This window comes from Kitasatospora sp. NPDC088134, assembly GCF_044741705.1.
Classification (GTDB): Bacteria; Actinomycetota; Actinomycetes; order Streptomycetales; family Streptomycetaceae; genus Kitasatospora.
Genome location: NZ_JBIUTD010000013.1, coordinates 1 through 57,486 on the forward strand (window position 1 = coordinate 1; position 57,486 = coordinate 57,486).

Genomic DNA, 57,486 nt, shown 5'->3' on the forward strand with positions numbered 1-57,486 from the left:
ACCACCCGGCTGACCGCCGCCCCGGACAGAACCGGGCAATACCTCCGCCCGAAACCATGCGCGGCAGCCTAAAACGGTATCGAACGCCCTCTGAGCGTTCGCGCCGATCACTGCCGCCCGAGTCGTTCCATGCTGTTCGACGAGCCGGCGGATCCGCTCTTCGGCCCAGCTCAGCATGGCCGAGCCGATGCCTTGGCGGCGGTGCTGGGGCAAGAGGTAGCCGCGGTGCAGGTAGAGCCACGTATCGTCCCGCTCTTGCCACCACCTGATCGTCGAGTAGCCGACGACGCTCCCGTCGTGCACCACCAGGATCTGATTCTCGGCCGGCTCCTCCAACTTGGCCGAGGCTTCGGCGATCTCGGCTGCTGTCGGGAGCCCTTCCACGACCGAATGGGCATCCACCCCGTCCTGTTCAGCGCACCCCAGCCGCACCGCGGCCATGGCGTCGTGGTCTTCGCCGCCGCGATACGGCCGGAGCCCGAAGCCGATCGGAAAGCCCTGTCCTGGTGTGTCGTCCGCCATGACCGGATGGTCTCCAACTTCGCGGCAGGTCCGCCACCCTGTTCATGCCGTTCCTCCTGTCGCTGCCGTCCGTGGCCGTTCAACGAGGTGGCCGCGTTCGAAGCGGGCCCGACGCGGACGAGGTGCCGCCCCACGCGGGTGACCTTGGTCCGCAGCCTGACCGCAGAGCCGAGGAACTGCTCCAGCGCGGGCACCAGGCCACCGGAGGACAGACCGGGCAGGTGGAGCAGCGGCCGCACCTCGGGGACCTTCGGCACCACGACGCCGGGATCTTCGAGGAGAACCGCTGGCGCTCGCCGATGGCATCGTCCACCCGGCGGTCGTTCACCCACGGCGCGGTGGCCTCGGCGGGGCCGGCGGCGGTGACCACGGTCCGTGTCCGTGGTGGCGGGGCGGACCACCGGCCAATGCCCGCGCTCGTCCCGCTCGGGGCTGCCCCACACGTCCTGAGTATTGCTCGCCATCCGCCCGACGGTGGCCGAACTGCTCTTCCCCCCAAGGAAGTTCCACGTTCTCGCTGCCGGGTCACCGCCTGCGCGGTGCTGACGCTCCGTCAGGCCGCCGAAGGCGTCCCGGACGGGGTGCGGCCGTGTTCGGTGGTGGCCATGGCGCGGCGGACGAGGGGGCGCAGGGGGCGGGCCTGGAGGGCGCGCATGGCGAAGGCGTTGAGGCGGATGCCGAGGGCGGTCTCGGGGGCCACGGAGGCGAGTCGACCGGGGGGCAGTTGTTGGGCGGAGGTGACGCGGGGGCGCATGGCGCGTTCGAAGACGGCGAAGGCGGCGGGCAGGTGGCCGGGGGCGGTGAGGGCGGTGGCGGTGAGGGCGGTGGCGAGGGTGGCGGCGCCGCGGAGGGCGAGGGCGGTGCCGAGGCCGCTGAGCGGGCTGGCGCACCAGGCGCTGTCGCCGAGCAGGACCACCCGGCCGTCGTGCCAGCTCGGCATCCGGATCTGGTCGAAGGTGTCGAGGGCGAAGTCCTCGGCCTGCCGGGCGGCGGCCAGGAATTCGGCGGTGCGCCAGCCGACGTCGGCGAAGGTGCGGTCCAGCAGGGCGAATCGGGCTTCACGGTCCTGGCGGGGCGGCAGGGTGTCGGTGGCGAAGGTGAGGCCGATCTCCTGTTCGCCCGGCCGGCCGGGGCGGGCTGCCACACTGCGGCGGCCGGGTGCGTTGTGGATCAGGAACCAGCCGTCCAGCGGGGGCGTCCCGGGCCGCTCGGGGAGGGTGAACCAGGCGTGTGCCAGGCCGAGCGGCTTGCGGTGGTGCTCCTCGGGGCCGAAGCGCAGGGCGCGGACCCGGGAGTGCGCGCCGTCGGCGCCGACCACCAGGTCGAACTCCTCCGCGGTGCCGCTGCGGAACCGGGCGAGCACGCCGTCGGGGGTGTCCTCCAGGGCGTCGACGGTCTCGCCGAAGCGGTGCGTGACATTCGGGCCGGCCGCCTCGTGGAGGATCCGGGCCAGGTCGGTGCGGAGCAGTTCCTCCCGGGAGACCAGGCCGCCCCCGTCGAAGGCGGTGACCGGCATCTCGGCGAGCCGCCGCTCGTCCGCGTCGATCCAGGCGGCGCCGGCCTGCGGCACCAGGCAGGCCAACGCGGCCGGGAGCAGGCCGAGTTCGTCCAGTACGTCGCGGCAGTCGCCGCGCAGGTCGACGGTCTGCCCGCCGGTCCGCGGGGCCGGGGCGATCTCGGCGACGGTGACCGTCCAGCCGGCCCGCCCCAGCATCAGCGCGAGGCTGTCCCCCGCGATCCCGCCGCCCACCACCAGTACCCGTGCCATGACGCCCTCCCGTTCGCTTCGACCCGCATAATGCGAATCTTTCGCATGAAGACTGGCACGCCGACCGTCACTAACGCAACAGATTCGCAGTAGTGGTCGGCGGGGAGCGGGCGGGGCGATAGGCTGGCACGGTGACGCAGACCACGGGGACGTCCCGGCCCGGCGGCCGGACCGCCCGCACCAGAGAGGCCGTGCACGCGGCCACCCGCGAGCTGCTGGCCGAATCCGCCGACGGCACGGTGGAGATCGCGGAGGTCGCGGCGCGCTCCGGCGTGCACGTGGCCACCATCTACCGCCGCTGGCGGACCGCCGACGGCCTGATCATCGACACCGTCGTGGCGGAACTGGGCGAACGCTCCCCGCTCCCCGCCACCGGCGACCTGCGGGCCGACCTGCTCGACTGGACCGGCCGGCTCCTCACCGACCTGCACGACCCCGGCCACCTGGCCTTCTTCCGCGCCATGCTGCGGGCCGGCGGCCAGGCCGGGAACGGCCTCGACTTCGCCGAACCCCGCATCGGGCAGATTCGGGCCACCCTGGAGGCCAGCGGCACCACCGTCCTCACCTGGAGCGACGTCTTCGAACTGATCCTCGCCCCGGCGTACGTCCGCGCCCTGCTCGCCTTCCCGATGGACCCCGCCACCGAGGCCGCCCGCCTGGTCGACAACGTGTTGGCGATCCGGGCTGCCCGCGAGCGGGCCGAGGAGGACCGGAAGGATTCCTGACGGCCCGTCAAACAGTTGATACGGCGCGGGATTTCAGCTGTCGGGCCGCGACCTGGCGGCGGTGACGGCGTCGGTGTACAGCTCGGTCGTCAGGTCGGTGTCGGCGATCCCGAGGCGGTGCAGGACGCCGCGCACGATGGAGAGGCCGAGCAGCGGGAAGCAGAGCAGCCCGGGGCGTCGGCGCAGGACGCGGGTTGCTGTGCGTATGATTCCGGGCTTCATCCGGGCGGCCGCTCAGGTGTGCGGGGACGCGCAGACTGCACGCGTGCGCCACCGTGGCGATCACGGCCTTCGGAGCAGGTGGTCCGGGTGTGGCAGGGTGGGGCCCGGTCCGGCCCCCGCGGTGGGGGTGGACGGTGCGTCAGGTCGTTGGAGAGGCGGGTCGGTCGACATGGGTGTCACGCTGGGCGTGGTGGTGCTGACGATGGGCACCAGGCCGGTCGAGTTGACGGCGCTGCTGGATTCGGTGCGCGCGCAGGAGGGGTCCGGGGCGGGTGTGCGGACGGTGGTGGTCGGGCAGGGGGCGGGGCTGCCGGAACTGCCGGGGTGGGTGGACGTCGTGGAGCTGCCGGAGAACCTGGGCATCCCGGGCGGCCGGAACGTCGGGGTGGAGCGGTTGCGCGAACTCGGCGGCGCGGACGTGCTGGTGGTGCTGGACGACGACGGGCTGCTGCCGCGCACGGACACCTTCCGGCTGGTCCGGGAGGCGTTCGAGCAGGACCCGGGGCTGGGGATCGCCTCGTTCCGGATCGCGGACGAGACCGGGTTCACCCAGCGCCGGCACGTGCCGCGGATCGGCAGTGCGGACCCGCTGCGGGGCGGCCCGGTGACGGCGTTCCTCGGTGGCGGGCACGCGATCCGGATGGCCGTGGTCGACCAGGTCGGACTGTTCCCGGCCGAGTTCTTCTACTCGCACGAGGAGACCGACTTCGCCTGGCGGGCCCTGGACGCGGGCTGGCGCATCGACTACCGGCCGGACCTGCTGCTGCAGCACCCGCGCACCGACCCGGCCCGGCACGCCTCGTACTACCGGATGACCGCCCGCAACCGGGTCTGGCTGGTCAAGCGCCGCCTCCCGGCCGTGCTGGTGCCGGTCCACCTGGGCGTCTGGATCGGGTTCACCCTGCTGCGCCGCCCGCCGCTGGCGGGGCTGAAGGCGTGGTGGGGCGGCTTCTTCGAGGGCGTCCGGACGCCGTGCCCGCCGCGCCGGCCGATGCGGTGGAGCACCGTGTACCGGATGGCCCGCCTGGGGCGCCCGCCAGTGCTCTGAGCGGCTGCGCTGTTCCGGCAGGGGGCGTGCGGGCTGCTGGACGGCTGCTGGACGTCCGATCTGCTGTCGGCGAATGGCGGGGTGGCGGCGGGTCCGGCCGCGCAGGCTGGGGCATGGACATCATCGAGGTGCGGCCGGGCCTGCGCATGCTCCGCTTCCCGGTGGGGGCGGCCTACCTGTGGCGGGACGGCTCCGAACTGACCCTGGTCGACACCGGGACGGCGGACCGCGCGGCGGAGATCGAGGCGGTGCTGGACGGCGCGTTGCGGCGGATCGTGCTGACGCACTGGCACGAGGACCACACCGGCTCCGCCGCCGAACTCGCCGAGCGGCACGGGGCGGAGGTGGTGGCGCACGCGCTGGAGGCGCCGGTGATCCGGGGGCGGGCGGCGGGGGCGCCGCCGGTGCTGGAGGAGTTCGAGGTGGCGATCAGGGCGGCGCTCCCGCCGCTGCCTGCGGCCCCGCCCTGCCGGGTGGACCGGGAGGTGCGGGACGGCGACGTGGTGGAGTTCGGCGGCGGGGCCGAGGTCCTCGCCGTGCCCGGGCACACGGACGGGTCGATCGCGCTCCATCTCCCCGGCCCGCGACTGCTGTTCACCGGGGACGCCGTCGCCAACGTGGGCCGGACCATGCTGGGCGTGTTCAACACCGACCGGGCCCGGGCCGTCGCCTCGCTGCACCGGCTGGCCGAACTGGACGTCGACACGGCGGTGTTCGGGCACGGCGAGCCGGTCGCTGGCAGCGCGTCCGCCGCGCTGCGGGAGGCGGCCGGAGCCCTGCGGGAGGCGGCGCACGCGGCCGACGCAGCCGTGCGCCGGGAAACGGCCCGGTCGACCGATTCCAAGGGGTTCAACGGTCGTAGGCGGTGAGCGCGCTTGGCCGGCAGGCCGGGAAGGGTACGGACCCAAGTGGCAATCAGCTGGGCGCCACGGGCTGTTCGAGAAGCTCCTCCGGTCCGTCGAATCCGCAGCGCCGGTACAGCGGCGCGCTGCGCTCGGACGGCCACACGATCAACGTGTCCAGGCCGTGAGCGCGCGCATAGCCGGTCACCTCGTCGAGCAGGGCCCTGCCCAGACCGCGATTGCGCTGTTCGGGGACGACGTAGAAGTTGGTCACGTAGCCGAGGGTGTCGGAGCCCGGGTAGGGACTCGGGACCTTCTCCACGAGACACAGGAAGACGTGCCCACAGGGTCGGCCGCCCACTTCCGCGACCCAGACGCGCCACGGCCCGGCCATCCGGGAACGCAGCCACTGCTCGCACGCGGCGGTGAACTCCTCTTCTTCCTGCGGGACCGCGTCCCCGCCGTCCTCCACCTTGAACCGCCGGCGCAGGGCCGCCAGCGCGGGCGCGTCGTCGGGCTCGGCCCGGCGGACAACCACGTCACTCATGACCACACTCTCGCAGGCCGGTCCGCCGAGCGGAACGCTCCACGGCCGGCAGCGACCCCTCGGCAGCGCCCCCTCGGCGTCGATCGTCTAGGCGTCGATCGTCCGGGCGTCGAGGAAGTCGAGCAGCAGCGGGTCCACCAACGGGGCTCCGGCGGTGGGCAGTTCGTGGTGGCCGAGGCCGGGCAGGATGTCGATCCGGGCGTGCGGGAGCAGGCGGCGGGCCCGGTCGGCCGTCCGGGCGGCGTCGTGCACCCGGCTGCGGGCGGCGAACAGGGCCAGCACCGGCAGGTCGAGCGGGGACGGGTCGAGGGTGCGTCCGACCACGGGGCGGGCCCGGCCGGGCAGGGTCGCGCCGAGGACGTACAGGCGGGCGAAGTCCGGGTCGGCGGCCGGGCTCTCCCAGCGGAGGTAGTCGCCGACCCGGCGGGCGGTGGGGCGCAGCAGCATCGGCAGCACCCGCAGCAGGTAGCCGGGGCGGTGGCCGCCGAACACCTGGGTGGGGTCGAGCAGGGCGAGGCGGCGGACCCGCCGGGGTGCGTGCAGCGCGTACCCGGTGGCGATCCAGGCGCCGTAGGAGTGCCCGCACAGGGCGGTCTCCGGCAGGTCGAGCCCGTCCAGGACGGCGTCCAGCCAGGCCGTCAGGTCCTGCGGGGTGCGCAGCGGGCGGCCCGCGCGTTCGCTGCGGCCGACGTCGCCGAGGACGTCGACGGCGTGCACCCGGTGGCGGGCGCCGAGCGCCGGGGCGTTGGCGTACCAGGCGGTGCCGGTGCTGCCGCCGCCGGGCAGCAGGAGCAGCGGCGGACCATCCGGCGGACCGTAACTGTGCACCCGGGTGGGCCCGTACGGGGTGGGCACGGTGCGTGCGGCGGTGCCGGCCGGCCAGCGGGCCAGCAGCGCGTCGTAGGCGGTGGCGAAGGTCTCGGGGGTGGAGTGGAGGGTGGAGCGGAAGGTGGGGGCGGTCTCGGGCACACCGGCTCCTCGGGGGGCGCTTCGGGTATTCTCTCGCTGAACGAGATAATAGGCGAGCGAGAGGACGGTGCGCCAATGGCGGGTACGGAGGAGCGGACGGACCCCCGGCTGCTACTGATCCACCAACTACGGGCGACGACCGTGGAGTTCGACCTGCTCGCCGCGGAGTTCGCCGCCCGGAACGGGCTGCACCCCACCGATCTGCGGGCCCTGATCGCCCTGCTGGACGCCGCCCGGGCCGAGCATCCGATGACCCCGGGGCGGCTCGGCGGGGAGCTGCGCCTCAACTCGGCGGGCACCACCACGCTGATCGACCGGCTGGAACGGCTCGGCCTGGTCCGCCGTGAGCGCGACACCGCCGACCGGCGGCGGGTACTGCTCACCGTCGAGCCGCGGGCGGTCGAGCTCGGCTGGTCGTTCTTCGGCCCGTCCATCGCGGCGCTGCTCACCGCGATGGACGCCTTCACTCCGGACGAACTCGCCGTCGCCGGACGCTTCCTGACCGCGATGGCCGCCGCGACCCGGGAGACCGCCGACCGCCACCGCGACTGACCCGGGCCGGTGGTACGGCTACTCGCCCTGGCCCGCGCTGCCGACCGGGCCGATCTTGACCGGGGAGTCGGTGCCCTCGGTGACCGGGAGGGCGGCGGCGCCGGGCCAGGCCAGGGTGACGGGCTGGGTCTCGTCGGGCGGGGTCACCACCAGGCCGGTGATCCGGACGCCGCTGCCGCCACCGGTGCCGCCCGCCGGGTAGCTGATGCCGAAGTAGGTGGACTTGCCGCTCTTCAGTACCCCGGCGACGACCGGCTCACCGGAGCGCTTCGCGGAGACGGTGCCCGCCGAGGTCTTCAGGTCGACGCCCGCGTAGCCGGAGATCATGCAGTCGTCGCCGCTGCGGTTCTTGAACTCGACCACCACGGTGCGGTCCGCGTCGCCGCTGATGCTGCGGTCGGCGGCGGTGACGGTCAGGTCCGCGGTGCGGCACTTGGCGCCCTTGGCGCGGCCGGTAACGGCGGGAGCAGGGCCGCCGGTCGCGGGCGGCGTGCTGCCCTTCGCGGAGGCCGCCGGGGTCGCGGAGTGCTGCCCGGCGGCCGGGGTGCCCTGGGTGGAGGTGCTAATCCCGTCGTCCTGACAGGCTGTCAGGGTGAGGGCGGCGGTGGCGGCCAGGATGGCGAAGGTGAGCTTGCGGACGCGCATGGGGTTCCTCCGGGTGGGGCGGGGCTGCCGGGCGCTCGCCGCTGCGAGCGGGTTTCCGATCAGCAGGACACCGGCCCCCGCCGGACCGTTCCGTCCCGGCCGCCACCCGGACAGTGCTGTGACACAAACCCCGGAGCCACCCGCCGGCCCGGGGCCGGAACCACCGCCGACCTGCGCGGACGCCGCCCCGTACCACCGCCGGGCACCCCGGGGGCGGTCGGGACGGAGCCGTTACCAGGACGTTTCTGCCCCCGGAACACGACGGGCGGGACCGGAGCAGAGAGGGCGCCAGTTGTGCGAGAGGGCCCAGAAAGAGTTAGAAGCTCTCACCAGAGTTAGGGCGTTTCGCCGGATCCAACCGCTGCCGCTGGGGCTATCAGCCCTCACTGAAGCTTGAGGGTGATGCAGGCGTTAGAGCCTCTCACCAAAGCGAGAGGCCGTCAGCAGAGCAAGAGACCCTCACCAGGGTGAGGAGGTATCAGCGGGCGGGCGGATCAGGGGCGGTGACGGTACGTCAGAACGATGTGGGTGGCCAGGCCGAGCAGCAGGCCCCAGAACGGGGCGCCGATGCCGAACAGGGTCATGCCGGAGGCGGTGGCCAGGAAGGTGACCACGGCACCGTCACGGCCCCGCTCCTCGGCGACCGCGGCGGCCAGGCTGCCCTGGAAGGAGGCCAGCAGGGCGACGCCGGCGATCACCGCGATCAGGGCGTGCGGCAGGCCGGTGAACAGGCTGACCAGGACTCCGCCGAAGCTGCCGACCAGCAGGTAGAGCAGGCCCGCGGACATCCCGGCCACGTACCGGCGGCGCGGGTCGGGGTGGCTCTCGGGGCTGGTGCAGATGGCGGCGGTGATCGCCGCCAGGTTGACGCCGGGCGAGCCGAACGGGGCGAGCAGCACCGACAGGCCGCCGGTCGCGCCGACCAGCAGCCGGTCGTCGGGGTCGTAGCCGGAGGCCCGCATGATGCCGAGGCCGGGGGCGTTCTGCGAGGCCAGCGCGACGATGGTGAGCGGCAGTGCCAGGCCGACGGCGGCGGGCCAGGAGAACGCGGGGGTGGTCCAGACGGGGTGGGTGGGTCCGCCGGAGCCGAGGTGCAGCGGGAGTCCGACGGTGGCCGCGGCCAGCAGCGCGCCCGCGAGCAGGGCCAGCGGGACGGCGTAGCGCGGCAGCAGGCGCTTGGCCAGCAGGAAGACGGTGAAGCTGCCCAGCACCAGGGCGGGGGTGGCGCGCAGCTCGGCGAAGATGCCCGCGCCGAAGGTGAACAGGATGCCGGCCAGCATGGCGTTGACGATGCCGGTCGGGATCGCCCGAATCAGCCGTCCGAACAGGCCGGTGGCGCCGAACAGCGCGACGGCGACCGAACTGAGCAGGAACGCGCCGACCGCCTCCGGGTAGGGGTACGCGCCGAGGCTGCCGATCAGCAGGGCCGCGCCGGGGGTCGACCAGGCGGTGATCACGGGGGTGCGGGTCCACCAGCTGAGCAGCAGGCAGGTCAGTCCGCTGCCGATCGACACCGCCCAGATCCAGGACGCGGTGTGCGCCGCGTCGAGGTGTCCGGCGGCGGCCGCGGCGAGCACCACGACCAGCGGGCCGGAGAACGAGACGGCGATGCACACCAGGCCGGCCAGCAGGGCGGGCAGTGAGACGTCCCGCCGCAGCGAGGGCCGGTCCGGCGGCGGGACGGGGTGCTCGACCTGGCCGGTCCCGGCGGGCGCGGCGGTCCGATGATCTGACATGGCAGCAGTATCCCGGCACCCCGGCGCCCGCCCGCCGGGGCCCTCCCGGGACACGACGGACGGACGGGCGGACGGGCGGACGGGCGGACGGGCGGGACCCGAGGGACGGACCCCGACGGGTCAGGAGAGCGGCGCGGCCGTCAGCCAGGAGGTGTCGGCGCTCCAACTCCCGGCGCTGTCCCAGGCGTTGCCGCCGACGCCGTCGCCGGCGACGTAGCCGGTGTAGGTGTAGTGGCGCAGGAAGCGGTTGGGGTAGTTGGCGGCCTGGAAGGAGTAGCCCTGCCCGCTGTGCCCGGCCTGCAGGCAGAAGGTGGCGTCCTGCTTGAACAGGGCGGTGCCGTCACTGGCGGCGGTGTGCAGTTGGAAGCCGTAGTGGCGCAGGTACTGGCCGGGGGCGGCGGCGGACTCCAGGGACAGGCAGGAGCTGTCGGCGAGCCCGGCCCGGACGATCCAGGTGGCATCGGCCCGGTCGGCGGCGGAACTGCCGGAGGTGAGCGGGGAGATGGCCACCGTGGCGTCGGCGCTGCGGCGCAGGTAGTCGGCGGTGCAGCAGGCGGTGGTGGCCTTCAACGAGACCCGGGCGCCGGGCGTGAGGGCGCTCGACGTGACCTTGCCGGGCTGGTAGTTCGCGGTGGTGATGTTGGCCTGGACGGCGTTCTCGGTGGCGTCGGAGGGGTAGCCGGCGGTCAGCACCCCCTCGTAGAAGGTGCCGCTGGAGGACTTGCTGTTGTCGCCGCCGATGCCGAGGATGATCGCCCCTTCCTTGTGCATCGGGTGGTAGCCGGCGACGTTCGGGCGGACGCCGTTGTAGTACGTGGACAGGCCGCCGGACTGGGCGTTGCCGGCCTTGATCGCCCACAGGTTGGGGGCGCCCTTGACGATCGCGGTCAGGAAGCGGTGGCTGACGCTCGGGTCGTTGGCGTTGTAACCCGCGTTGACGCCGGAGAACAGGCCGTTCTCCAGGTCGGCCATCACCCAGGGGCCGTTGCCGGTGCCGGAGCCCCAGATGGTGCTGTCGCCGAAGTAGATGGCCTCCATGTGGCCGTTGCCGGTGTCGAGGTTGTTGGTCTCGGCGTTGCCGTAGTCGAAGCAGCAGCCGCCGCCGAAGTGGGTGCCGTCGAGAACGGCGTACATGCCTTCGGGCTGGTCGCCGGTGGCGATGCCGTTGGTCCTGTTGTTGCGGTAGCCGGTGCCCGCGGCCACGTAGACGCCGTACGCCTTGTGGCCCGCGACGGTGACGGGGGCGGCGGTGGCGGGAGCGAGGTCGTCGGGGCCGCCGGCGGCGCCGCCCGCGGGGGCCTGGGTGAGGTGGTTGCCCCGGCCGGACTGGTCGTAGATGACGGTGATGACGCAGGTGGTGCCGGCGCAGAAGGCGTCCTGGGCGGCGGCGTCGGCGTACCCGCCGGTGCCGAGCACGCCGATGTTCCTGGTGGCGGCGTCGGAGGCGCGGCGGACCTGGTACAGCGATCCCTGGTAACCGCCGTACAGGGCACGGGTGGTGGAGTGGGCGGCGACGCAGGGGGTGCCGCCGGCGGCGTAGAGGTCGCAGGGGGCCTGGGCGACGGCCTGCGCGGCGGTCTCGGTGCCGGCCAGCAGGGCGGCGGCGAGGGCCAGCGTGCTGCCGGCGGCGAGCAGGGCGCGCCGGGGGCGGCGCAGCCAGGTGGGAGCAGCCAAGGGAGGGGTCTCCTTTGCCGGGTGGGGGTGGGTGGGGAGCCTGCGGTCGGCCGGGCCGAACTTTCTGTTAGCGCTAACAATTCAACCCGGAGAATCGCCAACTGACTTGTAGAACAAGGGAGTTGGGGCGATCGACGGACGACCGGTGACCACTATCCGCACTCGCCGGTCCACCGTCAAGACATCGAACGGCCGAAGCGGTGGACGGTGGTGGAGCGGTACTCCTCCCCCGGGCGCAGGACGGTGGAGGGGTAGCAGGGGTGGTCGGGCCGGTTCGGGGAGTCGGGGTGGTGCTGGGTCTCCAGGGCGATGCCCGCGTGCGCGCGGTAGGGGCGGCCGGAGCGGCCGGTGACCGAGCCGTCGAACAGGTTGCCGGTGTAGACCTGGAGGCCGGGTTCGGTGGTGCGGCACTCCAGGCGGCGGCCGCTGGCGGGGTGTTCGAGGACGGCGGCGGTCCGCAGCTCCCCGCCGGTGCCGTCCAGGACCCAGGCGTGGTCGTATCCGCCTCCGGCCAGGGCGAGTTGGGGGTGCGGGTCGGCGATCGCCGGGCCGAGCAGCCGGGGCGTGCGGAGGTCGAAGGGGGTGCCGGTGACGGGTGCGACGGGGCCGAGCGGGATCAGTTCCGGGTCGACCGGGAGGTAGCCGGCGGCGTCGACCCGCAGCAGGTGGTCCAGGACGCTGCCGCTGCCCTCCCCGGCGAGGTTGAAGTAGGCGTGGTTGGTGAGGTTGACGACGGTGGGCGCATCGGCGGTGGCCCGGTAGTCGATGGTCAACTCGCCCTCGGCGTCGAGCAGGTAGCCGACCTCGGCGTCGAGCGCGCCGGGGAAGCCCTGGTCGCCGTCGGGGCTGTGCAGGCGCAGCCGGACGCCGACCCGGTCGTCCGCGCGGACGGGTTCGCCGTCCCACAGGCGGGTGGCGAAGCCGTCGGGGCCGCCGTGCAGGGTGTGGCCGGTGTCCTGGGTGGCGAGGCGGTGGACGGTGCCGTCGAGGGGCAGCCGGCCGCCGGCGATCCGGTTGGCACAGCGGCCCACGGTGGCGCCGAAGTAGGCGGCGGGGCCGAGGAGTTCGGCGACGCGTCCGGCGCCGAGGACGAGGTTGGCGCGCCGCCCGTCCCGGTCGGGGGCGTGCAGGGCTTCGAGGCGGGCGCCGAGGCTGAGCACCTCGGCGGTGACGCCGCCGGGGGCGCCGAAGGTCCAGCGGGTGATCCACCGGCCGTCGGGCAGCGGCGCCACCTCGGACTGGACGATCCGCAGCTGGGCGGGGCGGGCGGGCACGGGCGGCTCCGTGGGGCGAGGGGCGGGGAGAGGTCGGCGCCCCTCCCCGGTGACGGGCGGTCGGCGGGGCCCGGGCGGGTCGGCGGAGCCCGGGCGGGTCGGCGGGGCCCGGGCGGTCAGAGCCCCTGGGCGAGGCGGAAGTACGCCTGGTTCCAGCGCAGTTCGCGGGTGAAGCGGCGGACGGTGGTGTCGGCGTCGATCAGGACGAGTTCGACCCGGAGCATCTCGGCGAGGTCGTCGAGGTGGTCGGCGCCGAGCGCGCGGGTCAGCACGGTGTGGTGCGGGCCGCCGGCGGTGAGCCAGGCCTCGGTGGAGGTGCGCAGGTTCGGGCGGGGCCGCCAGACGGCGCGGGCGACGGGGAGGTTGGGGAGCGGTTCGGCGGGTTCGACCACCTCGATCTCGTTGGCGACCAGGCGGAACCGGTCGCCGAGGTCGGCGAGTCCGACCACCAGGGCGGGGCCGGGCGCGGCGTCGAAGACCAGCCGGACGGGGTCCTCGCGGCCGCCGATGCCGAGCGGGTGGATCTCGCCGGTCGGGGTGGCGGCGGCAATGCTCGGGCAGACCTCCAGCATGTGCGCGCCGAGGATCAACTCCCGTCCGGGCTCCAGGTGGTAGGTGTAGTCCTCCATGAAGGAGGTGCCGCCGTCCAGGCCGGTGGCGGCGGTCTTGAGGGTGCGCAGCAGGGTGGCGGTCTTCCAGTCGCCCTCGCCGCCGAAGCCGTAGCCGTCGGCCATCAGCCGCTGGACGGCCAGGCCGGGGAGCTGGCGCAGGCCGCCGAGGTCCTCGAAGTTGGTGGTGAAGGCGCCGAAGCCGCCGTCCTTCAGGAAGCCGCGCAGGCCGAGTTCGATCCGGGCGGCGTAGCGCAGCGCGTCGTGGCGTTCGCCGCCGGGGCGCAGTTCGGGGGCGAGTCGGTAGCTCTGGTCGTACTCCTTGACCAGGGTGGTGACGTCGGCGTCGGCGGCGGCGTCGACGGCGGCGACCAGGTCGTTGACACCGTAGGTGTTGACGGAGACGCCGAGGCGGAGTTGGGCCTCGACCTTGTCGCCCTCGGTGACGGCGACGTCGCGCATGTTGTCGCCGAACCGGGCGAGTTTGAGGGTGGCGAGGTCGGCGCGGGCGGCGGCGGCCCGGGCCCAGGTGGCGGTGCGCTCGGCGACGGCGGGGTCGGCGGCGTGGCCGGCCACGGTCTTGCGGGCGACGCCGAGGCGGGACTGGACGTAGCCGAACTCGCGGTCGCCGTGGGCGGCCTGGTTCAGGTTCATGAAGTCCATGTCGATGCTGGCCCAGGGCAGGTCGCGGTTGGCCTGGGTGTGCAGGTGCAGCAGCGGTTTGCGCAGCGCGTCGAGGCCGGCGATCCACATCTTGGCCGGGGAGAAGGTGTGCATCCAGGCGATCAGGCCGACGCAGGCGTCGTCGGCGTTGGCCTCCAGGCAGGTCCGGCGGATCGCGCCGGCGTCGGTGAGGACGGGCTTCCAGACCAGGCGGACCGGCAGTCCGGCGCCGGCGAGCTGGTCGGCGACCTGCCGGGACTGCTCGGCGACCTGCCGCAGGGTGTCGGCGCCGTAGAGGCCCTGGCTGCCGGTGAGGAACCAGATCTCGCGTCCGGTGAATGCCTCGGTCACTGGTGGTTCTCCTTCACTGGGCAGCGGGGCGCTGGCCGTAGACGTTCTGGTAGCGGAAGTTGAGGCGGTCGATGTCGTCCATCGCCAGCGGCTGGGGGTCGCCGAGCAGGCGGGAGAGGTGGACGGTGCGGGCGACGTCCTCGCACATGACGGCGGCCTTGACGGCGGCGCGGGCGTCCTTGCCGATGGTGAAGACGCCGTGGTTCTTCATCAGGACGGCGGGCGAGCGGTGGCCGTCCAGGGTCTCGACGATGCCGCGGCCGATCGAGTCGTCGCCGATCAGCGCGAACGGGCCGATCGGGATCTCGGCGCCGAACTCGTCGGCCATCGCGGTCAGGACGCAGGGCACCGGCTCGCCGCGGGCGGCCCAGGCGCTGGCGTAGGTGGAGTGGGTGTGCACCACTCCCCCGACCTCGGGGCGGTGGCGGTAGACGTAGGCGTGCGCGGCGGTGTCGGAGGACGGGGCGTGCTCGCCCTCGACGACGTTGCCGTCCAGGTCGCAGACGATCATGTTCTGCGGCGTCAGCTCCTCGTAGGCGACGCCGCTGGGCTTGATGACCAGCAGGTCGGCGCCGGGGACCCGGGCGGAGACGTTGCCGGCGGTCCACACGACCAGCCGGTAGCGGACCAACTCCTGGTGCAGGTCGCAGATCTGACGGCGGATCAGGTCGAGGGTGTCACTCATGGCGGGTCATACCTCACTGGTCAGGGCGGCGTTGCGGATCGCCCGCAGGCGGTGCAGCAGCAGGTCGTCCCCGGTGCCGAACTGCTCGTGCAGCAGCCGGTATTCGGCGTACAGCGCGTCGTAGGCGTCGGCGCGGGCCGGGTCGGGCAGGTAGGCGTGGCGCTCGACCCGGCCCATCGCGGCGGCGGCGGCCCGGATGTCGGGGTGGGCGCCGGCGGCGACGGCGGCGTGGATCGCGGAGCCGAGGGCGGGGCCCTGGTCGGAGCCGGCCAGCGAGACGGGGCGGCGCAGCACGTCGGCGTGGATCTGCATCAGCAGGGCGTTCTTCTTGAGGCCGCCGGTGACGACGAACTCGGTGACGGGGACGCCGCCGCGCTCCAGGGCCTCGACGATGGTGCGGGCGCCGAAGGCGGTGGCCTCCAGCAGGGCGCGGTAGACGTCCTCGGGGGTGGTGGCGAGGGTGAGGCCGGCGATGACGCCGGACAGGTGGTGGTCGACCAGGGTGGAGCGGTTGCCGTTCAGCCAGTCGAGCGCCACCAGGCCGTGCGCGCCGACGGGTTGGGCGGCGGCCTTGCGGGTGAGCAGCTGGTGCGGGTCCTCGCCGTTGGCCTCGGCCTCGGCGAGGTAGGGGGCGGGCAGGCCCTGGCGCAGCCACCAGGCGAAGACGTCGCCGACGGCGCTCTGCCCGGCCTCGTAGCCCCAGGCGCCCTCGGCGATGCCGCCGTCGACGACGCCGCAGATCCCGGGGACGTCCGCGAGGGCCGGGCCGTTGACGACGTGGCAGGTGGAGGTGCCCATGATCGCCAGCAGCCTCCCGTTCTCGACGGCCTGCGCGGCGGGCGCGGCGACGTGCGCGTCGACGTTGCCGGCGGCGACCGCGATGCCCTCCGGCAGGCCGGTCCGGGCCGCCGCCGCGGCGCTCAGCGAGCCCGCCCGCGAGCCCAGCGGCGCCAGCGGGTGCGCCAGCCGGGTGCGGGCGAAGTCCCCGAACTGCGGGTGCAGCGCGGCCAGGTACTCCTCGGACGGATAGCTCCCGTCCTGGAAGATCCCCTTGTACCCGGCGGTGCAGGTGTTGCGGGACTCGGCGCCGGTGAGCTGCCAGACGATCCAGTCGGCGGCCTCGATCCAGCGCTCGCAGGCCGCGTAGACCTGCGGGTCCTCCTCCAGCACCTGGAGGGCCTTGGCGTACTGCCACTCGGCGGAGATCTTCCCGCCGTAGCGGGGCAGCCACTTCTCGCCGCGCTCGCGGGCCAGCGCGTTGATCCGGTCGGCCTGTCCCTGGGCGGCGTGGTGCTTCCACAGCTTCGGCCAGGCGTGCGGGCGTTCGGCCCATTCGGGCAGTTCGGCCAGCGGGGTGCCGTCGGCCCGGACGGGCAGCACGGTGCAGGCGGTGAAGTCGGTGGCGATGCCGATCACCCGGGCCGGGTCGACGCCGGCGGCGGCCAGCGCGGCGGGGACGGCGGTGTGCAGCGCCTCGCGCCAGTCCTCGGGGTGCTGGAGCGCCCAGTCCGGGGGCAGGCGGCGGCCGGTGCCGGGCAGCCGGTCCTCGATGACGGCGTGCGGGTAGGGGTGCACGGCGGTGCCGAGTTCCGCGCCGTCCCGGACCCGGACGACCACGGCGCGGCCGGAGAGGGTGCCGAAGTCGACGCCCACGACGTAGCTCTCGGTGTCCCCGTCCGGGGCGGGGGGCAGGTCGGTCACGGTGGTGTCCTTCGCGCGTAGGTGGCGGGAGTTCGGGGTTCGGTGGGGGCGGCGGGTCAGCGGCGGCGGGCGGTGATCAGGCGCTGCAGGACGATGAAGACGAACAGCAGGGCGCCGATCACGATCCGGGTCCACCAGGAGCTGAGGGTGCCCTGGAAACTGATCACGGTCTGGATCAGGCCGAGCACCAGCACGCCGAGCAGGGTGCCGAGCAGGTAGCCGGAGCCGCCGGTCAGCAAGGTGCCGCCGATGACGACGGCGGCGATCGCGTCGAGTTCCAGGCCGACCGCGTGCAGGCCGTAGCCGGACAGCATGTAGAAGGTGAGCAGGACGCCGCCGAGCGCGGAACAGAAGCCGCTGATCGCGTAGACGGTGGTCCTGGTGCGCTGCACCGGCAGGCCCATCAGCAGCGCGGACTGCTCGCTGCCGCCGAGCGCGTACACGTTGCGGCCGAGCCGGGTGTGGTGCAGGACCACGAAGCCGGCGGCGACCACCAGCAGGGCGATCAGCGCGCTCGGCGAGACGAACAGGTCGCCGAGCGGGATGCGGGTCTGCGCCATCGCGGTGTACTGCGGGTCGGTGATCGAGATCGACTCGATGCTGATGGTGTAGCACAGGCCGCGGGCCAGGAACATGCCGGCCAGGGTGACGATGAACGGCTGGATCTCGAAGACGTGGATCACCCAGCCCATCACCCAGCCGCCGGCCGTGCCCATCAGCAGGACCAGCGGGATCACCAGCAGCGGCGGCCAGCCGTGCTTCTCGACCAGCCAGGCGGAGACCATGGTGGACAGCGCCACCACCGCGCCGACCGACAGGTCGATGCCGCCGGTCAGCACGACGAAGGTCATGCCGACCGTGACGACCAGCAGGAAGGCGTTGTCGATCAGCAGGTTGAGCACGACCTGGCCGGAGAAGAAGCCGTCGTACTGCACCGAGCCGACGCCGAACATCGACACCAGCAGGACGGCGGTGACCAGCAGCGGGATCTGCCCGCGCAGGCGGGTCGTCAGGGCGTGGGCGTTCATGCGCCGACCTCCCGGTGGGTGGGGGCCGCGGCGTGCGACCGGGTGGGGCGCCGGGTGCGGGCGCGGCGCCCGGCGAGCTTGGCGCGGAAGGCGGGCGACTGGATCAGGCAGACCGCGATCACCACGAACGCCTTGAACACCAGGGTGGTCTCCGGCGGGATGCCGACGGTGTAGACGGTGGTGGACAGGGTCTGGATGATCAGCGCGCCCAGCACGGTGCCGCCGATCGAGAACCGGCCGCCGTTCAGCGAGGTCCCGCCGAGCACCACCGCGAGGATGGCGTCCAGTTCGATCCACAGGCCGGCGTTGTTGCCGTCCGCGGCCGAGACGTTGGAGGACACCATCAGGCCGGCCAGCGCCGCGCACAGCGCGCTGAACACGTAGACCAGGGCGACCAGGCGCATCGCCCGGATGCCGACCAGCCGGCTCGCCACCGGGTTGCCGCCGACGGACTCCAGCAGCAGGCCGAGCGCGGTCGAGCGGGTCAGCACGACGGCGGCGGCCACCACCGCGGCGGCCAGCAGGACGGCGAACGGCACGGTCAGCCAGTAGCCGCCGCCGATCAGCTTGAACGGGTCGCTGGTGACGGTGATGATCTGCCCGTCGGTGATCAGCTGGGCCACGCCGCGGCCGGCCACCATCAGGATCAGGGTGGCGATGATCGGCTGGACGCCGATCCTGGCCACCAGCACCCCGTTGGCGAGGCCGAGCAGCAGGGCGGTGCCGAAGGCGATGCCGACGGCGGTCAGCACGGTGGCGACGCCGCCCGGGTCCGGGGACTCGCTGATGTGCAGGCAGGCCAGCGCGCCGGCGATGGCGACGGTGGAGCCGACCGACAGGTCGATGCCGCCGGTGGCGATCACCAGGGTCATGCCGAGCGAGACCAGGATCAGCGGGGCGCCGAAGTGCAGGATGTCGATCAGCGAGCCGTAGAGGTGGCCGCCCTGCAGGTGCACCGCGAAGAAGTCGGGGGTGAAGAACAGGTTGGCGACCAGCAGCACCGCCAGCACCGCGGCCGGCCAGAAGAGGCGGTACCCGGTCACCACCTTCAACGGGTGGGCGTTCCCAGCCGTGTTCATGCGTCCGCTCCGCTCGCTCATGCGTCCGCTCCGCTCGCGATGGTGGCCATGACGCGCTCGGGGGTGAGCGCGTCGTCGTTGTCCAGCAGGGCGACCATCCGGTGGTCGCGCAGCACGCCGACCCGGTGGCTGAGCCGCAGCACCTCCTCCAGTTCGGCGGAGATGAACAGCACCGCCATGCCGTCCTCGGCGAGCCCGGCCACCAGCTTCTGGATCTCGGCCTTCGCCCCGACGTCGATGCCGCGGGTGGGCTCGTCGAGGATCAGCAGCTTCGGGTCGGTGATCAGCCAGCGGGCCAGCAGCACCTTCTGCTGGTTGCCGCCGCTGAGGTTGCGCACCAGCGCCTCCGGGTCGCCCGGGCGGATGTCCAGGGCGCGGACCCACTTCAGCGCGTACGCGTCCTGCGCGGTGCGGGAGAGCGGCCGGAGCCAGCCGCGGGCGGCCTGCAGGGCCAGCACGATGTTCTCCCGGACCGTCAGGTCGCCGACCAGGCCCTCGGTCTTGCGGTTCTCCGAGCAGAACGCGATGCCGTGGCCGATCGCGTCGCGCGGGCCGCGCAGCACCGCCTTGGCGCCGTCGATCCGCAGCGTGCCGCCGTCGCTCTGGTCGGCGCCGAACAGCAGCCGGGCCGCCTCGGTCCGTCCGGAGCCCAACAGCCCGGCCAGGCCGATGACTTCACCGGGGCGGACGGCCAGGTCGTACGGTTCGACCGCGCCGCGCCGGGTCAGGCCGTCGGCCTCCAGGAAGGCCTTCGCGGTGCTCGGGCCGGTGCGCTCGCGGCGCTTGCCGCCGCCGAGCCGGTCCAGTCCGGCGAGTTCGGAGCCGATCATCCGGGAGACCAGTCCGATCCGGTCCAGCGCGCCGATCGGGTACTCGCCCTCCAGCCGGCCGTTGCGCAGGATCGTCATCCGGTCGCAGATCTCGTAGATCTGGTCGAGGAAGTGCGAGACGAACAGGATCGCCACCCCCTGGTCGCGCAACCGCCGCATGACGGCGAACAGTTGCCGCACCTCGTCGCGGTCCAGGCTGGAGGTGGGCTCGTCCAGGATCAGCACCTTGGCGTCGACGGCGACGGCGCGGACGATGGCCACCAGTTGCTGGACGGCGATGGAGTAGGTGTTCAGCGGCGCGTTGACGTCGATGTCGAGGTCGAGTTCGCGGACCAGTTCGGCGGCCCGGCGGCGCATCGCGGCCCAGTCGATCAGGCCGAACCGGCGGGGTTCGCGCCCGATGAAGAGGTTCTCCGCGACCGACAGGTTCGGGCAGAGGTTCACCTCCTGGTAGACCGTGCTGATGCCGGCCTGCTGGGCCTGCAGCGGCCCGGCGATCCGGACCGGCTCGCCGGCCAGCAGGACCTCGCCGCCGTCCGCCCGGTACACGCCGGTGAGGACCTTGATCAGCGTGGACTTGCCGGCGCCGTTCTCCCCCATCAGGGCGTGCACCTCGCCGGGCAGGAGCCCGAAGTCGACCCCGTCCAGCGCCACCACCCCGGGGAACTCCTTGCGGAGCCCCCGCACTTCCAGGACCGGTCGCTGCCGCACCCCGGTTCTCCTCTCGTCTGTCCCGGGCCGGGCCGCCCGCGGGCGGCCCGGCCCGGCGGGGCGGTTCAGTACTGGCGGTTGGGCAGGGCCGCGGTGGCCTGCTCGGGGGTGAAGGTGCCCTCCTCGGTCTTGATCCGGCGCGGCACGCTCTCGCCGGCCTTGACCTTCTTCGCCAGGTCCATCAGCTGGTCGCCGAGCAGCGGGTTGCACTCCACGTCGTAGTTGATCTTGCCCTGGGACATCGCGGTGAAGGCGTCCTTGACGCCGTCCACGGAGACGATCCTGATGTCGGTGCCGGGCTTCTTGCCGGCCTCCTCGATCGCCTGGATCGCGCCGAGCGCCATGTCGTCGTTGTGCGCGTACAGCACGTCGATCTTCGACTGGGACTTCAGGAAGGCCTGCATGACCTCCTTGCCCTTGGCCCGGGTGAAGTCGCCGGTCTGCGAGGCGACCACCTTGAACTTCGGGTCGCCCTTGATCGCGTCGGCGAAGCCGGACTTGCGGTCGTTGGCGGGCGCGGAGCCGGTGGTGCCCTCCAGCTGGACGATGTTCACCTCGCCGCTGCCGGAGGCGTACTGCTTGACCAGCCAGTCGCCGGCCTTCTTGCCCTCCTCGACGAAGTCGGAGCCGAGGAAGGAGACGTACAGCGACTCGTCCTTGGAGTCGACCGCGCGGTCGGTGAGGATCACCGGGATGTGCGCGTCCTTGGCCTCCTTCAGGACGGTGTCCCAACCGGACTCCACCACCGGCGAGAAGGCGATCACGTCGACCTTCTGCTGGATGAAAGAGCGGATCGCCTTGATCTGGTTCTCCTGCTTCTGCTGCGCGTCGGAGAACTTCAGCTCGATGCCGGCCTTCTTCGCCGCGTCCTGGACCGACTTGGTGTTGGCGGTGCGCCAGCCGCTCTCGGCGCCGACCTGCGAGAAGCCCATGACGAGCTTGTGGCCGGAGCCCTTGTCGGCGGAGCCCGAACCGCCGCCGGAACCGCAGGCGGTGAGGGCGGCGACCATCGCACCGGCGACCAGGGCCGCCGCAACTCTCTTGGACATGGGGGGACTTCCTCTCGGAGCGGGATCGTCGATCGGGGTGGGGCACGACCCTCGAGGGAGATTGTTAGCGCTCACAATCGGAGTCAACAAGGCACCCGACAGCCCGTTACCCAATCTTGACCGGGGCGGCCGCCCCTTGCGGCGGGTTCCGGTCCGCGCCATTCTGTGAGCGCTCACAAAACGGCGAAGGGGGCGAGGACTTGGGGACCGAAACCGCCGCCCCGGAGGCGCGGCAGCCCGTGATGGCGGACGTCGCGAAACTGGCGGGGGTGTCCCACCAGACGGTGTCACGGGTCCTCAACGGCGCCCCGCACGTCCGCCCCGGCACCCGGGACCGGGTGCTCGCCGCCATCCGGGAGCTCGACTACCGCCCCAACTCGGCCGCCCGCGCCCTGGTGACCCGCCGCTCGCAGACCCTCGGCGTGGTCAGCTTCGAGTCCACCCTGTACGGGCCCGCCTCGATGCTGGACGGCATCGAGCGCGCCGCCCGCAGCGCCGGGTACTTCGTCAGCGTCGCCAGCCTGCGCTCACTGGACACCCGCTCCGTGCAGGAGGCCGTCGACCGGCTCCGCGACCAGGGCGTCGAAGGGGTGGTGGTGATCGCGCCGCAGACCTCGGCCGTCAGCGCCGTCGCCAAGGTCTCCAGCTCGGTGCCGGTGGTGGCGGTCGGCTCCGGCGCCCGCTCCAGCATCCCGACCGTCACGGTCGACAACCGCTCCGGCGCGGAGGCCGCCACCCGGCAGCTGCTCGACCTCGGCCACCGCACCGTCCACCACCTGGCGGGCCCGGCCGGCTGGCTGGAGAGCCAGGACCGCCAGGAGGGCTGGCGGCGCGCCCTGGCGGCCGCCGGCGCCCGGGTGCCGGCCGTGGCGGTCGGCGACTGGAGCTCCCGGTCCGGGTACGAGGCCGGCCAGCGGATCGCCCGGCTGGGCGACGTCACCGCCGTCTTCTGCGCCAACGACCACATGGCCCTGGGGCTGCTGCGCGCCCTGCACGAGACCGGCCGCCCGGTGCCGGGCGACATCAGCGTGGTCGGCTTCGACGACATCCCCGAGGCCGCCTACTTCATCCCGCCGCTCACCACCGTCCGGCAGGACTTCGGCGAACTCGGCCGCCGCGCCCTGGAGTTGCTGGTGGCCGAACTCGGCGGCACCGGCCACCCGGTCACCCGGGTGCAGATCACCCCCGAGATGGTGCTGCGCCGCAGCGCCGGTCCGGCGCACCGCGCCTGAGCGACGGGCGGGTCGGGGCCGGGACCGGTGCGGTCGCACCTCTGGACGGGCCCTCGCGGGCGGGGATACAAACGCCTATGTTAGCGCTAACATCCCCTCGGTCTCCGCCCCACCCGGAAGGACCAGATCCGCGATGTCGCTCTCCTCCCCGAACCGCCGCAGCCTGCTCAGGGCCACCGGCGTCCTGGCCCTCGCACCGGCCGTCGCCCTCGCCCCCGCGAACGCCGCGGACGCCGCGCCCGCGGCGGCCACCGGCTCCTCGACCCGGCCGTTCGACCTCGGCCAGGTCCGGCTGACCGCCGGCCGGCTGCGCGAGAACCAGGACCGCACGCTGGCGTACCTGCGGTTCGTCGACGTCGACCGCCTGCTGTACAACTTCCGCGCCAACCACCGCCTGTCCACCAACGCCGCCACCGCGAACGGCGGTTGGGACGCCCCGGCGTTCCCGTTCCGCACCCACGTGCAGGGGCACTTCCTCAGCGCGTGGGCCCAGGCGTACGCGGGGACGGGCGACACCGCCTGCCGGGACCGGGCCGCGTACCTGGTCGCCGAACTGGCCAAGTGCCAGGCCAACAACGGCGCGGCCGGGTTCTCCCCCGGCTACCTCTCGGGCTTCCCGGAGAGCGACTTCACCCAGTTGGAGGCCGGGACGCTCAAGAACGGCAACGTCCCGTACTACTGCGTCCACAAGACCATGGCCGGCCTGCTCGACGTGTGGCGCCTGCTGGGCAGCATCCAGGCCCGGGACGTCCTGCTGGCCCTGGCCGACTGGGTCGACCGGCGCACCGGCCGACTGACGCAGGACCGGATGCAGGCGCTGCTGGAGACCGAGTTCGGCGGCATGAACGAGGTCCTGGCCGACCTCCACCTGCACACCGGGGACGCGCGCTGGCTGACCGTCGCCCAGCGCTTCGACCACGCCGCGGTGTTCGACCCGCTGGCGGCCGGCCAGGACCGGCTGAACGGCCTGCACGCCAACACCCAGGTGCCGAAGTGGATCGGCGCCGTCCGCACGTACCTGGCCACCGGGACGGCCCGCTACCACGACATCGCCGCCAACGCCTGGAACCTCTGCACCACCGCGCACAGCTACGCCATCGGCGGGAACAGCCAGGCCGAGCACTTCCGCGCCCCGAACGCGATCGCCTCGCAGCTGACCAACGACACCTGCGAGCTGTGCAACTCGTACAACATGCTCAAACTCACCCGCGAGCTGTGGCAGTTGGACCCGGGCCGGGCCGCGTACTTCGACTTCTACGAGCGCACCCTGCTCAACCACGTGGTCGGCGCGCAGAACCCCGCCGACCCGCACGGGCACGTCACCTACTTCACCCCGCTGAAGCCCGGCGGCCGCCGGGGCGTCGGCCCGGCCTGGGGCGGCGGCACCTGGAGCACCGACTACGACTCCTTCTGGTGCTGCCAGGGCACCGGCCTGGAGTCCCACACCAAACTGGCGGACTCGGTCTACTTCCACGACGGCAGCACGCTGATCGTGAACCTGTTCGTGCCCACCGTCCTCACCTGGGCCGAACGCGGCCTCACGGTCACCCAGAGCACCTCCTACCCCGCCGAGGACACCACCACGATCAAGCTGTCCGGCAGCACCGGCGACACCTGGTCGATGCGCGTGCGCATCCCGTCCTGGACCTCCGGCGCGACCCTGAGCGTCAACGGCGCCGTGCAGAACGTCACGGCCGCGCCCGGCGGTTACGCCGTCCTCACCCGCGCCTGGGCCTCCGGGGACACGGTGACCGTCAGGCTGCCGATGCGCATCGCGCTCGCGCCCGCCAACGACGCCCCGGACGTCGCCGCGGTCAGCTACGGCCCGGTCGTGCTGTGCGGCAACTACGGCAGCACCGCCCTCGCCGCGCTCCCGGTCCTCGACCCGGCGTCGATCACCCGCAGCGGCACCGCGGGCCTCGCCTTCACCGCGACCGCCGACGGCTCCCCCGTCGGCCTCGGCCCGTTCCACGACGCGCAGGGCTTCCACTACACCGTCTACTGGAACACCGGGGGCAGCGGGTTCCGGCTGCTCAACGCGGGCAGCGGGCTCGTGCTCGGCGTGCAGGACATGTCGACCGCGGACGGCGGGCGCGCCCTGCAGTGGGCCGACAGCGGCACCGCCGACCACGACTGGGGGCTGCTGGTCGACGGCGCCGCGCTGCGGCTGCGCAACGCCAACAGCGGCAAGGTCCTGGGCGTGCAGGACATGTCCACGGCCGACGGCGCCCCCGTGCTCCAGTGGGCGGACAACGGCACCGCCGACCACCGGTGGAGCGTCGTCGGGGCGGCCGACGGCTCGCACGGGCTGCGCAATGCCAACAGCGGCAAGTTCCTCGGCACCGCCGGCGGTTCGACGGACCGGGGCGCCTTCGCCGTGCAGGTCCCGGACGCCGGTGCGGCGACCGCCCGGTGGTGGTTCCTGCCGACCGGCACCCGGCGGGTCCAGAACGTCGGCAGCGGGCTGCTGCTCGGCGTGCAGGGCATGTCGGGCGCCGACGGCGCCCTCGTGCTCCAGTGGGGCGACAACGGCACCGCGGACCACCGGTGGACCGCGGTGGTCGACTCCGGCGGCCACCTGCGGCTGCGCAACGCCAACAGCGGCAAGGTCCTCGCCGTGGAGGGCGGCGGCACGGCCAACGGCTCCCGGATCGTCCAGTGGGCCGACGACGGGGCGGCCGACCACCGCTGGCGCCTGCGGTACGGCGGCGGCGGCGCCTTCCGCATCCAGTCCGCCGTCAGCGGCCGCGTGCTCGGCGTCTCGGGGGCGTCCGCCGCCCAGGGGGCCCAGGTCGTGCTGTGGGACGACAACGGGACGTCCGACCACCTCTGGCGCTTCCTCTGACCGTTCTGACAGTGCCGTCCCTCGGGACGGGTCGCCCCCAGGCTGGCGGACCGGAACGGTCCGGCGGCCCGGGGCGCGTCCCCTGATCCTCCGTCAACCCGCTTCTGCGCACCTCCTCTTGACGTGCCCGGCGCCCGGCTGGCTTGATGGGGCCTTGGGAGCGCTCCCATGCCCTGCCTCCCGTCCCCTGCACCCCCACGCGAAGGAAGGCCCCACCATGCCTCCTGCCCTCTCCGGCCCCGGGCTGCCCCGGCGCGCGGCCGCCGCGCTGACCGGCCTGGTCCTGGCCGCCGGCGGCGTCACCGCGCTGGCCCCGGCCGCCACCGCGCTCGGCACCGCCGCCACCGGCGCCGTCGCGGCTTCCGCGAGCGCCGCCGACTTCCCCGTCCGGGTGAACCAGCTCGGCTACCTGCCGGACGGCCCCAAGCGGGCCACCGTGGTCAGCGCGGCGACCGCCCCGCTGGCCTGGCAGCTGCGCGACTCCTCCGGCGCGCAGGTCGCCGCCGGCAGCACCGTCGTGCACGGCGCCGACCCGGCGTCCGGCCAGTCGACCCACCTGGTGGACTTCGGCGGGTACACCGGCACCGGCAGCGGCTTCACCCTGGTGGTCGGCGGCTCGGCCAGCCACCCGTTCGACATCTCGGCCGCGCTGTACGACGGGCTGCGCGCGGACAGCCTGAACTTCTTCTACCAGCAGCGCAGCGGCATCGCGATCGACGCGGCGCTGGCGGGCGGCAGCGCGTACGCCCGCCCGGCCGGGCACCTGGGGGTGGCGCCGAACAAGGGCGACACCGGTGTGCCGTGCCAGGCCGGGGTGTGCGACTACCGGCTGGACGTGCGCGGCGGCTGGTACGACGCGGGCGACCAGGGCAAGTACGTGGTGAACGGCGGCATCGCCACCCGGGAGCTGGTCAACTCCTTCGAGCGGGCCCGCCGTTCGGGCGGCGACGCGGCCCTGGGCGACGCCACGCTGCGGGTGCCCGAGCGCGGCAACGGGGTGCCGGACGTGCTGGACGAGGCCCGCTGGGAGCTGGAGTTCCTGCTCCGGATGCAGGTGCCGGACGGCAAGCCGATGGCCGGCATGGCCTTCCACAAGATCCACGACGCGCAGTGGACCGCCCTCCCGACCCGGCCCGAACTCGACGACCAGCAGCGCGAGTTGCACAAGCCGTCGACCGCCGCCACGCTCAACCTGGCCGCCACCGCGGCCCAGTGCGCCCGGGTGTACGCCCCGTACGACGCCGCGTTCGCCGCCCGCTGCCTGGACGCGGCCCGCCGCGCCTGGACGGCCGCGAAGGCGAACCCGGACGTGCTGGCCCCGGCCACCGACAGCACCGGCGGCGGCGCGTACGAGGACGCCGACGTCTCCGACGAGTTCTACTGGGCGGCGGCCGAACTCCTCGCCACCACCGGCGAGTCCCAGTACCGGGACGCCGTCACCTCCTTCCCGCTGCACACCGAGCCGGCCGACGCGTTCTGGTGGGGCGGCACCGGGACGCTCGGCCGGATCACCCTGGCCACCGTGCCCGGCGTGGCGCTGCCCGCCGACGACCTGGCCCGGCTGCGCGGCCTGCTGACCTCGGCCGCCGACGGGTACCTGTCCACCATGGGCGGCCAGGGCTACGCGGTGCCGCTCGCCCCCGACGGGTACGTGTGGGGCTCCAACAGTGCGGTCGCCAACAACGCGATGGTGCTGGGCGTCGCCTACGAACTGACGGGCCAACAGCGCTACCGCACCGGGGCGTTGGAGACGATGGACTACCTGCTGGGCCGCAACGCGCTGGACCGCTCGTACGTGTCCGGCTACGGCGAGCGGGCTTCGGAGAACGAGCACCACCGGTTCTGGGCGCACCAGAACGACGCCTCGCTGCCGCACCCGCCGGCCGGCTCGTTCGCGGGCGGTCCGAACTCCGGTCTCCAGGACCCGGTCGCCCAGGCCCAGTTGGCGGGCTGCGCGCCGGCCGCCTGCTACCTGGACGACATCGGCTCGTACTCGACGAACGAGGTGGCGATCAACTGGAACGCCTCGCTGGCCTGGCTGGCGGCGTTCGCCGCCGAGCGGCGGGCGGCCCCGGCGGCGAACGCCGTGCAGGTGGCCCCGGCCGCGGTGACCGTCCCGGAGGGCGGCTCGGCGGCGGTGACGGTGAAGCTTTCGGCCGCGCCCGCCCAGGACGTGACGGTGACGGTGGTCCGCACCTCGGGCGACACCGACCTGTCCGTCACCTCCTCCCCGCTGGTCTTCACCCCCGCCAACTGGGCCACCGCGCAGCGGGTTTCGCTGTCGGCGGCGCAGGACGCGGACGCGGTGGCGGGCAGCGCGGTCTTCACCGCCGGCGGCCCGGGCGTGCAGTCGGCGACCTTCACGGCGACCGAGGCGGACGACGACGGCACCCCGCCCGCGGCGTCCTGCGCGGTGGCGTACAAGGTGGACAGCTCCTGGGGCAGCGGGTTCACCGCGACGGTGACGGTGAAGAACACCGGCACCTCGACCGTCTCCGGCTGGACGCTGGGCTGGAGCTTCGCCGGTGACCAGCGGATCACCGGCGGGTGGAACGCGACGGTGGCGCAGAGCGGCGCCGCCGTGACGGCGCGGGACGCCGGGTGGAACGGCACCCTGGCGCCGGGGGCGAGCGCGAGCTTCGGCTTCCAGGCGACGTACTCCGGCAGCAACGCGACGCCGGCCCGGTTCACCCTGAACGGGGCCGTCTGCGCCTGATCCCCGCGCCCCCGCCTCCCCCGCGCCCCTTGCCCGTCCTGCTGCCCGCCGTGCCCCTCGGGGTGCGGCGGGCGGTCGCGTTCCGGACCCGGCCGGTGGGCGGTCGCGTTCCGGGCCCGGGCGGATGGAAAGGATCGGTGCCCGGGCCGAAACCCGGGATGCCCCGGCGCGGCCGATCCGGGCAAGTCGGCCGCGCCGTCGCGGAGTTCCGCTCGTTGCACGACCATTGACCGCCGCCGTTCCCGGCCGATAGCTTCTCGATTGTTCGAAACCTCTTCGAAATTTTCGAAGTTCTTTCCCGTCCCCGAGGAGTTCCCGTGCAGCCACACCGTAGGCTCGCGGCCGTCGCCGTCGCGGCCGTCGCCCTCCTGCTCGTCCCGCCCGCGGCCGCGACGGCCGAGGGGAAGGGTGCCCCGCCGGTGCAGGCCGACTCGCTGCGCGCCCTGGGCGCGCGGCAGCACCTGGGCATCGGCACCGCCGTGGACGACGCCCACCTGGGCAGCGATCAGCCCTACACCGCCCTCGTCGCGGACCAGTTCTCGGCGGTGACGCCGGAGAACGCGATGAAGTGGGAGTCCGTGGAGCCGACCCGCGGCGGCTACGACTGGGCCGCCGCCGACCGGCTGGTGCGGTTCGCCCGGCAACACGGCCAGCAGGTCCGCGGCCACACCCTGCTGTGGCACAACCAGCTGCCGTCCTGGCTGACCACCGGCGTCGGCGACGGCAGCATCGGCAAGGAGCAGCTGCGCGAGATCCTGCACCGGCACGTCACCGACGAGGTCACGCACTTCCGCGGCCAGATCTGGCAGTGGGACGTCGCCAACGAGGTGTTCGCCAACGCCTGGGACCCGAACCCGCTGCCCAGCGGCCTGAACGGCGACGACTTCTGGATCAAGAACCTGGGCGAGGGCGTCGTCGCCGACGCCTTCCGCTGGGCCCACCAGGCCGACCCGAAGGCCCTGCTCCTCTACAACGACTACAACATCGCCGGCCAGGACGGCAGCAACGCCAAGTTCGCGGCCGTGCACGCCTTCTTCGCCGGGCTGCGCGCCCAGGGCGTGCCGGTCGACGGCATCGGCGAGCAGGGCCACCTCGACACCCAGTACGGCTTCGACGCCGAGCGCTTCCAGGCCGACCTGCAGTCCTACGCCGACCTCGGGCTGAAGGTCGCCGTCACCGAGGCCGACGTGCGGACCTTCGTCAACAACCCCACCGAGCAGCTGCCGACCAGCCAACTCGCCTCCTTCGCCCAGCCGTTCGAGTTCTCCGCGATGCTGAAGGCGTGCCAGCTGGTCGACCAGTGCCTCTCGTTCACCGCCTGGGGCGTGTACGACGGCGACTCCTGGATCCCCGGCACCTTCAGCGGGACGGGCTACGGCCTGCTGTACGACGTGGCCATGCAGCCGAAGCCCGCCTACTACGCCCTCCGACAGGACCTCGCCCTCGCTGCGGGCCCCGCCCACCACGGCGCGAACAACCAGGGCAGCGGCCCTCGCCAGTAACCGCGCCCCGGCCCGCCGACCCGCTCTGCGGGATGCCCGGCGGGCCGACTCTTTTGCCTGGCAAGTAAGTTGGGGAGAACAGCAGGGCCCGCCGTAGCCCTCGGGCCCTCAGGGACGGCAAGCCAGGATGCCGCCACGGCATGTGATCTTGAACGTGCCTTCGGTCTCGATCTCGGCGGCAACGATCTCCGACGCCCGGCCGACGGTCTCGTGGAACGGAACGCCGCTCCGGCCGGCCCACGCCTCGTAGGAGGCCAGGTGGGCAGTGATCGGTGCGGGATCGGTGATCTCGATGGTGCCGGGCAGTTCCCGCACCCGGATGTCCTTGAACGCCGCCCCCAGGAAACCGGGGGCCTTCTCCAGGGAGAATCGGGAGCTGAGGGATACTCGTGCCGGCCCCTCGGGAATTCCGAGGATGTCTCCTGCGGCCCTGGCCCAGAGCTGGTCCAGTTCCTGCTTGTCGGTGTCGCTGTTGGTCGAGGCGATGAGCACACCGCGAGGCCGGAGGATGCGGGCCAGCTCCTTGATCGTGGCCGCGATGTCGCCGACGTGGTACAGCATGTGCAGGGCCAGTGCGGCGTCAGCGCTGTTGTCGGCGAAGGGCAGGGCCTGGGCGTCGGCCACCACGACCGGCTTCGGGACATCGGTGAGGATTCCTGCCGAGATGTCCATCCCGACGACCTGAAGGTCCGGTCGGTCCTCGTGCAGGCGGCTGACGAACTTGCCGTTTCCACAGCCGACATCGAGGACGGTTCCGCTGGTATTGGCCAGCTCTTCAACGACAATCCCGGGCAGATCGTACTGTGGCTGCTGCCACCGGTAGATGGACTGGCGGGCTGCCAGGTGTCGTCCGTCGGCATAGGCGCTGTTCGCGAGGATCGCCTTGTCGGCGACCGCGGCGTCCTGCTGCGCGGTGTTGCTCGTCACTGGGGCAGCTCCGGGGCGTTCGTGAGTGCGGGTCGAGAGCAGGCTTCTCTGGCATTCTCACGGAGACTCAGGACGATCGGGGAGCCTGCGTAGGCGGGCTCGGCAAGACGAGTGCTCAGCGCCCGAAGGCGGGTGGAGATGCTCGCTGTTCGCCGGTCCGGTGCGGCGTCCAGCACCACCGAGAGCTTCTCTTGCACGCCATCGAGGTCGCCGTGGGCAAGGTGAGCGTTGGCGAGGTCGAGGCGGGCGGCCAGCAGGTCGCCGGAAGACTGTTCTTGCTGTGATGCGGACTCGTACAGGGCGATGGCCCTGGAGGACGCCTCGATGGCGCGGTTCACGTGAGCCTGGCCGCCCAAGGCAAGGAGGGCGGTTCCGACATAGGTCCACTGCTTGGCCTCTGGGAACGTGAACACGCCGGGGAGATCCACGGCGGCCACAGTGCCTCGCGCCGCCTCGGCCGCCTCCACGGCTCGTAGCGCGCTCGCGCTGTCGCCGAGCGCGGCGGTGGCCCGTGCTTCGAGGCTGAGCAAATGCGCGGCGATCGTCCCGCTGTCCGCGTACGGCAGTCCGGCTCTGGCCAGCTCGGCGGCCTGGCGATGGTCCTGCTGCCAGTAGGCGATCAGGGACTGGACGGATCGGATCCAGGCCCGAAGGCCATCGTCGCCGGCTGACTCCGCGCAGCGCCAGGCCGTTCGCGAATGCGTAGCTGCGGCTGTGTACTGGCCGAGGTCGAGGGCGACGTGGGTGGCCAGGCCGCAGAGGCGTCCGGCCTGCAGGTATAGATGGCCTGTCTGGTAAGGATGTTGGCGGCCACGGAGTAAATCGAACACTCCTCGCCGGAGGGTCCCGATGCCGTGGAAGAGCTCGGATACCGGCTTGCTCACGTAGTCACCTGCCAGCCTCGCAATGTCCGCGTCGATCTGTTCAAGTAGCGTGTCGTCCACGTTGGACGCGCTCGCGAAGCGAAGAAAGAGCGCGGACTCTGCCGAGTCGGCTGCCACGGCCACTACGAGATCGTTGTCGTGGTCCGTGCGCCGGGCAGGCACAGGAGGCAAGGCGTCACCGACGCTGCTGGACGGTGGAACTGCTCCGGTGGCTGCAGGGGGCGCTGCCAGCAGGTCAGCCAACTGGTCGACCGAGAGTTCCAGGGCGCGCGCGAGCTTCGGCCGCATCCAGGGCTGCGGGGCTCCCCTGCCGCTCTCCCATCGCCCCACGGTCGTACGGTCCACATCGAGGGCTTCAGCCAAGGATTCCTGGGTGTGGCCGACAGCCTCCCTGCGCTGGACCAGCCGGGACCTCCTGGATGCCATACCGCGTCCTCCAGAGGTACGTCAGTTCGTCTGCAATCGTCACAGGCCAGGTCATGCCTGGGTTTGCAGCACGGATGCCTCTTTGCCGCCTCAATTCTGCTCTGGTTCACCCGCGTTGGAGTCGGTTCTGTAGATACCTGCCGGGTGAATCCCGGCGCGAATCGGCCCGCTGCCGACCTCGTCCCGGTGAAAGGTCCGCGCTCATGTCCGTCGCCACCCGCCAAGCCATCACCCCCGCCCCGTTCGGCTTTCGCGTGCTGCCCAGTGCCGAGGCTGTACCGGACGCCCGGCGGCGGGTGATACAGGCCGTGCGCGGTTGGGGCCTGCCGCTCGCGGAGGACGCGCTCCGCGATGTCGAGTTGCTGTCCGGCGAGCTGATCACCAACGCCGTGTCCCACACGGCCGCCCCGTGCGTCGTGCGCGTGTCCTGGGACGGTGGCCGGTTGCGCGTCGAGGTGACAGATGTCGGCCGTGAACTGCCGACTGCCGGCGGGATCGATCTCGACGCCACCGACGGCCGGGGGCTGTTCCTGGTGGCAGCGCTCGCGACGGGCTGGGGCGCCGAGCCGGACCCGGCCGGCAAACGGATCTGGTTCGAGGTCGGCACCACCGCCGCCGTCTCGGGCGACGAGCGACTCACCGCGCTGGTGAGGGCCGCTGCCCCGACCGCACGGGAGGTCGTGCCGACCAGTGCCTGACAAGACTTCCTCCCGCTCCGACGCGGGCTTGGGGGGATGCGGGTGGTCGCACTGGTCAACAGCCGTGCGGCACAAGCACCTGAGGTTCCTTGCCGACGGCTTGCCCCGGCAACGGATCCATCGCTGCACCCACGACGGGACCGGGCAGTCGGCCCGCCCCATGATTCCGAAGGAGTGCTTCATGCTCGAGAATCTGACGACCGGCACCGAGGTGGAGGGCGACGGCCTGCTGGTCGCCCGTGCGAAGGTCGCCGCGGCCCGCTCGCGTGGCGAGGTGCCGTCGGACGGCGGCTCCACCGGCCGAACCGACACCAACGACTGACGGCTGCATCACGATGACCGCCGAGCACTTCTCGGTGGTCGCGCGTCTGGGCGGGGACGCCTTCCTCGCCCGGACGCTCGGCCGCAGCTTCAAAGTCGCACGTGGTGAAGCCGCGTCAGCCGCCGGACTCATGAGCTGGGACGACCTCAACGCCATCCTGACCCGGCATCGGTTCGAACCCCCTCGCTTCCGGCTCGCCACCAACGGGGAGCAGGTGCCCGCGCACACCTACTCCCGGCCGATCACCACCCGGCGCAGCACCGTCTGGTACCAGCTCCAGCCCTCCGAGTTGCACCAGCGTCTCGCCGAGGGTGCCACGCTGGTCCTGGACGCCGTCGACGAACTCCACGCCGGAATCGGTGCTCTGGCCGGCCAGCTGGAGCGCTGGCTGCGAACCGGCGTGCAGGTCAACCTGTACGCCTCCTGGACCGGCACCGAGGGCTTCGGCGTCCACTGGGACGATCACGACGTGGTCGTCGTCCAGCTCGACGGCGCGAAGCGCTGGCGCATCTACGGCCCCACCCGCGCGTTGCCGATGCACCGCGACGTCGAGACGCCCGAGCCACCGCCCGAGGAAATCCGACCAGTTCGCTGAATCCTGGAGGGCTGAGACGACGAACCCGCTGGCCTTGGCGGCAGCAACTGCCAGTTACCAGCAGGTTCGTAAGGTACTCGCGAATCTGGCGCCTGGAGAAGCCGTCCGTTGGAGCGATGGGAGCTGAACTGCAGCCAGAACCGCGGGGGACGGCCGAGCCGAAGTAGGCCGACCGTCTCACCGACGCCGACCGCAGGGACTTGTCTCCGCTGTTCTGGACGCACGTGAACCCGTACGGTCGGTTCGAGCTCGACATGAGCAACCGGCTCGACCTGGCCCAGGTGACCTTTCCGGGGCAGCGTGCGTCGAGCGACGGGCGCTCGGATGCGATCAGAAGCGCCGCGAGGCGGGTTAGGTCTGTGCGGGGACATCCGCCGTAACGACATAGAGCGTCACCGCAGCGAAGAATGGACTCCGTGCGAGGTAGTCCAGCCACCCGTCGGCCTGCCGGCGAGTGAGATAACCGGCGGCCACGGCGCGTTCGGTGTTGCGTTGGAGGCCGAGAACCTGGTCAGCAGCGCGGGCTTCGCGAAAGACAGAGGTGACCGGGAGGACTGATGTGACGGCGAATCCTGCTTGTTCGGCCAGCCGAGGCAGCTGCCGCCCGACGACGGCATTGCGCACGATCCGGTCGGTGATATGGCGGGTGTACGCCCGGGCGACGTTCAGCTCCGGATGGTCGATGGCGAGCGAGTCCCAGTCGGGCTCGGCCATGACGAGTCGACCGCCTCGGCGCAGGACCCGCCGTGCCTCCGCCAGAACCCCCGGAACATCGGCGACATGTTGGAGCACACGGTCGGTGCGTGCCCGATCCGCAGATGACGGGGGAAGCGGCAGCGCTTGTACGTTGGCCGTCAGCACATCGGTGTTTGGCAGGTCGGCGATGCGAGTCAGTGCCTGACGGGTCATCTGAGGGTCTGAGTCGATTCCTAGAACCATCCCTGCGGGTGCTGCTGCGCGTGCCAGAGCACCGAGGTCGGTCCCCGGGCCGCAGCCCAGGTCCAGGACGAGGTGGCCTGGTTGGACGGCCAGCGCATCGAGTACGGCCTGCTTGTAAGAGTGTGCGAGGTCGGTGGTGGCGAGCCGGTCCTGGTAGGCGATCTTGTCGGGGACCACGGTCTCGAAGATGCGTCCCGCGACATGGGCAAGGGCTTCGATTTCACCTTTGAGCATCTCGCGGCCGGCAGAGGTCAGGCGCATCGGGCGGCGCCTGCCTTCTCCGTCCAGATACTCGATCAGGCCCTTGTCACGCAGCCGTGTCAGCGCGCTGGACAGGCTGCCGCGGCCGAGTCTCTCGCCGGTCATCCGCTCGATTGCGGTGTTGACGGCATAGCCGTGCAGTGGGCCGTCCGCCAGCGCAGACAGGACAAGCATCTGGGCGTCGTTGGTACGCACTGGTACTCCCGGGCAGTGGACGGCGGGTTCCCCAATGACACGCGGTGCGTGCTATTACTTCGTAGTATGCACGCTGCGGCTGGCCAGCGGCTGCCGACCCCGACTCGGAAGGCTTCGATGTTGCGCGTCACCGACCCCCTCTACGCCCTGTACGCCCGCCGGCTTCGCCGACAACTCCAGGGCGGACAGTTGCCCAGGCACATCGGGCTGATCATGGATGGCAACCGCCGCTGGGCCCGCCAGCGAGGCATCGGGAACCCGAGCCTCGGCCACAAGTACGGCGCCGAGCACGTGGAGAACGTGCTGTCCTGGTGCGAGGCCCTCCAGATCAGGCATGTCACCGTGTTCGTCTGCTCCGCAGAGAACCTCCAACAGCGCGGTGACGCCGAGGTCGCCTTCCTGATGCAGGTGATCGAGGAAGTCCTGACCCGGCACCTTGCCAGGCCGCTGCCACGCTGGCAGGTACATATCGCCGGAGCGCTCGACACGCTGCCCGACACCACTGCACGCGCCCTCAAAGAGGCGGTCGAGGCCACCCGGGAGTGCACCACCGGAGCACACGTGACCCTTGCCGTCGGCTACGGCGGGCGCCAGGAACTCGTGGACGCCATGCGCGATCTGCTGTACGAACAGGCGGAGACCGCCAGGCCGATGCGCGACCTCGCCGACCACCTGACTGCCGACGACATCGCGCGCCACCTGTACACCGCCGGCCAGCCTGACCCCGACCTCGTCATCCGCACCAGCGGAGAGCAGCGCATGTCGAACTTCCTGCTATGGCAGAGCGCTTACTCGGAGCTCTACTTCTGCGAGGCGTACTGGCCGGCATTCCGCGAGGTCGACTTCCTACGCGCCATACGCGCGTATTCCGCCCGACAGCGCCGCTACGGCGCCTGAAGAGCGGTTCCCGCCATGACTGATCATGGAACCGTCGCCTGGCCGCCTGCCCCGATCAAGACCGAGCGGCTCGTGCTCCGCGAGTCCGAGGCCCAAGCAACAGATTCGCCCGGGCGTACGACTCATGGCGCGATGGGGTCGGGACGGAACTGGGCGGGGTGAGCGGCGCGAAGGTAGTGCATCGCGGTATTCGGCGCGATGCCGAAAACTCTGATGAGGTGGATCGGGTCGGCGGTGTGCTTGGCCTCGCCAAGGATCCGGTCGGCCCGCAGGGCAGATGCCCGCACGCCAATTGCCATGAAGGGCTTCTTAGTTGCCAGGTCCGACAGTGCGGCGTTGCTGTCGTTCACGGCGGTCTGGCGACTGAGCAAGAGGTGCGGGTTGGTCGTGGAGGGCCATCGGGTGGATCGCTCGGCGAGCCACGTTCTCAGCAGGTCCCAGGTGAGTTCGTCAAGGTAGACGGTGTGGTCGAGGCATCCAGGTCGGCGGATCGTCAACCGGCCACGAGTCAGGTCGATGTCCGTGAGGAGAAGCTGGCGGACTTCGAATCGGGTCAGGGCGTGAACGGCGACGAGCCCGACCGTCAGGCGGTCCCGAGCTGTGTGAGCCTGGCCGAGCAACCCTCGTAGCTGGTCGGTTGCGAGCGGGCGGGGCAGGGGCCTTCGCCCGTGAAGGTGGACACGCGGTCGGTTGTCACGCGGCGAGCGTGAGTTTAGCCGTGTGGTGTCGGTGTTCGTAGTCGTTGGGGCTGAGGTGGCCGTTGGCGGAGTGGCTGCGGCGGGTGTTGTAGCGGGTCAGCCAGGCGAAGACGGTCCTCCTGCAGGTGACGGAGGTGCCGTAGTCGTGGGCGCCCTGGAGCGTTTCTCGTTTCAGGGAGGCGTGGAAGCTCTCGCAGGCCGCGTTGTCCGCGCTGCTGCCGACCGCGCCCATCGAGCGGGTGACACCCAGCTCCGAGCACAGGTCGGCAAAGGCCCTGGACCCATACTGCGCCCCGTGGTCGGAGTGGAACACCGCGCCCTCCAGGCCGCCGCGGGTCGCGGCTGCCATCCGCAGCGCGTCGGCGACCAGGGCGGTGCGCATACGGTCGGCGATCGACCAGCCCACGACCTTGCGGCCGAAGCAGTCCAGCACGGTCGCCAGATAGAGGAACTCCCCACCCGTAAGCGGCAGATACGTGATGTCGCCCATGTACTTGCGTCCCGGCTCCGGGGCGGCGAAGTCCCGCTCGAACAGGTCCGGCACCGCCTGGGCGGCCGGGTCCGGAAGGGTGGTGCGGACCCTTCTCCGCAGGCGGATGCCGACGATGGAGTGGGTCCGCATGACCCGGGCGACCCGCTTGCGGTTCACCCGCGTCCCGCTCTCGCGCAGTTCCGCGGTCACCCTCGGCGAGCCGTAGGCGCCACCGGAGTCCGCATGGATGCGGCGAATCCGTTCGGCCAGGACCTGGTCCTCGCGTCGGCGGACGGCTCTGGCACCGGCTCCGCCGAGCCACTTGTAGTAGCTGGAGCGGTTGACGTCCAGGACCTGGCACAGCCGCTTCACCTCGTAGGCGTCCCGGTGGTCGTGGACGAACTGGAAACGGCTCACCAGTTCGTCTCGCCGGCGAAATACTTGGCCGCCCTGCGCAGGATGTCCCGCTCGGTGGCCAGCTTCCGCTCACTCGCCTCCAGCTCGGCCACCCGGGCCTCCAACTGCCGGATCCGCTCGTCCGGATCGGCGGACGCGGCCGGCCGTCCTGCCCCGGTCGGCGCGTTCGCACCCGGCCGAGCGGCGGCAGGGTCGAGGCCGCGGCGTCCGCGATCCCGCAGCACCCACTCACGCAGCGTCGCCCTGTTGATGCCCAGGTCGGCGGCGATGTCCTTGTACGTCGCCCCGCGTGGACTCGTACAAGGCCACAGCATCGGCCTTGAACTCGTCCGAGTAGTCCTTCATCGCCATCGGCGGTGTTCTCGCTTCCTCCGGATCAAGCAGATCCAGTATCAGCGTGTCCACCCATCAGGGCGAAGGCCCCCCTGCCGAGGCCGCCCTCGCCGTCGTTGCTTCAGCCCCGGGAGTGAAGCGCGTGCTCCTGTCGACGGGGGATCCGGAACACTGGACGCAGGCCGCCGATGCCGTCGGCCGTCCGTCGTTGTCTCCGGACGTGCTGCGAAGGGTCGTTGATGTACTCGGAACCTGAGCCGGACATCGCCGAACGGATGCGCGGGATGCACGCCACAGCCGCAGCGGCGCTCGACGCGACGCCGATCGGCTCGCGCGAAGCGTGGGGCTGGCGCGGGCGCACCCTCGGCCGCCCGGTTGCCACGGCGGCCGGCGAGGGATGGCTCCGCCTGGTGTCCGCCCCGGCCGACAAGGCAGGCGGGAAGCTCTGGGAGGGACCGCAGGAGGCGGAACGGCTCATGCCGCCTGTGGTCCCCAGGCCGCAGCTGAGGGGCCGACACACCTGGACCGACGGTGAGCACGGCTACCTGGCCGAGTTGTACGACAGGATCACCGTCCCCACCATCACCACCCACGAGCCGACCCTCCGGAAAGCTCCCGACCTGGACGACGCCTGGTGGGACGCGCTCAGCACGGCCATCGACGCCATCGCCACCGTCCCCAGCGAACGAGTGGCAGTCCGCCAGGAGTACCTCGACCGCGCCATGCCGCAGTACCTCGGCATGGTGATCGACACGAAGGCACCCGCCTGGACGACCGCCCACGGCGACCTGCACTGGGCCAACCTCACAAGTCCGGCCCTCACGGTGCTCGACTGGGAAGGCTGGGGCGTCGCGCCCGCCGGGTACGACGCCGCACTGCTGCACTCCTACAGCCTCCTCGTACCGGACACCGCCGCAGAGGTCCGACAGCGGCTCGGCCACATCCTCGACACGGCCGCGGGGAGGTTCGCCGAGCTCGTGGCCATCACCGAACTCCTGCAGACCACCACCCGAGGCGACAACCTCGACTTGGAGAAGCCCCTGCGAAGGCGGCTCCCCGAGATCACCGGCTGACCGGCGCTCGGCCTCCTCGTCGAGAACACGGCCGCGCTCCTCCTCGGGTGGGAGGGGGCGCGGCCGTAAAGTGCCCCGTCAGGTGGTGCGGAACTCCGCGTGCAGGCGACGGGTGTGGTCCAGGACGCGGGCCGGGCCGTGCAGGCGGACGGTGGCGGTGAGCCGGGTGTCGGTGCTGGAGGCGGCGATCCGCAGTTCCAGTTCGCCGGGTTCGACGATCCGGCGGCCGTCGCGCCCGGTGAAGGAGGCCAGGTCGGCGGGGACGGCGATCCGGACGCAGGCGCGTTCGCCGACGTCCAGGGCGATCCGCCGGTAGCCGATCAGGCGCTGGACTGGCTGGACCGCGGAGGCAACGGGGTCGTGCAGGTAGAGCTGGACGGTCTCGCTGCCCGCCCGGTCGCCGGTGTTGCGCAGGGTGAAGGCGAGTGCGATCGTGCCGTCGGTGCCGGCGCTGTCCTGCTCGACCGCGAGGTCGCTCCACTCGAAGGTGGTGTAGCCGATGCCGTGCCCGAAGCCGAACGCGGGCGTCGGGTCGGTGCTGGAGACCTCGCTGCGCCCGGCCAGCCGGGCCGCGAGGTAGGTGGAGGGCTGGACGCCGGGCCGGGCCGGGATGCTGACGGGCAGTCGGCCGGACGGGTTGACCCGGCCGCTGAGCACGGCGGCGACCGCCCCGGTCCCGGCCTCGCCGGGGAAGAAGGTCTGCACGAGGGCCGCCGCCTCGGTGGCGGCGCGCCCCAGCGCGTACGGGCGGCCGGCCAGCAGCACCGGCACCACGGGCGTGCCGGTGTCCAGCAGCGCTTCGAGCAACTGCCGCTGCACGCCGGGCAGTTCGAGGGACTCGACGTCGCAGCCCTCGCCGCTGGTGCCGCGCCCGAACAGGCCGGCCCGGTCGCCGAGCGCGACGATCACCACGTCGGCCCGGCGGGCGGCGTCGACGGCCTCGGCGAACCCGGAGGTGTCGGTGCCGTCGATGCCCGCCCCGGCCACCGTGCGGATCTCGCTGCCGGGGAACTCCTCCGCCAACGCCTGCCGCAGCGTGGGCAGTTCGATGCCGACGGGCACGCCCGGGTGCTGGCTGCCGACGTGCACGGGGAAGGCGTAGCAGCCGAGCACCGAGGTCGGGGTGTCGGCGTTCGGGCCGATCAGGGCGATCCGGCGGGGGTCGCGCAGCGGCAGGGTGCCGTCGTTGCCGAGCAGCACCACGGCGCGTTCCGCGATCTCCCGGGCCAGCGCGCGGTTCTCCGGGCGGTCCAGGTCGACCTTGCCGCGCAGCGCCCGCGGGTCGTCGAGCGGGAGCCCGGCGAGCGCGGCCGGGACGGCGTCCCAGTCCTCGTCGAGCAGGCCGAGCCCGACCTTCTGGACCAGGACCCGGCGCAGCGCCCGGTCGACCAGCGCCTCGGGGACGGTGCCGTCCTCGACAGCGCGCAGCAGCGGTTCGCCGAAGGTCTTGACGGTGGGGAGTTCGACGTCGACGCCGCTGGCCAGGGCGAGCGCAGCGGCCTCGGCCCAGTCGCCGGCGACGCCGTGCAGGACCTTGAGGAAGGCGATGCCGAAGTAGTCGGCGACCACGGTGCCGTCGAAGCCCCAGGTGTCGCGGAGCAGTCCGGTCAGCAGTTCCTCGTCGGCGGCGGAGGGGATGCCGTCGGTGTCGGTGTAGGCGTGCATGACGGAGCGGGGGCGGCCCTCGCGGATCGTCATCTCGAAGGGCGGCAGGATGACGTCGGCGCGTTCGCGGGCGCCCATGCCGACGGGGGCGAGGTTGCGGCCGGCCCGGGAGGCGGAGTAGCCGGCGAAGTGCTTGAGGGTGGCGACGACGCCCGCCGATTCGAGGCCCTGGACGTAGGCGGTGGCCACCGTGCCGACCAGGTACGGGTCTTCGCCGACGGTCTCCTCGACCCGGCCCCAGCGGGCGTCGCGGACCACGTCGAGGACGGGGGCCAGGCCCTGGTGGACGCCGACGGCGCGCATGTCGCGGCCGATCGCCTCGGCCATCTTCCGGATCAGGTCGGGGTCGAAGGTGGCGCCCCAGGACAGCGGCACCGGGTAGGCGGTGGCGCCCCAGGCGGCGAAGCCGGCCAGACACTCCTCGTGGGCGAGGGCGGGGATGCCGAACCGGTTGGCGGCGGCGATCCGCTGCTGGCTGCGGGCGAGCGAGAGCGCGCCGAGCGCCGGGTCGACGGGGACGGTGCCGAAGGGGCGGGTCAGCTGGCCCAGTCCGTTCGGCAGCAGGTCGTCGAGGTCGGGCGGTTCCTCCATGTCGTGCTGGTGCGGGGCGACGTCGCCGCCCTCGTCCGAGGCGCCGACCCAGACGCCGACCAGTTGGGCCAGCTTCTCGGGGAGAGTCATCTCGGCGATCAGGGCGTCCGCGCGCGCCTCGGCGCTCAGCGCGCGGTCGCGCCAGCGGGGGGTGGCGGATGCGGCGGTGACGGATGCGGCGGTGGCGGGTGCCGCGGTGGCGGATGCGGCGGTGGCGGCCGGGTTCATGGTCACTTTCCTCCGACGCCCATCAGGCCCTGGACCAAGGCGCGGCGGGCGAACAGGTAGACGACGAAGATCGGGAGCATCGACAGCACGACGGCGCTGAGCAGGCCGGGCACGTCGACGCCGTGCTCGGTCTGGAAGTTGTACAGGCCGAGGGTGATGACCTTGGTGCTCTCCGACTGGGTGAGGATCAGCGGGAACAGGAAGCCGTTCCACGCCTGGAGGGCGGAGAAGACCACGACGGAGGAGAGTCCGCCCCTGGACAGCGGCAGCACCAGCTGCCAGAACACCCGCCGGGGGCTGGCGCCGTCCACGGCCATCGCCTCGTACAGCTCACCGGTGATGTCGCGCATCGCGCCGGTGAGCACCAGCGTGCACACCGGCAGGCAGAACGCGGCGGTGGGCAGGATCACGCCGATCAGGTGGTCGTACAGGCCGGCCTTGCCGATCACGTAGAACATCGGGACGATCACGGCCTGGGCGGGGATCGCCAGGCCGAGCAGGAAGATCCGGAAGACCGTGCCGATGGTGCGGCCCCGGGCCCGCACGATGGCGTAGGCGAGCGGGGGCACGACCAGCAGCACGATCGCGACGACGCTGGCGGTGACGACCAGGGTGTTGAGGAAGTCCTGGCCGAAGCCGTTGGAGAAGTCGTCGAGGTAGTTCTGCAGGGTCAGGTGCTCGGGGAAACTGAGCGGGCCCTCGGAGGAGTAACTGGCGCGGGTCCGGAAGGTCGAGATCAGCAGCACGTAGAGCGGGAAGCCGACCACGGCGAGCCAGACCAGCGAGCCCAGTCCGGCGAGGTGGTTGGGGCGCCGGGGCATCAGAGTCCCTCCGTGGTGCTGCGCATCCGGTCGTAGCCGGAGAGCCGGACGACGGCGAGCGAGATCAGGGTGGCGACCACCACCAGGACCAGGGCGATGGCCGAGCCGGAGCCGAAGTCGAAGCTCTTGAAGGCCCGTTGGTACATGTAGTAGGCGCTGTTGGTGGTGTCGGTGCCGGGGCCGCCCTGGGTCAGGATCAGCACGGTGTCGAAGGTGGTGAGGCCGCCGACCAGCATCAGGACCACCGAGGTGATCATGGTGTTGCGCAGCTGCGGCAGGGTGATGTGCAGGAACTGCCTGACCTTGCCCGCGCCGTCGATCGCCGCGGCCTGGTAGAGCACCTGCGGGATCGCCCGGGCGCCGCCCTGGTAGAGCAGGGCGTGCATCGGCGTCCACTGCCACATGCCGACGAAGGTGAGCACCGCCAGGGCCCCCGGCTGACTGCCCATCAGGTTGCCGTCGCCGAACAGCCACGGCAGTTCGGAGGGGACGCCGAAGTTGGGGTCGAGGATCGCCCGCCAGACCACCGAGATCGCGGTGGCGGACAGCAGCAGCGGGACGAAGAAGACCGCGGACAGCACGGCCCGGTTGCGCTGGTGTCCGGCCGCCCACACGCCGAGCAGGACGCTGACCGGGGTCTGCACCAGGACGCCGGCCAGGGTCAGCACCAGGGTCAGCCAGACGCTCTGCGTCATCACGGGGTCGTGCAGCAGCGCGGTCCAGTTGTCCAGGCCGTTGAAGGTCGGGGCGTCCACGCCGTTCCAGCTGGTGAAGGAGAGGACGGCGACCAGCACCAGCGGCAGCAGCGCGAACAGCAGGAAGAAGACGGTGGCGGGGACCGCCCAGACGATGCCCGGGCGGGTCGTTCCGGCGCCGGTCCGGCGCCCGGCGCGCACGCGGCGGCCGGACGCGGAACCGAGGGAGAGTGCACTCATGGGGGTTCGTCCCGGAGGTCAGGAGGCGGGCAGGGCCTGCATGGCCTTGACGAAGCCGTCCACGTCGAGCTTGCCGTTGAAGAACTGCTGGACGGCGGTGTGGATCGGCACGGTGGCGGCCGGCGGGTACGCCTGGTCCCAGGACAGCTGGAACGACGGGGCCGCCTTGACCAGGTCGTACTGGTACGTGGAGTACTCGGGGCTGGCCGAAGTGCCGAGGAACTGCTCGGTGTTGGTGGTGGTCGGCAGGTTGCCGATGGCCAGCTGGGCCTTCACGAACTCGTCGGAGTACATCAGCTTGAGGAAGGCCGCGGCCGCCTCGGGGTGCTTGGTCTTCTTCAGCACCGAGTAGAAGTTGTTGGTGTTGCCGACCACGTCGGCCGGGTCGCCCTTGCCGCCGGCCACGGACGGGAAGGCGCTGTAGCCGAGGTCCTTCTTGGCGAAGTCGGGGCTGGCGTCCTGCTGGGTGGCGTACGCCCAGGAGCCCATCAGCTCGAACCCGGCCCTGCCCTTGGCCAGCAGCGCCGGGGAGCCGCCGTCGGTGAACTTCACCGAGTCGAAGTTGCTGCCGAACGCGCCCGCGTCGACCAGCTGCTTGAGCAGGCCGAGCGCCTGCTTCGACTCCGGGCTCTCCCAGGCGCTCCTGTCGCCGGACAGCGCCTTCTGGAACAGCTCGGGGCCGGCCACCCGGTCGAAGACGTACTCGTACCACATCAGGGTCGGCCACTGGTCGCCGCCGCCGAGCGCGAACGGGGTGACGCCCTTGGCCTTCAGCACCTGGACGGCGTTCAGCAGGTCGTCCCAGGTCTTCGGGACGGCCAGGCCCGCGTCGGCGAGCACCTTCTTGTTGTGGAACAGCAGCACCGGCTGGGTGCCGCGCATCGGGATGCCGTACGCCTTGCCGCCGATCACCGCGGTGTTGAACACCGAGGGGAGGAAGTTGCTCCTCAGGCCCGGGTCCGCGGCGATCATGTCGTCCAGCGGGAGCAGCAGGTCGGCCTTGACGTAGGGCTGGATGCTGCCGCCGCCCCAGTTGAAGAAGACGTCCGGCGCCTGCGGGGTGTTGATGACGGTGTTGAGCTTGGCCTGGTAGTCGGCGCCGGGGATGGTGTCCAGCACGACCTTGACCTTCGAGGTCCGGTTGAAGGTGTCGACCAGCTGCTTCTCCACCTTGTTGCTGGCGTCGCCGTAGACCAGGACGTGGATCGTGCCGGAGCCGCCGCCCGCGGCGGTGCCGCCGCTGCTGCAGGCGGTCAGGCCCACCATGGCCGCGGACAGGCAGAGGGCGGTGGCGAAAGCACGTCTCTTCATCGGGACTCTCCTAAAGTTTCGATCGGAGCATCGAAATCTTTGCTTGGCGGGGACGCTAGGTTGCGGAGATGTTTCGGGTCAACCCCCCGTACCGGGGGTTACTGAAGCGTGATGCGCCGGCCGCCCCGAACCGGTCGTGCCCTATGCTTCGCCCATGGGAAACGGCGATGAGCTGGGACGGGCGACCCTCGCGGACGTCGCCCGCGAGGCCGAGGTCTCGGTTTCGACGGTTTCGAAAGTCCTCAACGGCCGCACCGACGTCTCGGCCGCCACCCGCGGCCGGGTCGAGCGGGTGCTGCGGGCCCGCGACTACCGGCGGGCCGCCCGCGGCGGCGGCGGCGAGGCCCCCCTGGTGGAGATCGTCTTCCACGAGCTGGACAGCCTCTGGGCGATGGAACTGCTGCGCGGCGTCGAGACCGTGGCCACCGCGCACGGGGCGGCGGTGGTGGTGACCCACAGCGGCTCGCGCCGCGCCCCCGGCCCGGAGTGGATCGAAGCGGTGCTGCGCCGCCGCCCGCTCGGCGTGCTGCTGGCCCTGTCCGGACTGCCGCCCGGCCTGAAGCGCCAACTCCGGTCCCGCTCCATCCCGTTCGTGATCATCGACCCGGCCGGCAACCCCGATCCGGACGTGCCCTCGGTGGGGTCGGCCAACTGGTCCGGCGGCCTGGCCGCCACCCGGCACCTGATCGAGCTGGGCCACCGCCGGATCGGCATCGTCACCGGCCCCGAGGACACCCTCTGCGCGCTGGCCCGGCTGGACGGCTACCGCTCCGCGCTGGCCATGGCCGGCCTGCCCGTCGACCCCGACCTGATCGCCTACGGCGACTTCCACGCCGAGGGCGGACTCGCCCGCGCCACCGGGCTGTTGGAGCTCCCCGACCGGCCCACCGCGATCTTCGCGGGCAGCGACCTGCAGGCGCTCGGCGTGCTGGAGGCCGCCCGGGTGCACGGCCTGCGGGTCCCCGAGGACCTGTCCGTGGTCGGCTACGACGACCTGGACATCGCCCAGTGGACCAGCCCCGCGCTGACCACCGTCCGCCAGCCGCTGCGCGAGATGGCCGAACAGGCCACCCGGCTGATCCTCGCGCTCCGCGCCGGGGACGCCCCGGCCACCCCCAGCCGGATCGAACTGTCGACCACCCTGGTCGTCCGCTCCAGCACCACGGCCCCCGGCCTCCACCCGGCCACGCCCTCGAAACTTTCGGCCGCCGCCCCCTTGCCCCGCTGACCTCGGCGGACTAATTTGTCGTCCGCCATGGCAAATGGGGGCGGCCGACCGTCCGGGCGCCCCGCACCGACCCCCGGGGGCGCACCGATGACGACCGTCGACCGGCAGGGCCTCGGCCCGACCGACCCCGCCCCGCTCACCAACTGGGCGGGCAACCTGGTCTTCGGCGCCCGCGCCGTGCACCGGCCGCGCAGCCTGCCGGAACTGCAGGAGCTGGTCGCCCGCAGCGAACGCGTCCGGGCGCTGGGCAGCGGCCACTCCTTCAGTCCGGTCGCCGACACCACGGCCGACCTGGTGCTGCTGGACGGCCTGCCGACCGTGATCGAGATCGCCCCGGACGCCCGCAGCGTCACCGTCTCCGCCGCCACCCGCTACGCCGAACTCGCCGTCGCCCTGCACGCGGCGGGCCTGGCCCTGGAGAACCTGGCCTCGCTGCCGCACCTCTCGGTCGCCGGGGCCACCGCCACCGGCACCCACGGCTCGGGCGACGGACAGCGCTCGCTCGCGGCCGCCGTCCGCTCGCTGCACCTGGTCGGCGCCGACGGAGAACCGCGCACCACCGCGCACCCCGGCGCGGTGGTGCACCTGGGCGCGCTCGGCATCGTCACCGCGCTCACCCTGGACGTGGTCCCCGCCTTCGCCCTGCGCCAGTACGTCCACCTCGGCCTGCCGCTGGCGCAGTACGCCGCGCACCTGGACGAGGTGCACGCCGCCGGACGGAGCGTCAGCCTGTTCACCGACTGGGGCTCCGACACCGGCCGGGTCTGGGTCAAGCAGCTCGACGACGGCACCCCCGCCGCGACCGTCCCCGGCGCCCGGCCGGCCGACACCCCGCAGCACCCGGTGCCGAGCCTGCCCACCGCCCACTGCACCGCCCAGCTCGGCGCCCCCGGGCCGTGGCACGAGCGACTGCCGCACTTCCGGCCCGAGTTCACCCCGAGCAGCGGCGCCGAGCTGCAGTCCGAATACCTGCTGCCGCGGTCGGCCGCGCCCGCCGCGATCGCCGAACTGCGTTCGCTGGGCGCCCGGTTGGCGCCGGTGCTGCACATCTCCGAGGTGCGCACGGTCGCCGCCGACGCGCTGTGGCTCAGCCCCGCGTACGGGCGCGACTCGGTGGCCTTCCACTTCACCTGGAAGCCGGAACCCGCGGCCGTCGCCCCGGTGCTGGCCGCCGTGGAGCGCGCCCTGCTGCCGCTGGGCGGCCGCCCGCACTGGGGGAAGGTGACGCACGCGCCGGAGTCCGCCGCCGCCGGCTACGAGCGGCTGGGCGACTTCCTGGCGCTGCGTCAGGAACTCGACCCGACCGGCAAGTTCGGCAACGCCTTCACCGACCGCCTGGCCGCCGCCCACGCCTGACCCCGCACGCCCGAACCCCGCAGCACGCTCCCCCACTGCTCCGCCGCCCGGGAGGCACCCCGCTTCGCCCACCCGGTCCGCGGTGTCCCGTCCCCGCCCCCGTGCGCCCCGTTCCGGGGCGACGGCGGGCGGTGGACGGGCCGATCGGCCGTCGGCCCGCAACGGCGCGGAACCCGCCGACGGCCGATCCGGGCTTCCCGCACGGCAGTTGGCTGTCCCACTCGCCATCGCCCGCCGCTGCCCCGCTGCCGCCTTTGGAAACTCGATCGGTCTGCGGTCGGCAGCACCATCCGCCTGCCCTGGGATTCGAAACTTTCGGAGGAATAGTGGCGAAAATTTTGCCAGGCCGGACCCCGCAGCACCATCGAGCGCGGGCAACCGGCGCTCGACCCACCCCGTTTCCGTCCAGCAACAGCTGAGCTGACCAGTAGTTTCCCTGACGGGTACTCAACTTGCAGGCAGCCGACGCATTCGGAAGCGCTGTCGAAAGTGTTGACAGCCCGTCCGGCGCCGTCCAACACTGTCGCCGGACCCCCACGTCCGGCTCCCCCACCCACCCACAGAACGGATCCGCCCGTGAAACTCCCCCACAAGCTCCGCGCGCTCCCGCTCGCCCTGGCGGCCGTCGTCCTGCTGCCCGGTACGGCCGACGCCGCGACCATCAGCAGCAACCAGACCGGCAGCGACGGCGGGTACTTCTACTCGTTCTGGAGCGACGGCAACGGCTCCTCCTCGATGTCGCTGAACGGCGGCGGCAACTACGGCACCTCCTGGAGCAACGTCGGCAACTTCGTGGCCGGCAAGGGCTGGAGCACCGGCTCGCGCAACCCGGTGACGTACTCCGGCACGTGGAGCACCAGCGGCAACGCCTACCTGTCGCTGTACGGCTGGAGCACCAACCCGCTCGTCGAGTACTACATCGTCGACAACTACGGCTCCTACAAGCCCACCGGCACCTACAAGGGCACCGTCACCAGCGACGGCGGCACCTACGACATCTACGAGACGACGCGCTACAACGCGCCCTCCATCGAGGGCAACAAGACCTTCAACCAGTACTGGAGCGTCCGCCAGTCCAAGCGGACCGGCGGCACCATCACCGTCGGGAACCACTTCGACGCCTGGGCCAAGTACGGCATGAACCTCGGCACCATGAACTACGAGATCCTGGCCACCGAGGGCTACCAGAGCAGCGGCAGCTCCAACATCACCCTGGGCAGCAGCACCGGCGGCGGGGGCGGCGGCAACACCGGCGGGTGCACCGCGACGCTCTCCGCCGGGAGTTCGTGGAGCGACCGCTACAACCTGAACGTCGCGGTCACCGGGTCGAGCTCCTGGAAGGTGACGGTGAAGGTCCCCTCCCCGGAGAAGGTCAGCTCGACCTGGAACGTCAACGCCTCCTACCCCGACGCCCAGACCCTGGTCGCCACCCCCAACGGCGCGGGCAACAACTGGGGCATGACCATCATGACCAACGGCAGCACCACCTGGCCCACCGTCTCCTGCACCACCAGCTGATCCGGCGTCGGCCGATCCGCAGCGCCGCCGCCGGCCCCTACGGCCAACTCCCCCGGCGCCCCGCCCTCCTGACCCTCCAATACTGACCCCGAGCAGCACCGGACCCGCGCAGCAAAGGGCCCGCACAGCAAGGGGCCCCGGCCGATCCCCCGGCCGGGGCCCTCCGCACACCTCGGGCAGCACCGCCCGCGCGGCGCTACCCCCGGGCCTGGGCGGGGAGTTTCGCCGCCCGGGCCGAGGCCCACTGGAACAGGGCGGCGGCCACCGTGACGGCGACCGCGAGGGCCGGGACCAGGTCGCCGGTGCGCAGTGCCACCGAGAAGGGGACGGCCAGGACCGGGACGGCGACGGCCGGGCCGGCCGCGTACCAGAGCGCGAACATCAGCGGGCCGGTGCTGCCGCCGCTCGGCTGCGGGGTGCGGTAGAGCAGGTCGCGGCGGGCCGCACCGCGGCAGGCGTTCACCAGTCCGGCCGCGACCAGGGCGGGCACCGCGCACGGGGCCAGCCAGGACGCCGCGCCGCCGCCGAGCGCGGTGGCGACCACCGCGCCGGCCGAAGCGAGCAGCAGTCCGAGCAGGGTGGGCACCACGGCGTGCCGCTGCATCAGGGCGGCGAAGGGGTACGGGGACCAGGAGGAGCGGCGGATGTCGTCGGTCTCGACCCGGGCGGGTTCCAGGAGTTGGGCGACGGCCAGGTAGCCGAAGAGCAGCGCGACCACGGTGATGCCCCAGGACAGCACGCCCTTGCTGCCGTGCGCGAGGACGGCGCAGAGCAGCGCGGGGACGGTCAGCAGCACGGCGCGGCCGAGCCGGGCGGGCGCGCGCAGCAGGGCGAGGGTGTCGCGCCAGTACAGGATCTGCCAGGCGCGGCGGGGTGCGGGCAGCCGCAGGCGCAGCTGCCGGTCGCCGCCGGTGGCACCGGCCACGGCCAGCCGGGCGGCGCGCAGTTCGACGGTGCGCAGCGCGGCCAGCACCCCGGCGGCCGTCCGGGCCCGTTCCCGGAGCAGGGGCAGCGGCACCGTGCCGACGGCCCGGTCGGCCCGGACCAGGGCGGCGGCGGTCGGCACCAGCAGCAGGAGGGCGGCGACCGGGCCGCCGGGGACGGCGGCGGGCGTGGGGGCGAGCGCGGCCAGGGCGGCCCAGCCCCACGGGCCGGACCAGAGTTCGATCCGCTCCAGCCAGGGCACGGGGTGTCCGGCGACGGCCAGCGCGCTCTGGACGGCGAGCGCGAGCACCAGCACGGTCGCGTACGGGGTCAGGGTGCGGGCCCAGCGGGCGGCGCGCGGGCTGTGCTGGACCAGCAGGGCGGCGCAGACGCCGAGCAGGGGCAGGCAGAGGCCGCCGACCAGGCACCAGCCGAGGGCGGCGGGCAGGCCGGTGCGGACGGTGAGGCCGAGCGCGACCATGCCGCCGACGGCGACCAGCAGGCCGGGCAGGACGGCCAGGGCGCAGGAGAGCCAGAACCAGGGCCGCAGTACGGGGCGGGGGCGGACGGGGTGCGCGAGCAGCCAGTCGGTGGTGGCCCGGGGCGGTACGACCGGTCCGCGCCAGAGCCCGTCCCGGACGGCGAGCAGCAGGACGGCCAGGCCGGCGGCGGTGATGCCGGCGGGCATGGCGGCCAGCAGGTCGGGGCCGTGCGCGGTGTAGTCGGCGCCCATCGAGGCCTGGAGGAAGAGGCCGAAGCTGGGGACGCCGCCCCAGATCACCAGGAGCAGCAGGGCGCAGTAGAAGCCGAAGGCGACCTGCTTGACCCGGTTGCGCCGGTGCGGGGCGCGCAGTTCGCGCAGCAGGGTGAGTGCTTCGTCGGTCCAGTCGTCGTCGGCGGTCCACTCGGCGGCGGCCTCCGCAGCGGCTTCCCCGGTCTCCGCAGCCTCCGCGGCCTCCGCGGCCTCCGCCGGGGCTTCCGCGGGGGCGTCCAGTCGTTCGGGTGTGCTCACCGGGCACCGGCCGGGGCCGCGCCGAGGACTTCGGTGGGGGTGCCCTGCCGGAGCACCCGGCCGTCCTCCAGCATCACCACCCGGTCGGCGACCTCCCGGGCCAGGTCGGTGTGGTGGGTGACCAGCAGGACCGCGACGCCGTCGGCGAGTTCGGCCTTCAGCAGGTCGGCGAGGCTGCGGCGGGCCTCCGGGTCGAGGCGCTGCTCGGGTTCGTCGAGCAGCAGCAGGTCGCGGGGCCGGACCAGGGCGCAGGCCAGCAGCAGGGCCTGCAGCTGCCCGGAGGAGAGGGCGGAGGGCAGGGCGTCGGCCCGTTCGGTGAGCGAGCGGTTCTCCAGTACCTGGTCGACCCAGTCGGCGGCGTCGGCGACGCCGTGCGCGACGGCGACCAGCAGCAGGTGCTCGCGCACCGTCAGGTCGGGGTAGCAGGCGACGGTGTCGCCGACGACGGCGACCCGGGCCCTGATCCGGGGGTCGTTCTCGTTCATCGCCAGGCCGTCGAAGCGGACCGTTCCGGCGGTCGGCAGGTCGCGGCCGGCCGCGACCCGCAGCAGGGTCGACTTGCCGGAGCCGTTGTGCCCGAGCAGCGCCACGCACTCGCCGGCGGCGAGCGCGAGGTCGACGGGGTGCAGCACCTCCCGGGCACCGTACGACCGGCTCACGCCGGTCAGTTGGAGCAGCGCGTTGCGCGCGGCGGGCTGGTCGGCCCGCTTCTCGGCCCGGTGGTCGGCCATGGGGAGGTTGCCTCTCGACGAACGGTTCGACCAAGTATGACCCCGGGGCCCCGACCGCCCCGCCGGGGGCCGATCCGCCGGGCCAACGGGTGGCAACAGGGCGTAAAACACCGTTCATACAGCAGCAAGGTGGCCGGTTAACGACACGGTGGCAGAGGGGATTGAACCGTTCCCTCCTGTTCATCCGTTCGTTTCGGGACGGTCGGCGGCCCGACGGGCGGCCGGACGCACCACTGGACGGACGCCGTGGCGGATGCCGCCGGACGGGCGTCGGAGGAGAGGGGCACAAAGGGATGGGACGAGTACTGGCCGGGCTGGTCGGCGACCCGGAAGCTTTCGGCAAGGCGCTGGAGGAGCGCAGGTCACAGGTGTTCCGGCCGGACGGGTGGCCGGCCGGGCTGCCCGGTCCTGCGGTGCTGGACGAGGTGCTGGGCGGCGGCCTGCTGCGGGTGCCGTACGTGGAGATGGTGCAGGACGGCGAGGTGGTCCCGTCCGAGCGGTTCTGCACGGTCCGCACGGTGGCCGGCCGGATCGAGGGCGGCTGGGCCGACGCCGGGCGGATCGGCGCGCTGCTGGACGGCGGCGCCACCCTGCTGCTGCCGCAGCTGGACCAGTGGCACGCCCCGGTGCGGGCCCTGGCCGCCGACCTCGCCCGTCAGCTGGGTCGCCGCACCGAGGCGTTCTGCTTCGCCACCGGCGCCGGGCGGCGCGGGCTGGACGTGCACCGCGACGACGCGGACGTCCTGGTGGTGCAGCTGGCCGGGGAGAAGGAGTGGACGGTGCACGCGGCCCCGGCGGACGGGCACTGGCGGCCGGGGCCGGCGCCGGAGCCCGGGCCGGTGGAACTGCACACCGTGCTCGCGCCGGGCGAGGTGCTGTACGTACCGCGCGGCGCGCCGCACGCGGCGACGGGCCGGCAGGGGCTGTCGGTGCACCTGTCGTTCACCGTGCGGGAGGCCGGCACCGGGCGGCTGCGCGCGGCGCTCGGCGAGTTCCTGGCCGTCGGCGGAGCTGCTGCCGGGCCGGTCGGTGGGTCGGCCGGCGGGCCGGTCGGCGGGTCGACGGGGTCAGCGGGGTCGGCGGAACGCCCTTGCACGCCGGACGAGTTGCTGGCTGCGGCCGAGGAGGTGCTGCGGCTGGGCCGCGAGCGGCTGGCGGCACTGACGCCGGAGGAGTTGCTGCGGCTGGCCCGCGGTCCGCTGCCCGCGGCGGACTCCCCGGCGGTCCCGGGGCCGCTGACGGAGCGCACCGGCGGCCGACACCGGCGGCCGACCGTCCGGGAAACGCGTGCGGGCGCGGTGTCCGGAACCGTGGAGACGGTTCCGGACACCGCGCCCGGCGCTACCTGTCCTGTCGTCGCGGCGACGGACCGTTCCGCTCGGACCGAGGGGGTCCGAGCGGTCGGATCACGCCGCTCAGATGCAGTACGGGCGGTGGCAGGAGCCCTCGCAGGAGATGCTGATCGCAGCGGCCTCCTCCTGCTCGGCGGTCTCGGCAACGAGGTCCTGCACGTCGAGGTCGAACAGCTCCTGCATGTCGGTGGCCATGGTGGCTTCCCTTCGTCGTTGCCGCGATCGACCGCGGCGGAATGCAGCGGACGTTAGGGACTCTGTGCATGAACGAACAAGAACCGTGCGCAGATGAATGGAGAATTTCAGCCAACTTGATGACCGGTGATCAACCATGGACAGTTCTCGATCTCCGGGATACAACGGTCCGATCCAGGCCACGCGACACCGCGACAGAGCTGCGCGGCGCGACGGCATCACCAGGCAGGGCGACGCGGACACGGGGGGCACGGTGGGCGGGAAGCCGCATGCGGCGCAGCAGGAGACGATCTTCACGGCGACCGGGCCCGTCCTGCTCCGCACCCCGGCCCTGCCCCGCCGGCGGCCCGCCGGCACCGACGCTCCCCCGGCGGACGTCCAGCGCGCCGACGCTCCCCCAGCGGACGTCCTGCGCACCGCCGCGGCCGATCCGGTGCTGCGCGAGGCCCTGGAGATCTCCAGCCCCTCGCTGGCCGACCTGCTGGACCGGGTCGCCGCCGGGGACGTCCTGCGGCCCGCCGCGGCCCGCCGCGCGGTCGAGGCCGTCGAGCGCTACCGGCTGCGGATGGCCACCCGCCCCACCCCGTTCGGCCTGCTGGCCGGCGTCGCCGCGGCCCGCTTCGGGCCCCGGGCCGCAGTCCGCTGGGACGGCGCCGAACGCCGGGCCTTCCGCCCCGACCTGGGCTGGCTGCTCCCGCTGCTGGACCGGCTGCGCACCGAGCCTCGGGTGCTGTCCGGCCTGCTGCTGGCCGTCGACCAGCAGGCGGTCCTGCGCGGCGACCGGCTGGTCCTGCCGTACCTCCCCGAGCGCAGCACCGGGAGCGGGGGCGACGGGGACGGGCCGCCGGTCACCGAGCGGACGGTCCGCGCCACCGCCGTGGTCCGGGCCGCCGTCCGGCACGCCGCCCGGCCGCTGCCGCACCCCGAGCTGCTGGCCGCACTGGGCGCGGACTTCCCCGGCGCCCCGGCCGAGGCGATCGCCGCCCTGGTCCGCACCCTGGTGGCGCAGGGCTTCCTGCTCACCGACCTGACGCCCCCGCCGGACAGCACCGACCTGCTCGGCCACGTCCTGGACCGGCTGCCCGAGGGGCACCCCGTGCGGGACGAACTCGCCGCCGTGCGCGGGCTGTTGGCGCAGGCCGCCGAGCTGCCGCGCGGGCGGGCGGGGGCGCAGCTGCGCGCGGCCCGGCGCCGGACGGCGATCCTCGGGGCGGCCGACCGGCCGCTGCACGCCGATCTCGCGCTGGCCGCCGAGGTGGTGCTGCCGGAGCAGGTCCGGGCCGAACTGGAGCACACCGCCACGGTGTTGTGGCGGCTGTCCCCGCCGGCCACCGCGCCCGAGCACCTGCGCGCCTACCACGCGGAGTTCGTCGAGCGGTACGGCACCGACAGCCCCGTCCCGCTCGCCGAACTGCTCGACCCCGACACCGGGTTGGGCGCGCCCGCCGGGTACCGCCGCCCCGCCGGGCCGCGCGGCGCGGCCAACCCGCAGCCCGCCCGGGCCCGGACCGACGCCGAGGCGGCCCGCGACCGGGTGCTGGCGGAACTCGCCGCCGGGGCGCTGGCCGACCGCGAGCCGGGCGGCCCACTGCCCGAAGTCGTCCTCGACGACGCCCTGTTGGCCCGTCTCGTCCCCGCCCCGGAGCGTCCGGGCAGCGCCGCCGACACCCCGCCCGCCTCGCTGGAGCTGTACGCCGAACTCGCCGCGGCGTCGCTGGCCGACCTGGACGCCGGACGGTTCCGGCTGGTCCTCTCCCCCACCGCGGGCAGCGACCGGGCCGGCGCCACCTTCGGCCGCTTCGCCGCCCTGCTGGCGGGCCCGGACGGGGACGGCGGCGCGCTGCTCGCCGCCGCGGCCGGGCCGTCGGACGACCCCGAAGTCCTGTCCGCCCACCTGGAGTTCACGCCCTACCGGCCCCGGCACGCCAACATCGCGCTGACCCCGCGCTGGCTCGGCCACCGGGTGGCGGTCGGCGCGTTCCCCGACCCCGGCGGCCCCGCCGTCCTCGCCCTGGACGACCTGGTGGTGCTCGCCGACACCGAGCGGCTGAGCGTCCACTCGCGCAGCCTCGGCCGCGAGGTCCGGGCCACCGCGCACCACGCGCTGAACCTGCGCACCGGCGCCCCGAACGCGGCCCGTTTCCTCCAGGAGGTGGCGCTCACCGGGCAGCGCCCCTGGCAGCCCTGGGACTGGGGGACGTCCGCGAGCGCCCCCGCGCTGCCCCGGGTCCGGCGCGGCCGGGTGGTGCTGGCGCCCGCCGCCTGGCGGCTGACCGCGCCCGTCCCCGCCGGGGCCGACGTCCCGTACGAGGAGTGGGCGCGCGGGCTGGAGCAGTGGCGGCGGCGCTGGGGCGTCCCCGCGGCGGTGCGGCTGCTCAGCGGCGACCAGCGGATCGGCCTCGACCTGGACGACCCCGGGCACCGCCGCCTGCTGCACAGCCGCTCGCGCTCCGAGCTGCCCACCGTGCTCCAGGAGGATCTGGCCGCCGACGCCTGCGGCTGGCTGCGCGGCCCGGACGGCGCCCGCGCCACCGAGCTCGTCGTCCCGCTGCGCCGCCGTCCCGCCACCCGCCCGGAGACCCCGCCGGCCCGTCGGCCGCTGCCCGCCGCGCACTCCCGCACGCCCGAACTCCCGGGCGGCCCTTGGCTGTTCGCCCGGCTCGCGGCCAACGAGAACCGGCAGGACGAGATCCTCGCCGAGCACCTGCCCCGGCTGCTGGCGGCGCTGCCCGGCGCGGTCGACCGCTGGTTCTTCATCCGCTACCGCGACCCGGCGCCGCACCTGCGCCTGCGCTTCCACGGCGACCCGGCCGCCCTCGCCGCCGACCTGCTGCCCGCCCTGCACGACTGGGCGCACGAGGTGCGCCGCTCCGGCCTGGCCGCCGACCTCCGGCTGGAGGGCTACACCCCGGAGGCCGACCGCTACGGCGGCCCCGACCTCCTCGCGGACGCCGAACGGGTCTTCCACGCCGACAGCCTGGTCGCGCTCGCCGCCCTGCGGCTGTCCCGCGCGGGGCGCTCCACGCCGGGCGAACTGCTGGCCGCCGTCAACCTGACCGCCACCGCCCGGGACTTCCTCGCCGCCCGCCCCGTCCCCGCCGCGGTCGGCCCGTGGATCGCCGCCACCTACCCCAAGTCCGAGGAACACCACCGGAGTTTCCGCGCCCACCGGGCCGCCGCCCTGACCGCGATCCCGCTCGACGGCCCCACCGTTCCGGCCGGTGGCCTGCTCCCGTCCGACCCGGACCTCACCGAAGCCTGGCAGCTGCGCACCGCCCGCCTCGCCGCCTACGCCCCCCGGCTGGACCCCCACACCGCCGGTCCGGCCCTGGCCTCGCTCCTGCACATGGGGCACAACCGCCTGATCGGCATCGACCGCGAGGCCGAACGCCGCGCCTACGCCTTGGCCCGCGGCGCCCTCGAAGCCCATCGCGCGGCCAACCTCCCACGCAAGGAAGGCTCCTGACGACACCTCAAGAACGAGCGACACCCCTTCAGCCCCCCGACCGATTCCGCACCGAAGGCTCCTGACGATGCACCAGAAACAGGCGGCGCTCACTCCCGCCGAAGCGCTGCGCGCGGCCACCGCCCGGCTCGTCCACCCGCTCGGCCCCGAGGGCGTTCCGACTCCCGGGCTCGGTACCGGGCTGAGTGGCGCGGCGCTGGCTCTCGCCGTCCTGGCCGGTCCGGACCAGGAGTTGCGCCGGGTCGCGCACGGCCACCTGGCGGCGGCGGTGCGGGCCCCGGGGGCGATGGGCGGGGGCGGACTGTACTCGGGGGCCGCCGCGGTGGCCTTCGCCGCCCGGCTGATGGCCCGGGCCCCCGGCGAGTACGGCGGGCTGCTGGCGGCGCTGCTGCCGAAGGTCCGGGAGTCGGCCGCCGGGCGGGCCGCCGCCCTGCGGGCCGACCTGGCGGCCGGGGCGGGCCTGCGCGCGCACACCTTCGACGCCGTCTCCGGCCTGGCCGGCCTGGCCCGGCTGCTGCTGGTCCTGGAGCCGGACGGCCCCGCCACCGCCGGGGCGCTGTCCGCCCTGGTCGAGCCGGCCGCCCCGGGGAGCGGCCCGCTGCCCCGCTGGTGGACGGCGGGCGCCCCCGGCCTGCCCGGCGCGGACCCGGACGAGCCCCGGGGGCACCTCAACCTCGGTCTGGCGCACGGGGTTCCGGGCCCGCTCGCCGTGCTGTCCGTCGCCCGCGCGCGGGGCGTCCTGGTACCGGGCCAGGACGAGGCGATCGAGTCGCTGGCCGACTGGCTCGCCGCCCACCGACGGCCTGCGGGGGGCTGGCCGATGACGGTCCCGGTCGAGGACGCCGAGCGGGGCCGACCGCTCACCGACACCCCGACCCGGGCCGCCTGGTGCTACGGCACCCCCGGAACGTCCCGGGCGCTCTTCCTGGCCGGACAGGCCCTGGACCGGGACGACTGGCGGCGGACCGCCGTCACCGAACTCGCCGACGCCCTCGCCGATCCGACCGGTTGGCACCTGGAGGGCCCGGGCCTCTGCCACGGCACCGGCGGCCTGCTCCGGATCGTCCAACGCACCGCCGAGGAGTCCGGCTCCGCCGCCCTGGCTGCCCACCTCCCCGCCCTCGCCACCGCGACCGCCCGCGACCTCACCACCGCCCTGACCGCCGACGCCCCCACCACCCTCCTCGAAGGCACCGCCGGCGCGGCCCTCGCCCTGCACGCCCACCTCCACCCGCAAGCCCCCACCCCCGAGACCACCTGGGACGCCTGCCTGCTGCTCGGCTGACCCCCACCCACCGAACGGCTCAGCCCCGGCACGGCCGGGCCCGGCCGTCCCTCGCGCCGAACACGCACTGGTCGCACTGGCCGGAGGCGGGGACCCTGTAGTGCTTCGTGCGCGGGGTACCCGCCGTCCGGCCGGGGTCATGGCAGGGTGATGCTGAACCGGCTCGACGGGGGGAGGAGGCCCGGGAGGTGGGGGGTGAGGGTGGCC

46 protein-coding genes and 3 pseudogenes (1 of these 49 only partly in view) are annotated in these 57,486 nt (G+C 73.2%); 20 read left to right on the plus strand and 29 right to left on the minus strand.

Annotation, left to right across the window (positions count from 1 at the left end):
- The 3 genes and pseudogenes from ACIOHG_RS20815 to ACIOHG_RS20825 all read right to left on the minus strand — a co-directional run.
- The coding region (locus ACIOHG_RS20815) for a GNAT family N-acetyltransferase (RefSeq protein ID WP_400952663.1) at positions 1 to 522 on the minus strand (522 nt) is incomplete at its 3' end.
- Positions 523 to 674: 152 nt separating this feature from the next.
- Positions 675 to 944 (minus strand): annotated as a pseudogene (locus tag ACIOHG_RS20820) (IS256 family transposase); the annotation flags it as partial.
- 131 nt (positions 945 to 1,075) lie between these two features.
- Complete coding sequence (locus ACIOHG_RS20825) at positions 1,076 to 2,290, minus strand: FAD-dependent monooxygenase (RefSeq protein WP_400952666.1); 1,215 nt, start codon at positions 2,288 to 2,290, stop codon at positions 1,076 to 1,078.
- Positions 2,291 to 2,421: 131 nt separating this feature from the next.
- Between ACIOHG_RS20825 and ACIOHG_RS20830 the strand changes: the two genes are divergently transcribed.
- Positions 2,422 to 3,015, plus strand: a complete 594-nt coding sequence (locus ACIOHG_RS20830; protein WP_400952667.1) for a TetR family transcriptional regulator — start codon at positions 2,422 to 2,424, stop codon at positions 3,013 to 3,015.
- 33 nt (positions 3,016 to 3,048) lie between these two features.
- Here ACIOHG_RS20830 and ACIOHG_RS20835 read toward each other — a convergent pair whose 3' ends face one another.
- Positions 3,049 to 3,237, minus strand: coding sequence for a hypothetical protein (locus ACIOHG_RS20835; RefSeq protein WP_400952670.1), 189 nt, complete (start codon positions 3,235 to 3,237; stop codon positions 3,049 to 3,051).
- 169 nt (positions 3,238 to 3,406) lie between these two features.
- On the opposite strand from ACIOHG_RS20835, the gene ACIOHG_RS20840 reads away from it, so the two are divergent.
- Positions 3,407 to 4,285, plus strand: a complete 879-nt coding sequence (locus ACIOHG_RS20840) for a glycosyltransferase family 2 protein (RefSeq protein ID WP_400952672.1) — start codon at positions 3,407 to 3,409, stop codon at positions 4,283 to 4,285.
- 113 nt (positions 4,286 to 4,398) lie between these two features.
- The gene (locus ACIOHG_RS20845; protein WP_400952675.1) at positions 4,399 to 5,154 is read left to right on the plus strand and encodes an MBL fold metallo-hydrolase; all 756 of its coding nucleotides are present in this window, start codon (positions 4,399 to 4,401) and stop codon (positions 5,152 to 5,154) included.
- Between the two features lie 46 nt (positions 5,155 to 5,200).
- Here ACIOHG_RS20845 and ACIOHG_RS20850 read toward each other — a convergent pair whose 3' ends face one another.
- Both ACIOHG_RS20850 and ACIOHG_RS20855 read right to left on the minus strand, forming a co-directional pair.
- Entirely contained in the window at positions 5,201 to 5,674 is a 474-nt protein-coding gene (locus ACIOHG_RS20850; RefSeq protein ID WP_400952677.1) for a GNAT family N-acetyltransferase, read from the minus strand.
- An 87-nt stretch (positions 5,675 to 5,761) separates the two neighbouring features.
- A complete protein-coding gene (locus tag ACIOHG_RS20855; protein ID WP_400952679.1) occupies positions 5,762 to 6,643 on the minus strand; it encodes an alpha/beta fold hydrolase in 882 nt (293 codons plus the stop codon).
- Between the two features lie 75 nt (positions 6,644 to 6,718).
- On the opposite strand from ACIOHG_RS20855, the gene ACIOHG_RS20860 reads away from it, so the two are divergent.
- A complete protein-coding gene (locus ACIOHG_RS20860; RefSeq protein WP_400952682.1) occupies positions 6,719 to 7,195 on the plus strand; it encodes a MarR family winged helix-turn-helix transcriptional regulator in 477 nt (158 codons plus the stop codon).
- 18 nt (positions 7,196 to 7,213) lie between these two features.
- Here the strand turns inward: ACIOHG_RS20860 and ACIOHG_RS20865 are convergent, their stop codons facing one another.
- The 11 genes from ACIOHG_RS20865 to ACIOHG_RS20915 all read right to left on the minus strand — a co-directional run bounded on the left by ACIOHG_RS20865 (position 7,214) and on the right by ACIOHG_RS20915 (position 21,229).
- On the minus strand, positions 7,214 to 7,840 hold the full coding sequence (locus ACIOHG_RS20865; protein ID WP_400952685.1) for a DUF4232 domain-containing protein: 627 nt from the start codon (positions 7,838 to 7,840) through the stop codon (positions 7,214 to 7,216).
- 494 nt (positions 7,841 to 8,334) lie between these two features.
- Positions 8,335 to 9,576, minus strand: a complete 1,242-nt coding sequence (locus tag ACIOHG_RS20870; RefSeq protein WP_400952688.1) for a benzoate/H(+) symporter BenE family transporter — start codon at positions 9,574 to 9,576, stop codon at positions 8,335 to 8,337.
- Positions 9,577 to 9,696: 120 nt separating this feature from the next.
- Positions 9,697 to 11,250, minus strand: coding sequence for an alpha-L-arabinofuranosidase B (locus tag ACIOHG_RS20875; protein ID WP_400952690.1), 1,554 nt, complete (start codon positions 11,248 to 11,250; stop codon positions 9,697 to 9,699).
- 176 nt (positions 11,251 to 11,426) lie between these two features.
- Complete coding sequence (locus ACIOHG_RS20880; RefSeq protein WP_400952693.1) at positions 11,427 to 12,524, minus strand: aldose epimerase family protein; 1,098 nt, start codon at positions 12,522 to 12,524, stop codon at positions 11,427 to 11,429.
- 116 nt (positions 12,525 to 12,640) lie between these two features.
- Positions 12,641 to 14,146, minus strand: a complete 1,506-nt coding sequence (araA, locus tag ACIOHG_RS20885) for an L-arabinose isomerase (RefSeq protein WP_400952695.1) — start codon at positions 14,144 to 14,146, stop codon at positions 12,641 to 12,643.
- A gap of 13 nt (positions 14,147 to 14,159) precedes the next feature.
- Positions 14,160 to 14,831 carry an L-ribulose-5-phosphate 4-epimerase gene (locus ACIOHG_RS20890; protein WP_400952698.1) on the minus strand — a complete coding sequence of 224 codons (672 nt, stop codon included), beginning with the start codon at positions 14,829 to 14,831 and terminating at the stop codon, positions 14,160 to 14,162.
- 6 nt (positions 14,832 to 14,837) lie between these two features.
- A complete protein-coding gene (locus tag ACIOHG_RS20895) occupies positions 14,838 to 16,532 on the minus strand; it encodes a ribulokinase (protein WP_400952701.1) in 1,695 nt (564 codons plus the stop codon).
- A gap of 56 nt (positions 16,533 to 16,588) precedes the next feature.
- Complete coding sequence (gene yjfF / locus ACIOHG_RS20900) at positions 16,589 to 17,560, minus strand: galactofuranose ABC transporter, permease protein YjfF (RefSeq protein ID WP_400952703.1); 972 nt, start codon at positions 17,558 to 17,560, stop codon at positions 16,589 to 16,591.
- The gene (locus ACIOHG_RS20905; protein ID WP_400952706.1) at positions 17,557 to 18,639 is read right to left on the minus strand and encodes an ABC transporter permease; all 1,083 of its coding nucleotides are present in this window, start codon (positions 18,637 to 18,639) and stop codon (positions 17,557 to 17,559) included. The genes yjfF and ACIOHG_RS20905 overlap by 4 nt, the downstream gene beginning before the upstream one ends.
- A gap of 17 nt (positions 18,640 to 18,656) precedes the next feature.
- Complete coding sequence (locus tag ACIOHG_RS20910) at positions 18,657 to 20,180, minus strand: sugar ABC transporter ATP-binding protein (protein WP_400952709.1); 1,524 nt, start codon at positions 20,178 to 20,180, stop codon at positions 18,657 to 18,659.
- Positions 20,181 to 20,245: 65 nt separating this feature from the next.
- Positions 20,246 to 21,229, minus strand: a complete 984-nt coding sequence (locus ACIOHG_RS20915; protein WP_400952711.1) for an ABC transporter substrate-binding protein — start codon at positions 21,227 to 21,229, stop codon at positions 20,246 to 20,248.
- Between the two features lie 200 nt (positions 21,230 to 21,429).
- Between ACIOHG_RS20915 and ACIOHG_RS20920 the strand changes: the two genes are divergently transcribed.
- From ACIOHG_RS20920 to ACIOHG_RS20935, 4 genes are all read left to right on the plus strand, one after another.
- Positions 21,430 to 22,461, plus strand: a complete 1,032-nt coding sequence (locus ACIOHG_RS20920) for a LacI family DNA-binding transcriptional regulator (protein WP_400952714.1) — start codon at positions 21,430 to 21,432, stop codon at positions 22,459 to 22,461.
- 133 nt (positions 22,462 to 22,594) lie between these two features.
- Positions 22,595 to 25,306, plus strand: a complete 2,712-nt coding sequence (locus ACIOHG_RS20925; RefSeq protein ID WP_400952717.1) for a beta-L-arabinofuranosidase domain-containing protein — start codon at positions 22,595 to 22,597, stop codon at positions 25,304 to 25,306.
- Positions 25,307 to 25,523: 217 nt separating this feature from the next.
- Positions 25,524 to 28,022, plus strand: coding sequence for a glycoside hydrolase family 9 protein (locus tag ACIOHG_RS20930; RefSeq protein ID WP_400952719.1), 2,499 nt, complete (start codon positions 25,524 to 25,526; stop codon positions 28,020 to 28,022).
- Positions 28,023 to 28,339: 317 nt separating this feature from the next.
- On the plus strand, positions 28,340 to 29,524 hold the full coding sequence (locus ACIOHG_RS20935) for an endo-1,4-beta-xylanase (RefSeq protein ID WP_400952721.1): 1,185 nt from the start codon (positions 28,340 to 28,342) through the stop codon (positions 29,522 to 29,524).
- A gap of 108 nt (positions 29,525 to 29,632) precedes the next feature.
- Here ACIOHG_RS20935 and ACIOHG_RS20940 read toward each other — a convergent pair whose 3' ends face one another.
- Positions 29,633 to 30,451 (minus strand): class I SAM-dependent methyltransferase, encoded by an 819-nt coding sequence (locus tag ACIOHG_RS20940; RefSeq protein ID WP_400952724.1) that lies wholly within the window; start codon positions 30,449 to 30,451, stop codon positions 29,633 to 29,635.
- Positions 30,448 to 31,761 carry a helix-turn-helix domain-containing protein gene (locus tag ACIOHG_RS20945; protein ID WP_400952726.1) on the minus strand — a complete coding sequence of 438 codons (1,314 nt, stop codon included), beginning with the start codon at positions 31,759 to 31,761 and terminating at the stop codon, positions 30,448 to 30,450. The genes ACIOHG_RS20940 and ACIOHG_RS20945 overlap by 4 nt, the downstream gene beginning before the upstream one ends.
- A 203-nt stretch (positions 31,762 to 31,964) precedes the next feature.
- On the opposite strand from ACIOHG_RS20945, the gene ACIOHG_RS20950 reads away from it, so the two are divergent.
- The 3 genes from ACIOHG_RS20950 (at position 31,965) to ACIOHG_RS20960 (ending at position 33,376) form a co-directional block, all read left to right on the plus strand.
- A complete protein-coding gene (locus ACIOHG_RS20950) occupies positions 31,965 to 32,459 on the plus strand; it encodes an ATP-binding protein (RefSeq protein ID WP_400952729.1) in 495 nt (164 codons plus the stop codon).
- Between the two features lie 181 nt (positions 32,460 to 32,640).
- Entirely contained in the window at positions 32,641 to 32,781 is a 141-nt protein-coding gene (locus ACIOHG_RS20955; protein WP_400952730.1) for a hypothetical protein, read from the plus strand.
- 13 nt (positions 32,782 to 32,794) lie between these two features.
- Complete coding sequence (locus ACIOHG_RS20960; RefSeq protein WP_400952733.1) at positions 32,795 to 33,376, plus strand: JmjC domain-containing protein; 582 nt, start codon at positions 32,795 to 32,797, stop codon at positions 33,374 to 33,376.
- A gap of 351 nt (positions 33,377 to 33,727) precedes the next feature.
- Here the strand turns inward: ACIOHG_RS20960 and ACIOHG_RS20965 are convergent, their stop codons facing one another.
- Positions 33,728 to 34,771, minus strand: a complete 1,044-nt coding sequence (locus ACIOHG_RS20965) for a methyltransferase domain-containing protein (protein WP_400952736.1) — start codon at positions 34,769 to 34,771, stop codon at positions 33,728 to 33,730.
- A 120-nt stretch (positions 34,772 to 34,891) separates the two neighbouring features.
- Between ACIOHG_RS20965 and uppS the strand changes: the two genes are divergently transcribed.
- Both uppS and ACIOHG_RS20975 read left to right on the plus strand, forming a co-directional pair.
- Positions 34,892 to 35,668, plus strand: coding sequence for a polyprenyl diphosphate synthase (gene uppS / locus ACIOHG_RS20970; protein WP_400953073.1), 777 nt, complete (start codon positions 34,892 to 34,894; stop codon positions 35,666 to 35,668).
- A 15-nt stretch (positions 35,669 to 35,683) separates the two neighbouring features.
- A pseudogene (locus ACIOHG_RS20975) lies at positions 35,684 to 35,764 on the plus strand (GNAT family N-acetyltransferase); the annotation flags it as partial.
- Between the two features lie 26 nt (positions 35,765 to 35,790).
- Here ACIOHG_RS20975 and ACIOHG_RS20980 read toward each other — a convergent pair.
- Positions 35,791 to 36,288: a hypothetical protein gene (locus tag ACIOHG_RS20980; RefSeq protein ID WP_400952739.1), complete on the minus strand. Its 498-nt coding sequence runs from the start codon at positions 36,286 to 36,288 to the stop codon at positions 35,791 to 35,793.
- A gap of 73 nt (positions 36,289 to 36,361) precedes the next feature.
- Positions 36,362 to 37,606: pseudogene (locus tag ACIOHG_RS20985) on the minus strand (IS3 family transposase).
- Positions 37,607 to 37,827: 221 nt separating this feature from the next.
- Between ACIOHG_RS20985 and ACIOHG_RS20990 the strand changes: the two are divergent.
- Entirely contained in the window at positions 37,828 to 38,661 is an 834-nt protein-coding gene (locus ACIOHG_RS20990; protein WP_400952740.1) for a hypothetical protein, read from the plus strand.
- Positions 38,662 to 38,739: 78 nt separating this feature from the next.
- Here ACIOHG_RS20990 and ACIOHG_RS20995 read toward each other — a convergent pair whose 3' ends face one another.
- The 4 genes from ACIOHG_RS20995 to ACIOHG_RS21010 are packed head-to-tail and all read right to left on the minus strand — an operon-like array spanning position 38,740 to position 44,212.
- Positions 38,740 to 41,145, minus strand: a complete 2,406-nt coding sequence (locus ACIOHG_RS20995; RefSeq protein ID WP_400952743.1) for a glycoside hydrolase family 3 N-terminal domain-containing protein — start codon at positions 41,143 to 41,145, stop codon at positions 38,740 to 38,742.
- 2 nt (positions 41,146 to 41,147) lie between these two features.
- Positions 41,148 to 41,966: a carbohydrate ABC transporter permease gene (locus ACIOHG_RS21000; RefSeq protein ID WP_400952746.1), complete on the minus strand. Its 819-nt coding sequence runs from the start codon at positions 41,964 to 41,966 to the stop codon at positions 41,148 to 41,150.
- The gene (locus ACIOHG_RS21005) at positions 41,966 to 42,901 is read right to left on the minus strand and encodes a carbohydrate ABC transporter permease (RefSeq protein WP_400952749.1); all 936 of its coding nucleotides are present in this window, start codon (positions 42,899 to 42,901) and stop codon (positions 41,966 to 41,968) included. The genes ACIOHG_RS21000 and ACIOHG_RS21005 overlap by 1 nt, the downstream gene beginning before the upstream one ends.
- A gap of 18 nt (positions 42,902 to 42,919) precedes the next feature.
- Positions 42,920 to 44,212, minus strand: a complete 1,293-nt coding sequence (locus tag ACIOHG_RS21010; protein WP_400952752.1) for an ABC transporter substrate-binding protein — start codon at positions 44,210 to 44,212, stop codon at positions 42,920 to 42,922.
- 154 nt (positions 44,213 to 44,366) lie between these two features.
- Between ACIOHG_RS21010 and ACIOHG_RS21015 the strand changes: the two genes are divergently transcribed.
- The 3 genes from ACIOHG_RS21015 (at position 44,367) to ACIOHG_RS21025 (ending at position 48,314) form a co-directional block, all read left to right on the plus strand.
- Positions 44,367 to 45,440, plus strand: a complete 1,074-nt coding sequence (locus tag ACIOHG_RS21015; protein WP_400952754.1) for a LacI family DNA-binding transcriptional regulator — start codon at positions 44,367 to 44,369, stop codon at positions 45,438 to 45,440.
- 87 nt (positions 45,441 to 45,527) lie between these two features.
- A complete protein-coding gene (locus ACIOHG_RS21020) occupies positions 45,528 to 46,796 on the plus strand; it encodes a D-arabinono-1,4-lactone oxidase (protein WP_400952757.1) in 1,269 nt (422 codons plus the stop codon).
- 576 nt (positions 46,797 to 47,372) lie between these two features.
- Complete coding sequence (locus tag ACIOHG_RS21025; RefSeq protein ID WP_400952759.1) at positions 47,373 to 48,314, plus strand: glycoside hydrolase family 11 protein; 942 nt, start codon at positions 47,373 to 47,375, stop codon at positions 48,312 to 48,314.
- A 196-nt stretch (positions 48,315 to 48,510) separates the two neighbouring features.
- Here ACIOHG_RS21025 and ACIOHG_RS21030 read toward each other — a convergent pair whose 3' ends face one another.
- On the minus strand, positions 48,511 to 50,250 hold the full coding sequence (locus ACIOHG_RS21030) for a hypothetical protein (RefSeq protein ID WP_400952762.1): 1,740 nt from the start codon (positions 50,248 to 50,250) through the stop codon (positions 48,511 to 48,513).
- A complete protein-coding gene (locus ACIOHG_RS21035) occupies positions 50,247 to 50,981 on the minus strand; it encodes an ABC transporter ATP-binding protein (RefSeq protein WP_400952765.1) in 735 nt (244 codons plus the stop codon). Before ACIOHG_RS21035 ends, ACIOHG_RS21030 begins: the two co-directional genes overlap by 4 nt.
- Positions 50,982 to 51,274: 293 nt before the next feature.
- On the opposite strand from ACIOHG_RS21035, the gene ACIOHG_RS21040 reads away from it, so the two are divergent.
- The 3 genes from ACIOHG_RS21040 (at position 51,275) to ACIOHG_RS21050 (ending at position 57,279) form a co-directional block, all read left to right on the plus strand.
- Positions 51,275 to 52,585: a JmjC domain-containing protein gene (locus ACIOHG_RS21040; protein ID WP_400952768.1), complete on the plus strand. Its 1,311-nt coding sequence runs from the start codon at positions 51,275 to 51,277 to the stop codon at positions 52,583 to 52,585.
- Between the two features lie 196 nt (positions 52,586 to 52,781).
- On the plus strand, positions 52,782 to 55,994 hold the full coding sequence (locus ACIOHG_RS21045; protein ID WP_400952771.1) for a lantibiotic dehydratase: 3,213 nt from the start codon (positions 52,782 to 52,784) through the stop codon (positions 55,992 to 55,994).
- 67 nt (positions 55,995 to 56,061) lie between these two features.
- Positions 56,062 to 57,279: a lanthionine synthetase LanC family protein gene (locus ACIOHG_RS21050; protein WP_400952773.1), complete on the plus strand. Its 1,218-nt coding sequence runs from the start codon at positions 56,062 to 56,064 to the stop codon at positions 57,277 to 57,279.
- 137 nt (positions 57,280 to 57,416) lie between these two features.
- Here the strand turns inward: ACIOHG_RS21050 and ACIOHG_RS21055 are convergent, their stop codons facing one another.
- A protein-coding gene (locus ACIOHG_RS21055) for a putative adhesin (protein WP_400952776.1) crosses the window boundary here: on the minus strand, positions 57,417 to 57,486 show its 3' end. Its footprint extends 1,649 nt past the window's final position; only the last 70 of its 1,719 coding nucleotides appear in the window; its start codon lies off the right edge, out of view — the gene reads right to left on this strand; its stop codon occupies positions 57,417 to 57,419.

Coding starts and splice junctions, on each gene's coding strand:
- ACIOHG_RS20835 (WP_400952670.1), bottom strand. CDS start 3,237: ATGAAGCCCGGAATCATACGCACAGCAACCCGCGTCCTGCGCCGACGC.
- yjfF (WP_400952703.1), bottom strand. CDS start 17,560: ATGAACGCCCACGCCCTGACGACCCGCCTGCGCGGGCAGATCCCGCTG.
- ACIOHG_RS20930 (WP_400952719.1), top strand. CDS start 25,524: ATGCCTCCTGCCCTCTCCGGCCCCGGGCTGCCCCGGCGCGCGGCCGCC.
- ACIOHG_RS21035 (WP_400952765.1), bottom strand. CDS start 50,981: ATGGCCGACCACCGGGCCGAGAAGCGGGCCGACCAGCCCGCCGCGCGC.
- ACIOHG_RS20950 (WP_400952729.1), top strand. CDS start 31,965: ATGTCCGTCGCCACCCGCCAAGCCATCACCCCCGCCCCGTTCGGCTTT.
- ACIOHG_RS21005 (WP_400952749.1), bottom strand. CDS start 42,901: ATGAGTGCACTCTCCCTCGGTTCCGCGTCCGGCCGCCGCGTGCGCGCC.
- ACIOHG_RS20955 (WP_400952730.1), top strand. CDS start 32,641: ATGCTCGAGAATCTGACGACCGGCACCGAGGTGGAGGGCGACGGCCTG.
- ACIOHG_RS20905 (WP_400952706.1), bottom strand. CDS start 18,639: ATGAACACGGCTGGGAACGCCCACCCGTTGAAGGTGGTGACCGGGTAC.
- ACIOHG_RS21050 (WP_400952773.1), top strand. CDS start 56,062: ATGCACCAGAAACAGGCGGCGCTCACTCCCGCCGAAGCGCTGCGCGCG.
- ACIOHG_RS21010 (WP_400952752.1), bottom strand. CDS start 44,212: ATGAAGAGACGTGCTTTCGCCACCGCCCTCTGCCTGTCCGCGGCCATG.
- ACIOHG_RS20840 (WP_400952672.1), top strand. CDS start 3,407: ATGGGTGTCACGCTGGGCGTGGTGGTGCTGACGATGGGCACCAGGCCG.
- ACIOHG_RS20865 (WP_400952685.1), bottom strand. CDS start 7,840: ATGCGCGTCCGCAAGCTCACCTTCGCCATCCTGGCCGCCACCGCCGCC.
- ACIOHG_RS20995 (WP_400952743.1), bottom strand. CDS start 41,145: ATGAACCCGGCCGCCACCGCCGCATCCGCCACCGCGGCACCCGCCACC.
- ACIOHG_RS20845 (WP_400952675.1), top strand. CDS start 4,399: ATGGACATCATCGAGGTGCGGCCGGGCCTGCGCATGCTCCGCTTCCCG.
- ACIOHG_RS20915 (WP_400952711.1), bottom strand. CDS start 21,229: ATGTCCAAGAGAGTTGCGGCGGCCCTGGTCGCCGGTGCGATGGTCGCC.
- ACIOHG_RS20870 (WP_400952688.1), bottom strand. CDS start 9,576: ATGTCAGATCATCGGACCGCCGCGCCCGCCGGGACCGGCCAGGTCGAG.
- ACIOHG_RS21000 (WP_400952746.1), bottom strand. CDS start 41,966: ATGCCCCGGCGCCCCAACCACCTCGCCGGACTGGGCTCGCTGGTCTGG.
- ACIOHG_RS20945 (WP_400952726.1), bottom strand. CDS start 31,761: ATGGCATCCAGGAGGTCCCGGCTGGTCCAGCGCAGGGAGGCTGTCGGC.
- ACIOHG_RS21020 (WP_400952757.1), top strand. CDS start 45,528: ATGACGACCGTCGACCGGCAGGGCCTCGGCCCGACCGACCCCGCCCCG.
- ACIOHG_RS21040 (WP_400952768.1), top strand. CDS start 51,275: ATGGGACGAGTACTGGCCGGGCTGGTCGGCGACCCGGAAGCTTTCGGC.
- ACIOHG_RS20825 (WP_400952666.1), bottom strand. CDS start 2,290: ATGGCACGGGTACTGGTGGTGGGCGGCGGGATCGCGGGGGACAGCCTC.
- ACIOHG_RS20990 (WP_400952740.1), top strand. CDS start 37,828: ATGTACTCGGAACCTGAGCCGGACATCGCCGAACGGATGCGCGGGATG.
- ACIOHG_RS20850 (WP_400952677.1), bottom strand. CDS start 5,674: ATGAGTGACGTGGTTGTCCGCCGGGCCGAGCCCGACGACGCGCCCGCG.
- ACIOHG_RS20890 (WP_400952698.1), bottom strand. CDS start 14,831: ATGAGTGACACCCTCGACCTGATCCGCCGTCAGATCTGCGACCTGCAC.
- ACIOHG_RS20960 (WP_400952733.1), top strand. CDS start 32,795: ATGACCGCCGAGCACTTCTCGGTGGTCGCGCGTCTGGGCGGGGACGCC.
- ACIOHG_RS21015 (WP_400952754.1), top strand. CDS start 44,367: ATGGGAAACGGCGATGAGCTGGGACGGGCGACCCTCGCGGACGTCGCC.
- ACIOHG_RS20860 (WP_400952682.1), top strand. CDS start 6,719: ATGGCGGGTACGGAGGAGCGGACGGACCCCCGGCTGCTACTGATCCAC.
- ACIOHG_RS20925 (WP_400952717.1), top strand. CDS start 22,595: ATGTCGCTCTCCTCCCCGAACCGCCGCAGCCTGCTCAGGGCCACCGGC.